Below are 56939 nucleotides of genomic sequence, written 5' to 3' on the forward strand. Positions count from 1 at the left end.
CCCGGGGGGGGGGGGGCGCGGCGCCCCCCGCCCCCCCGAATAACGAACCCACGGGGGCACGCGGGCCCGGGGGGGCGCCCGGGCCCCCCCGGGGGGGGGCCCCGGGCCTCGCCTCGGCCTCGTGTCACAGCCAGCCCGGCCGTTCCGCTCAGGGCCAGCCCGGCTGTTCCGCTCAGAGCCAGCCCCGCCGTTCCGCGCGTGCCCCCGCCTCGAAGCGGCTGCGCGCCCCGAGCCGGGCCATCAGGTCGGAGGCCGTCCGGCGTACGGTGCGCAGCGAGACCCCGAGCCGTCGGCTGGCGATCTCGTCGGTGTGGCCGACCGCCAGCAGCCGGAGCAGCTCCTGTTCCCGCGGAGACAGGCCGTGGCCGTCGCGGGGCGTCTCGTTCCCCCACGGCACGCCGACGGACCAGATCTGCTCGAACAGCGCCGTCATCGCGGCCACCGTGCCGGGGCTGCGCAGTTCCAGGGCTCCCGCGCGGCCGTCGGCCGGGTCCAGCGGGACGAGTGCGGTCTGCTGGTCGACGATGACCAGGAACATCGGCAGCGCGGGAACGGTACGGACATCGCCGCCGAGAGCGGCGAGCCGTCGCACGTGCCGCGCGGCGGACGGGTCGTTGCGGACGCTCTCCTGGTAGACGCCGCGCAGTACCACGCCGCGTTCCAGAGCCTGCCGGTCGAGCGGCTCGCTGGCGGCCAGGGCGTCCACGGCGTCCCTGGCGTGCGGGGCGTGCGGGGCGTGTATGGCGTCTCTGGCGTGCGGGGCGTCGGGTGTCCGCGCGCCGCCCGGCAGGAACGACAGGCACTCCCGGTGCGCCGACCGCACGAGCTGCCGCAGGCGTCCGCGTACGGCGTCGGGGCCTTCGTGCCGTTCCACCACGTCGGCGACGTACTCGCGACGCGGGGTGTACTGGGCGGCGAACGCGGCCACCGCGGCCCGGCTGGCCTCGATCTGCCGCTGCCGCTCGCGGAGTTCGCTCTCGTGGCTGGAGAGCAGCGCCGACAGACCCAACTCCGGCCTGACGGGGCGCAATTGGCTGGGTGAGCCCTTGCCCGGATGGAGCAACCGCAGATCCGCGAGGGTGTCCAGCGCCTCGCGTACGGCCTCCTCGGGCCAGGCGAGATGGGCGGAGAGTTCCCTGACTCCCCAGGTCGGCTCGTCGAGGACGAGACGGTAGACCGTCTCGGCGGTGGGCGCCAGGCCCAGAGCATCAAGCATCGAACCTCCAGGAAGTGGCGGAGCGAGCAGCGTGACGTCTCATCCGCGCCGACTGAAAAGGAACGTACGAAGCCGGGGTATGGGAATGCCTGGCCGCCGGTTTGATATCGGTATAAGGCCAGGTGAGAGGGGTGATGGCGGGACCGGGCAGCATCCTGCCAGGACGGTTCGCGCCATGGCTGAGACGGTGACAGCGCACGGGTCGGGCTGGATTCTTGAGGTGCGAGCGGGGCCTGGCCGAAACCGGAGGGGTCCCGAGAGCTCGCCGTCAGACGTCCAGAGGCCCAGAGATCCCGTCCGAAGGAGGGGCCTGTCATGAACCGCACTGTTCACACAGGGCGCTCGACGCCCGGCCGATCCTCGGTGGTCTGGGAGGCGGACCGTGTACATGATCGAGGTCGAGCTGGTGCCGTCGGCCGCGGCCGGGACGGACTGGCCGACCGCCTCGCTCGTGCAGGAGGTCTTCTGGCCGCTGGCCCGCCGTGAAGACCGTCTGGAACACCTCCGTGCGCGCGTCGGCGCCACGGGAATCGGCCTGGTTCTGTTCGTCGGATCGACGGACGGACAACGGGCGGTGCGCTCGGCCCGCGGACTCTGCCGACGGGTGAGCCGCACGGCCCCCGTGCTCGCGGGCTGGACCGTCGCGCGGTGCACGCTGCTGAATCCGTCGGCATGACCACCGTCATCGACATGACCACCGTCATCGATTTGCGGACAACCTCCAGGGGACGAGGGGGAGTTCTCGCGCCACCCGCATGCGACGAACTCGCCCGCGTCTCCGGATGACCGATCAGGGGATCACGATGGGGAGACCGGAGAGGCCTGTGGACACCTCCGGCGGGCCGCTCGCGGAGTTCGCGAGCGGACTCCGCCAGCTGAGGCTGGAAGCGGGGAGTCCCACGTATCGCGACATGGCGAGGTCCGCGATGTTCTCGCCCTCCGTGCTGTCGAGCGCGGCGAGCGGCCATCGGCTGCCGACGCTCCAGGTCACGCTCGCCTATGTGGCGGCGTGCGGCGGCGACGCGGAGGCTTGGCGCCGACGCTGGCGGGAGGTGTCCGGCCGGGACGACGAGACGGCGGCCGCGCAGCCCGCGAGCTGTCACTCCCTGCCGAGACCCGCCCAGTTGCCGCTGCGGCCGTCCGGCTTCGTCAGCAGGACCGAGGAGCTGCGGCTGCTCCGCGCGCCTTCGACCGCCCCGGTGGTGATCAGCGGTCCGGCCGGGGTCGGCAAGAGCGAGCTGGCGCTGCGTTACGCGCACGACGCCGCGGCCCCCGACGGCCAGCTCTACGCGGACTTCGGGCCGCTCAGCCACGGCGGGCCCGACACCCAGGCCGTGGTCGACGGCTTCCTGCGGGCGCTGGGCGTGCCCGCTGGCCAACTGTCCCGCGTCGCCGAGCAGCGGGCCGGGCTGTACCGGTCGCTGCTGGCCGAGCGCGGGCTGACGGTGCTGCTGGAGAACGTGGTGTGCGAGCGCCAGGTGCGGCCGCTGCTGGCCGAAAGCCGCCGCAGTGTCACCATCGTGGTCAGCCGGACCCCGCTGTGGGGTCTGTGCGGTGTGGACAGACTGCGGCTGGAAGTGCTGCGCCGGAGCGACTCCCTCGCCATGATCGCCGCCGGGCTGCCGGACCGGGCCCTGACGGAGCCGGTCGAGTGCGACCTGCTCGCCGAGCTGTGCGGCGATCTGCCGCTCGCCCTGGACATCGCGACGCGCAAGCTCGCCGCCCGGCCGGATGTGCCGCTGTGCCGGGTGACCCGTCGGCTGAGCGAGCCCGGCGTGCTGCTCGACTGGCTGCGGATCGGCGACCTCTCCGTCCGCGACTCGCTGGCTTCGGCCTACCGGCGCGTGGACGAGCGGGCGAGGGAGCTGCTCGACCGCCTGGCCGATTCCCCGCCCGAGGGTTCCGGGACGTACGCGGGCGACGGCTCGGCCGTGCCGGTCGAGGACGAGCTGATCGAGGAGCTGGCCGAGGCCGGGATGCTGCGCAGGGGTGACCGCGTCGGCGAGTACCGGCTGGACCCGCTGGTCCGCGCGTTCGTGGCGGACCGGTACCACCGTCGGCCGCTCGGACCGGGGCAGGGACCGGGGCACGGCACAGGGCACGGCCCGTCCTGGGGCGGCCCGCCGTACGACCAGGAAATCGACCGTCAACTGCTCCTTCTCGATTAAGCGACGGCCGCGCGCGGATGGCCGCGAGGCAACGGTCGCTCTTTGATTGTCTCCGTTGATTAGCTCTTTCGATCAACAGTTCCGTCGGATGTACTTCTGATTACCGAAGTACGGAAGCAGTTCGCGAGAACCGGGGTGAATATGACTGACCAAGAGGTCGAGGTCCTGGCCATCGGAGCGGGCCCGTCGAATCTGGCACTGGCGGTCGCGGTCGAGGAGTCCGGCGCCCACGAGCTGGCCCGGAACACGCTGGTCCTGGAGCAGTACGAGGACGTCAAATGGCAGCGTAATCTGCTCCTGCCGTGGGTGCGCAGCCAGGTTTCCTTTCTCAAGGACCTGGTGACGCTGCGGAATCCGCAGAGCCGTTTCTCCTTCCTGAGCTATCTCAACAGCCAGGGACGCATGGACGAATTCGCCAACATGGGCACTTTCCATCCGTACCGAAAGGAGATATCGGACTACCTGTCCTGGGTGGCCGACTCCCTGGAGCACGTGGGAATTCGCTGCAACGCCCGAGGCGAGCGGATCGACGTGCGTCGCGCCAAGGACGGAACCATCGACGGCTGGACGGTCACGCTCGCCGACGGCGACACCGTCAGCTGCCGTGACCTGGTGGTCGGCATGGGCCGCGACGCGCGCGTGCCCGACGTCTTCCGCGGCCTGCCGGCGGACAAGGTGATCCACAGCAGCCGTTACCGCGAGCGCATCGTCGACCAGCCGACGGACCGCCGAAGCCGGGTCGTCGTGGTGGGCGGTGCGCAGAGCGCGGCCGAGATGTTCATGGCCGTGCACGAGGACCTGCCGCTCAGCAAGCCCACGCTGGTGATGCGCTCGATCGGTCTGCAGAACTACCAGACCAGCAAGTTCACCAACGAGCTGTTCTTCCCGTCGTTCATCGACGAGTTCCACCAGACCTCGCCCGAGGCGCGCGGCCAGATCCTGGCGGAGATGCGCCAGACCAACTACGCGGGCCTGGCCGAGCCCTTCCTCGACGAGCTCTACTCGATGCTCTACCGGCAGCGGCTGTACGGCGCCGAGCGTTCCGAGACCCGCGTCATGACCGACATCGTCGGCGCGCGCGTCGACGGCGACGAGGTGGTCCTGGACCTGCACGACCGCAAGACGGGGAAGGTCGAGCAGCTCCGCTGCGACCTGGTGCTGCTCGGCACCGGCTACGAACCCGAGATGCCCGCCCTGGTGCGGACTCTGGCCGACCAGGTCGGCCTGGACGAGATCGTGGTCGACCGCCGCTACCGGGTCGACCTCGGCGAGCCCGCGCACGGCGCGCTCTATCTGCAAGGCGTCAACGAGGCCACGCACGGCATCGCGGACTCGCTGCTCAGCGTGCTCGCCCACCGCTCGCGCGACATACTCGGCGACCTGCTCGACCGCCGTACCGCCTCAGCGGCCTCGACCGCTTCGGCCGTCTCGACCGCGCGAGCGGCCTGATGGACATCCGCAGCCTCAACCGGGCGGGTCTGACCCGCGCCTACGGCATCGCGTCCGAGCGCCTGCTGCCCTGGCCAGCCCTCAACGCGCCCTTCGAGGGGGCCTGGTGCGTGGTCGCGCCGGGCGAGGAGTCCACCGCGCACGCGCACCACGAGTACGAGATCTTCATCGCCATACGGGGCGCGTCGACCCTGGTGGTCGACGACGACAGCGCCCCCTTCGCCGCCGGGGACATCGCCCACCTGGTCCCAGGCAGCCGCCACAAGGTGGTCAACGACTCGGACGAGGACTTCGAGTTCTACGGCATCTGGTGGGACACCGACATGTCCGCCCGGTTCGTCACCCGCCATGAGGGGGAGCCGACATGACCCAACGCACCGTGGTGATCTCCCCGGCGCCCACCGCCAACGGGGACCTGCATCTGGGGCACCTGGCGGGCCCCTTCCTGGCCGCCGACGTGCACACCCGCTACGCCCGCTCGGCCGGCCGGGAGGTGCTGTTCGGCACCGGCGTGCAGGACACCCAGACCTATGTGGTGACCACCGCGCACCGACTGGGCATCACCGCACGCGAGATGGTGGCCCGGTCGGCCGGAGACGTGGCGAAGTCGCTGTCCGCACTGGGCATCGGCATCGACGGCTACACCGGTGACGAGCGGCGGTTCACCTCCTGGGTGGCGGAGTTCATGAGCGGCCTGCACGCCCGCGGCAAGCTGGCGCGGCGCACCGTCACGCTGCCGTACTCCCCGCGCACCGGCGAGTTCCTCGTCGACGGCCATGTCCGCGGCGGCTGCCCGCACTGCCTCGCCGACGGCTGCGCCGGACTGTGCGAGAGCTGCGGCCACCCGATCGCCGCCGGCGAGCTGATCGACCCGCGTTCCACCCTGCACCCCGAGGACGTGCTGGAGCGGCGCGAGGCCGACGTACTGGTGCTGCCGACGGAGGAGTACCGCGAGCGGCTGCGCGCGTACTTCGACCGCCGCGCGCCGCTGCTGCGCCCGCACATGGCGCAGGCCGTCCAGGATCTGCTCGCCCGGCCGCTGCCGGACTTCCAGATCACCTATCCGATCTCCTGGGGCATCCCCGCGCCCTTCCCGGAGACCCCCGGACAGGTGATCAACGCCAACGCGGAGACCATGGCGTGGAGCATCTACACCACCGCCGTCTCCGCCGAGGCGCGGGGCGCCGAGCTGGCCGCGCTGGACGAACTCTGGTCGCCCGAGGCCGAGTCGGAAGTGGTCTACTTCCTCGGCTTCGACAACACCTTCCCGTTCGCGGTCGCCGGGCTCGCGATGCTGCTGGCCTACGAGGGCCGGTACCGGCTGCCCGACCAGTTCGTCACCAACGAGTTCTACGAGCTGGACAACCAGAAGTTCTCCACCAGCCGAGGCCATGTGGTCGGCGTCCGGGAGCTGACCGCCGAGCTGCCCCGCGATCTGATCCGCTTCCATCTCGCCGCCACCAGCCCGGAGTTCCAGCGCACCGACTTCAGCCGGGGCGCGCTGGAGCGGGTCACCGACACCCGGCTCGTCCAGCCGTGGAACCGGATCACACGGAAGGCGGAGCGCTGGGCGGGCCGGGGCGAACTCCCGGTCTCGGAGCGCTCCCGCGCCGCGGCCGCGCGGATCGTCCAGCGCTTCGCCGCCGCGTACGAGCTGCGCTCCTTCAGCCTGAACCGGGCGGCCGAGGCGCTCGCCGACCAGCTGGCCAGGCTCGCCGAGTGGGAGGTCGCCGAGGCGGACGCGGGCGACTTCTGCCACCAGGTCGATGTGGTACTGCGCTGCGCGGCGCCGATCCTGATCGACCTCGCCGAGCAGGCACTCCCGGACGCGTCGATCCGGGCCGTCGCCGAGCAGACGGGGATCACTCCCCGCCGCCTGCCCCGGCTGAGCGGCGGGGCGGTGTGACATGAGGTCCGGGGCGCGACATGTGCTGATCGTGGGGGCCGGGGCCACCGGACTGCTCACCGCGGTGCGGTGTGTGCGGGCCGGTCACCAGGTGACGGTGGTGGACCGGGGGGCCATCCCCAATCCGGAGTCCACCTCCTACGACCAGCACCGGGCGGTCCGGTCCCTCGACCCGGACGACCTGGACGCCAGCCGCCGGCTGGCCGGAGCCCACTGGCGCTGGCTGGAGCTGGAGGAGCTGCTGGGCAGCGCTGTCTACCGCCGGGTGGGCGCGCTGACGGCCTGGCCGGCGGCGCGGGCCGACGAGATCGCGCGGGTGGCCGCCACCGCCAACCTGCCGATCACGGTCGTCGGGCCCGCCGACTTTCCGCATATCCGCTTCCCCGCCGACTCGGTGGGCGTGCTGGAGCACGACGCGGGGGTGCTGCTGGCCGACCACGTGCTGTGGGCGGTGACCCAGTGGCTGGTCCGCAGGCCCGAGGTGACGCTGCGGCCCTGGCAGGAGGTCACGCGGGTGCACGGCGACGCGGCGAAGGCGGTGCTGGCCGACGGCGAGGTGATCGGTGGCGATCTGGTGCTGATCGCCACCGGCCCGTGGTCCAGGGAGCTGGTCGACCTGCCGATGGTGCTGCTCCGGCAGACCATGGTCTACCTCAAGCCGCCGCCCGAGCTGGCCAAGTGGTGGAACGACGCGCCCAGCGCGGGCCAGCTGGGCAGCGAGGGGCGGGCCTGGCTGCTGCCGTCGGGCGGCGGGGCGCTGCTGAAGGTCAGCACCCACACCGTCTGCCGGAAGGTGGACGGACTGACCGACCGGCTCGACGAGGACGAGGCGCCGTTCGCCGAGCAGATCATGGCCGAGTCGGTGGTGACCGACGCCGAGCGCTATCAGGTGAAGGCCGTCAAGCGCTGCCACTACCTGGTGGACGCCGACACCGGCGAGGCCCATCTGCGGCGGATCGGGCCCGCGGCCTGGGCCCGTACCGCCAGCGGCGGCGACGGCTTCCGCACCGCGCCCCTGGTGGCGGACCGGATCGTCCGGGCCGTCGAGGAACTGTGAGCTTCCGTCCATCCCGCCGAGCGGAGAGGAGAGCCACCGTGGCGGAGAGAAGAGTGACCGTGAGCGACGCCGACAGTGCGCTGCTGGTCATCGGCAGCGGTCTGCGGCTGTACCGCGAGTACCTGGTCAGTTCGGTCGCGCGGCGGGCCCGGCAGGCGGGCCTGAAGCTGATTCTGATCAACAACATCAACCCCACCTGGCAGCACGAGTACTTCGACGAGATCACCGTGGTCAACGTCTTCGACCACGAGCTGCTGGCCGCGACGGCCCGTGAGATCGCCGCCCGCCGCAGGGTCGTCGGCGTGCTCTGCTGGGACGAGCCGCTGGTCATGCCCGCCGCCGAACTCGCCGACGAGTTCGGGGTGCCCGGCCTGAGCAGGGCGGGCGTGCACGGCTGCCGCGACAAGCACCGTACGCGGTCCCTGCTCACCGAGGCCGGACTGATCCAACCCGGCTTCGCGATGACCGCCACGGTGGCCGAGGCGCGGGCCGCCGCCGCCCGGATCGGCTACCCCGTGGTGGTCAAGCCGCGGGCGCTCGGCGCCAGCATGGGCGTCGTACTCGCCGCCGACGAGGCCGAGTTGGACGCCGCCTACCGGACCGCGTCGGACGCCAGCCTGATCGGCGACGACCCGTTCCGGGGCGGGGCGCTCGTCGAGGGGTACGCGCCGGGCCCCGAGATCAGCGTGGACGCGGCCGTCTTCAAGGGCGAGTACCTGCCGATGTTCGTCGCCCGCAAACAGACCGGCCACCACCCGTATTTCGAGGAGCTCGGCCACCTGGTGGACGCGGCCGACCCGCTGCTGGCCGACGAGGCGCTGATGGACGCCCTGGACCGGGCCCACCGGGTGCTCGGCGTGGAGAACGGCATCACCCACGCGGAGGTGAAGCTCACCGAACACGGCCCGCTGATCATCGAGATCAACGGCCGGCTCGGCGGCGATCTGATCCCCTTCCTGGGAAAGACCGCCACCGGCGTCGACCCCGGCGAGGTGCTGGTCGACCTCGCCCTGGGCCGCAGGCCGGAGACCGGGCGGCAGCGGTGTTCGGTCGCCGGAATACGCTTCGGCTACCCGCCGCGGGACTCGGTGGTGCGGTCGGTCGCGGTGCCCGACGAGGCGCCCGGACTGATCACCGCGGCCGCGATGGCCGAGCCCGGCACCGAGCTGCGGCTGCCGCCCGGCGGCTACATCGCCCGCCACTCCTTCGTGGTCTGCGCCGCCGAAACCCTCCAGGCCTGCGACGAACGCCTCGCCGCGGCGAGCGCGCTGGTCGCCCTGGACGTCGAACCACTGGCCCCCAAGAAGGCCGGGACCAGCCTGGAGATGCCCGCCGGACTGCTGGACGTGGACGCATGACCACCGACCGCATACCCACCGACCGGGTACCCACCGACCGGGTACCCACCGACCGGGTACCCACCGACCGGGTACCCATCGACTACGACGGACGGCGCTTCCGCAAGATCGACGGCGGTGACGGTGTCATCGCCTCCTACCGCCAGAGCGGCGACCTGGTCTGGTCGGAGTTCACGGGCGGACCGGTGCGCCGCGGCTTCGTGGGCGGCACCCGCGGCCCGGACGGCACCCTGCTGCTCGGCTACACGCTGGTGCTGACCGGAGGCGAGGTCGTCACGGGCCGGACCGTGAACACCCCCGAGCGCGGAGCGGACGGCCGGCTGCTGCTCCGCGAGGAGTGGGAGCGCTACGGCCCGCACGCCGCGCGCGGAGTCTCCTACCTTGAGGAAGTGCGCTGAGATGACAGCTCTGACGTCCCGCCAGTACGCCGAACTGGAGAGCCGGATCACCGGCCGGGTCCGCCGCCCCGGAGAGGCGGGCTTCGCCGAGGCCAGCCAGCCCTTCAACAAGCGGTTCGCCGACGTCACCCCGGCCGTCGTGGTCTCGGCGGCCGACACCGCAGACGTGGTCGCGGCGATCGCCTGGGCCCGCGCCGCCGATGTGCCGCTGGTCTGCCGCGGCGGCGGTCACAGCTACGCCGGAAACTCCGTCAGCACCGGCCTCGTACTGGACCTGCGCGCCCTGGACGAGGTGGTGGTCGACCGGGCGACCGGCCTGGTCACCGTCGGCGCGGGCACCCGGATGGGCAAGCTCTACGCCGTACTGCGGGAGCACGACCTGGCGATCCCGCTGGGCAACTCCGACGACGTGTCGGTGGCCGGGCTCACCCTCGGCGGCGGCGTGGCCGCGGTCTCCCGCGCCTTCGGGCTCACCTGCGACTCGCTGGTGGAGACCGAGCTGGTACTCGCCGACGGCTCGGTGCTGACCTGCGACGAACGGCGGAACGCCGATCTGTTCTGGGCCTGCCGGGGCGGCGGTGGCGGCAACTTCGGCGTCAACACCTCCTTCACCTTCCGCACCCGGCCCACGGTGGCGAGCTCCACCTGTCTGCTGCTGTGGCACTGGGAGGACGCGGCCCCGGTACTCGCGAAGGCGCAGGAGATCATGCGGGACGCCCCGGACGAGTTCGCCGCCCGGATCGGCGTCAACCGGGTGCCCGGCGGGCCGGGCGTGGTCTCGATGGTCGGCCAGCACCTGGGGCCCGCCGACGAGCTGCGCCGGATGCTGGCGCCCGCGCTCGCGGTGGCCGCGCCGTACCGGGCGGACATCGAGGACCGCACCTACTGGGAGGCCAAGGACTACCTGCACCACAACACGTCGGCCGACCCGTTCGCCGTCCGCACCCGGACGGTCTCCGGGCCGCTGCCCGAGGCCGGGGTGGCCACCATCCTGGCCATGCTGGACAAGTGGCCCGGCGCGGGCAATCCGGACGGCGCCGGAGTCGCGCTGTTCACCTGGGGCGGCGCGATCAACCGCGTCCCGCCCACGGCCACCGCCTTCCCGCACCGCGACGCGCTCTTCCTGGTGTCCATGGACACCTCCTGGAGCACCGAGGACAGCGCGAGCACGGTGCGCGACAACCTGGACTGGCTCGCCGAACTCTACGCATCCATGGGCGACTTCGCCGGTCCTGGCGCGTACGTCAACTTCACCGACCCGGAGTTGGACGACTTCGGCCCGGCCTACCACGGCCCGAACCTGGAGCGCCTGCGCGCGATCAAGCGCCGCTACGACCCCGGCCGCTTCTTCCGTTTCCCCCAGGCCGTCTAGGCCCTGTCCGCCAGAGGAAGGGACCCCCGTGCTGCTCGATCTGCGTGCCGTCATGCGGAGCTTCGCGACCGGCGTGTGCGTCGCGACGACCTACGTGGACGGGAAGGACGGCAGGCGCCACGACGCGGTGACGATCAACTCGCTGACCTCGGTCTCGCTCGAACCGCCGCTGGTATCGGTGTGCCTGCGCAACGAGTCCGCCTTCTTGGAGGACCTGTTGCAGACCAAGAAGTGGGCGGTCTCGATCCTCGACGGCGGTGCGACCGACGCGGCGCGCCGCTTCGCGAAGGACCGCGCCGCCCGCGCCGCCGACGTGGCGGCCCTGCCCGCCACGCCAGCCGAGCACACCGGCGCCCTGGTGCTCGACGCCCAGAACTGGCTGGAGTGCGTCCTGTGGGCCAGCTTCGACGTCGGCGACCACACGATGGTCATCGGCGAAGTGGTCGCCACCGGTGTCCGCGCCCCCGAACCCGCCCTGGTCTTCCTGCACGGCCGCTTCCAGGTGCTCGAACACGCCCCCGCGGCCGGTCGATCCACACCTTCGTGACACCCAGAGAGGAACAGTCAGATGACCAGTACGCCGGACGGAGCCGAGATCCTCGCCCGCGCCAGGGCGCTCGCCCCGCGGCTGCGCGAGCGCTCCGAGGAGATCGAGCGAGCGCGTCGGCTGCCCGACGACGTGGTCGAACTGCTGCGCGCGGCCGGGGTGTTCCGGATGGGCTTCAGCCGCGAGTGGGGCGGGCCCGAACTCACCTCGATCGAGCAGACCGAGGTGATCGAGGCCATCGCGTACGGCGACGCCTCGGCCGGCTGGTGCGCGATGATCGGCATGGACACCGGCCTCTACGCCTCGTTCCTGGACGAGCCGGTGGCCAAGGAGATGTTCCCCAGCCTGGACATGGTCACCGCGGGACTGCTCTTCCCCTCCGGCCGGGCCGACCGTGCCCCCGGCGGCTACCGGCTCAGCGGCCGCTGGCAGTTCGGCAGCGGCGTCGACCACGCCGACTGGGTCATCTCCGGCGCCTTCATCTTCAACGAGGGCCGCCCCGAGCCCGCCGAAGGACCGCAGGACTCCCGGCTGCTGATGGTGCCGCGCGAACAGGTCGAGGTCCTGGACACCTGGCACACCACGGGCCTCGCCGGAAGCGGCAGTCGCGACTACCGGATCGCCGACGTCTTCGTACCCGAGGAGCGCGCCCTCACCTTCGACACCGTGCGCAGCGGCGCCGGGCCGCTGGTCCAGCCCGAGGTGCACATGCGCAACATCCCCGGTGTGCCGCTGGGCGTGGCTCGGGCCGCGCTGGACCACGTACGCGAGACCGTCACCGGCGGCCGGTGGGCCGACGACTGGCGCACGCAGACCACGATCGCCGCGTGCGAGGCCGACTTCCACGCCACCCGCAGCGCCGTCTACGGCGCGCTGCGCCGCCAGTGGGACGTGCTCTCCGCGGGCGGCGGGCTCGACGACCTGACGCCCGACGAGCGCGCCGCGCTGCCGCTCTCCCGGCTGCACGCCTTCCGCACCGCCCGCTCCATCGTCACCCGGCTGTACGACCTGATGCAGACCTCGTCCATCTACCGGTCCAGCCCGCTGGAGCGCTGGCTGCGGGACACCACCACCATGTGCCAGCACATCGTCGCCCAGGACCGCGTACTGCAGTCCGGCGGCGCCCATCTCCTCGGCGGCAGGCCCGAATTCCCGCTCAGCCTGGGCATCACCAGCTGACCGCTCACGATGGCTGACCGCCCATGACGCCGACCCGTCCACGACGCCGACCCGTCCACGACGCCGACCCGTCCACGACCATCAGAGAGGTACCTGTGACCGACGTGCTCGCCCCCCTCGACTCGGCCGCCACCGCCACACCCCGCCAGACGCGTACCCGGCACTACCTGATGTGCCCGCCCGCCCACTACGACGTCCGGTACTCCATCAACCCGTGGATGAATCCGGCCAAACCCACATCCGCCAACCTCGCGCTGAGTCAGTGGGAGGTGCTGCACGACCTGCTGGTCTCCTTCGGCCACCGAGTGGACGTCATCGAGCCCGCGCCCGACCTGCCGGACATGGTCTTCGCGGCCAACGGCGCCACCGTGGTCGACGGCAAGGCGCTGGTCGCCCGCTTCCGCTATGAGCAGCGGGACGGCGAGTCGCGGCACTACCTCGACTGGTTCCGGGCCAACGGCTTCGAGACCGTCGCCCAGGCCACCTGGCACAACGAGGGGGAGGGCGACTACCTGACGACCCGCCGGGCGGTGCTGGCGGGCACCGGCTTCCGTACCGACCCCCGCGCGCACGGCGAGGCGGAGGAGTTCTTCCAACGCCCGGTCGTCCGCCTGGACCTGGTCGACCCGCGCTACTACCACCTCGACACCGCGCTCGCCGTACTCGACGACGACGAGATCATGTACAACCCGGCGGCCTTCACCCCCGCCAGCCGGGACGTGCTGCGCGGCCTCTTCCCCGACGCGGTCATCGCGGGCGACGAGGACAGCGCGGTCTTCGGCCTCAACGCCGTGTCCGACGGCAGGCACGTCGTCCTCCCCGAGGCCGCCACCGGCCTCGCCGCCGAGCTGCGCGCCCGCGGCTTCGAGCCGTACGGCGTCGACCTCTCCGAGCTGCTCAAAGCCGGGGGCAGCGCCAAGTGCTGCACGCTCGAACTCCGTCCGGCCCCGCCCGCCCGTCCGTGACCCCCGCCGCCGACTGGAGTGTGACGACATGAGGAACCGGCCTCTGATCATCGTTGGCTATGTGAACGTGCTGCGCTCGGTCCCGGACTTCGACCCCGGCTCGGTGATCCTGATCGACGAGCCCGACGTGATCCGCAAGCGCCACATCGGCGACGCCATGGCGGACGCCCCGATGCTGCGCGAGCTGGTCGAGTGGGAGTACCAACTCGACGGCGCGGCGGACGAGTTCTTCAACACCCACCCGGACCTCGACCCGCTGTCGGTCGTGCCCCTGGTGGAGTACGCCACGCCGTTCGCGGCCCGCCTGGCCGAGCGGTACGGCGTTCCGGGCGCGGGCTCCGGGGCCGCCCGCATCCTGCGCGACAAGGCGCTGCTGCGCCGGGTCACCAGGGCCGCCGGGATCCGCAACCCCGCCTCCCGCTCCGTCGAAACCCCCGACGACGTCCGTGACTTCATGGCCGACCATCCGGGATCGGTGGTGCTCAAGCCCGCTGACCGGCAGGCCTCGCTGGGTACGATGGTCCTGCACGACCCGGCGGAGATCGACCAGGCCTGGACGGAGAGCCTCGCGGCGCAGGACGAGGGCATCCTGATCCCGGACCGCGAGAGGGAACTGCGGATGATGGTCGAACAGTACGTGCGGGGCGCCGAGTTCAGCGTGGAGATGCTGGTCGAGGACGGCGTGCCGCTGTTCACCAACATCACGGCGAAGCTCCTCTTCCCCGGCCCGCGCCCGGTCGAACTCGGCCATCTGGTTCCGGCTGACATACCGGCGGAGCTGGCCGACGCGCTGGAGGGCGGCACGGCCGGGGTGCTGCGCGCGGTCGGCTTCGGCAGCGGCATCGTGCACTGCGAGTGGATCGTCAGCGACGGTGTCCCGTACCTGGTCGAGTGCGCGGGCCGCTTCCCCGGCGACGGCATCCCGATGCTGATCGAGAAGGCCTACCCCATCGACCTGGCCCGGCACTTCTACACGGTGATGCGCGGGGAGCAGCCCCCGCCGCTGCCGCGGCGCGCCGACGGCGGCGCGGCGGTCCGCTTTCTGCGGGTCGAGCCGGGCGAGGTGGTCGCGGTCGACGGCGTCGACGCGGCCGAGGCGCTGCCGGGCGTGCTGCACGCCGCGGTCGGGGTCGGCCCCGGCGACACCGTGGCCGAGCTGCGCAGCTCCTGGGACCGGGCGGGCTCGGTGATGGCGTACGGCGCCACCTCCGGCGCCGCGATGCGGATCGCCGAGCAGGCGCTCGACTCCGTAAAGGTGGTGATGATGCGTCAGAACGGGACCTGATCCGCCGGGCGGGCCGCCCGCCGCCAAGAGGTGGTTGAAGAGGCGACGAACTCGGCTGAATCCCGCCCCTCACATTGACCGCCGAGAACGCGACCCGCTAGGCCCTGTCCGCGAAGACTTGTCCGCGAAGAACTGTCCTCGAAGGCAGGACCTGGTCATCGTCCGCACCGATACCTCCGTGCGGACCACCGAGAAGAAGGCTGATGTGATGCAGAACCTGAAGATCAAGGCGGAGGCACTCCGAGCGCTGCACGCCGACGGGGTGTTCGTGCTGCCGAACGCGTGGGACGCGGGCAGCGCCGCCCTGATCGCCCGTGCGGGCGCCAAGGCCGTCGCCACCACCAGCGGCGGCGTGTCCTGGTCGCTCGGCCACCCCGACGGGCAGCGGCTGAGCCGCGACGAGATGGCCGAGCAGGTGCGCCGGATCGCCGCCGCCGTCGATGTACCGGTCACCGCCGACGTGGAGGGCGGCTACGGCCCCGCGCCCGAAGACGTCGCCGCCACCGTCGAGGCGGTCGTCGCCGCCGGAGCGGCCGGGGTGAACCTGGAGGACTCCAAGGCCGTCGGCGGCCCGCTGTTCACCGCCGATGAGCAGGCCGACCGGCTGCGCGCCGCCCGCGCCGCGGCCGAGCGGGCGGGGCTGCCCGAGCTGGTCCTCAACGTACGGACCGACGTCTTCCTGTTCCAGATCGGCGAGCCCGACGCCCGCCTGGACGACGTACTGGCCAGGGCGTCCGCGTACGCCGACGCCGGAGCCGACTGCCTCTTCGTCCCCGGCCTGGTCGACCTGGACACGCTGTCCGCGCTGGTGAAGCAGTCCCCGCTGCCGGTCAACGTGATGGCCGGGCCCGGCGCGCCCGCCGTCGCCGAGCTGGCCTCGGCCGGTGTGCGCCGGGTCAGCGTCGGCACGGCCCTCACCCAGGCCGCGTACTCGGCCGCCGAGCGCGCGGCCACCGAGCTGCTCACCGAGGGCACCTACGGAGAGCTCGACGGCGCCCTGGACTTCGGCGCCGTCAACAGTGTGTTCACCCGCTGATTGATCGAGAGTCCGGCCAGCGGTGTCGATCAACCCGCGGCTTCGCTGGAATGAGACCGACGGCAGCGCGGAGCGCCCTAGAGGCGCTCCGCGCTGTGGCAGAGCCTGTCGGGAAGCGGCAGAACCCGAGACGTGAGGAATCGAGGACAGACCGTGAGTACGACGCAACAGACGCAACAAGAGCCCCCCCTGGGCGTCTTGGACACTCTTCGCGCTACGCCGAACTCGGTCCGGTATCTGCTGGGCGGAGTGCTCATCAACCAGATGGGCGCCTTCGTACAGACCTTCCTGGTGCTCTATCTGACGGCGCGCGGCATGACCTTCGGGCACGCGGGCGTGGCCCTGACGGCCTATAGCGCCGGCGCCGTACTCGGCACTCTGCTCGGCGGCGAGCTGACCCACCGGATCGGCCCGCGCGCCACCATCGTCTCGGCGATGGCGACCTCGGCGCTGATCCTGGCCTTCGTCCCCCTGCTGAGCCGCCCCTCGCTCTTCGGAGTCCTGATCGTCGCGGTCGCCGCCGCGGGTCTGGCCACCCAGTGCTACCGCCCGGCGGCGGCGCTCATGCTGAGCGAACTCATGCCGCAGGAACACCGCGTGATGGCCTTCTCGATGATGCGCTTCGCGATGAACGTCGGCGCCGCCGTCGGCCCGCTGATCGCCGCCGGGCTGATCCTCGTCAACTGGAACCTGCTTTTCTGGTTCGACGCGGCAACCGCGGCGGTCTACGCCTTCCTGGCCTTCGCCCTGCTGCCCGAGCTGCCCGCCGGGCGGGATTCCGCGGCCGCCGACAAGAACGAGAACGAGGACGGGAACGGCGAGAACGCGGACGCGGACGCGGCGGAGCCCGTCGCAGAGAAACGCTCCGCCTACGCCGTTCTGTTCCGCGACACCAAGTACCTGCTCTTCCTGGCCTCGGTGCTGCTCGGCTCGGTGATCTACGTGCAGTCCACCGTCGCCCTGCCGCTGAAGATCACCGCGGAGGGCCACCCCGCCGGTCTCTACAGCGCGGTGCTCACGGCCTCCTCGCTGATTCTGATCACCTGCGAACTGAAGATCACCAGCTATGTGAAGAACTGGCGCCCCTACGTGGCCGGCGCCGCGGGCACCGCCCTGATGGCTCTGGGCGCGGCCGGGTACGTGATGGACGCGAGCGCGCTGATCATCCTCAGCGCCGCCGTCTTCGTCCTCGGGGTGATGGTCAGCGGCCCCACCATGTTCGCCCATCCGGCCAGCTACCCGGCGCCGGTCAAGGCCCGCTACGTCGCCGCCCACCAGGCCACTTTCGGCCTCGGCCTGGCGATCGGCCCCACCCTCGGCGTGCTCGCCTGGGGCAGCTTCGGCGACGGCCTCTGGCTGCTGTGCGGGGCGGTCGGTCTCGGGGCCGCGCTCTGCGCCCAGCTCGGTATGCGCGACCATCTGCCGAAGGCCGTCTGACCGTCCCGCATACCCGCCCGCGAGTGGCAGACTGGCGGCATGACGACGCACAAGAACCTGCTCGGCGGCCCGGACCCGACCCACCTGCCGGAGAACGAGGAGGCGTATCGCCTGCTCGGCGAGGAGTCCCTGCCTCCAGCCGAGGTCGCGGCGAAGCATCCCACGTTCTCGCTCGCCTGGGCGATGCTCGCCGACGACGCCTTTGAAGGCGGACGCGTGGTCGAGTCGTACGCGTACGCGCGCACCGGCTACCACCGCGGGCTCGACGCGCTCCGCCGGGCCGGGTGGAAGGGGCACGGCCCCATCCCCTGGAGCCACCGGGCCAACCGCGGATTCCTGCGCTGCCTCGCCGCCCTGGCCCGCGCCGCGGGCGAGATCAACGAGAAGGAAGAGGCGGAGCGGTGCTGGCAGTTCCTCCAGGACAGCAGCGCCGAGGCATACGCCGAGCTGAAGCGGTAGCCGGTCTCCACCGGTCACACCGGTCACACCGGTCACCGGGCGGATGACGGAATCCTTACGGAGCCGCGCGGTTCGCGATCCTGACGCCCGCGCGTATCTAGTCTGCTGCCATGCGGGTACTGGTCACCGGCGGCGCCGGGTTCATCGGATCGCGGATCGTGGCGGAACTCAGCGCGGACGGCCACGAGCCAGTCGTCTTCGACGCGCTCCTGCCGTCCGCGCACGCCCCGGACCCCGACCCTCCCCACTCCTGGACGATCGCGGACGTACGGGACCGCGAAGCCGTCGCGGCGGCGCTGCGCGGCGTGGACGCGGTGTGCCACCAGGCGGCGATGGTCGGCCTCGGCAAGGACTTCGCCGACGCCCCCGACTACGTCGGCTGCAACGACCTGGGCACGGCCGTGCTGCTGGCCGAGATGGCGCGGGCCGGGGTGGGCAGGCTGCTGCTCGCCGGGTCGATGGTGGTGTACGGGGAGGGCCGCTACGCGTGCGACCGGCACGGCGCGGTCCGGCCAGGACCGCGGGCGGCGGCCGACCTGGCGGCGGGCCGCTTCGAGCCCCGCTGCCCCCGCTGCGGGGCGGGACTGCGGCCCGGCCTGGTGGCCGAGGACGCCCCGACCGACCCGCGCAACGTGTACGCGACCACCAAGCTCGCCCAGGAACACCTGGCCGCGGCCTGGGCCCGGTCCACCGGCGGCCGCGCGGTGTCCCTGCGCTACCACAACGTCTACGGCCCCGGCATGCCCCGCGACACCCCGTACGCGGGTGTGGCCTCGCTGTTCCGCTCGGCGCTGGCCCGCGGCGAGGCGCCGCGCGTCTTTGAAGACGGCGGCCAGCGGCGGGACTTCATCCACGTACGGGACGTGGCGACAGCCAACGCGGCGGCCCTGACCGGCCTGGACGAACTGCCGCCGGGGGCGTTCACGGCGTACAACACGGGCAGCGGGGACCCGCACACGGTCGGCGAGATGGCCCAGGCGCTGGCCGCGGCGTACGGCGGCCCCGATCCGGTGGTCACGGGCGAGTACCGCCTCGGCGACGTCCGCCATGTGACGGCGGACTCGGCGCGGCTTCGGGCCGAGCTGGGCTGGAAGCCGGAGGTCGGATTCCAGGAGGGCATGACGGAGTTCGCCCGGTCCCGGCTGCGCTGACGGCGGGGACTTCCGGAACACGCCCTGCGCGCGGCGGCGCTCGCCAGCGGGGCGGTCGTGCTGCTCTCCAGGGGGAGCCCGGCACGTTCGACGCGTCAGAGTTCGACCGGGAGCGCGTCGAACCCGCGGATGACGTACCCCTCCTTGCGCGTCGGCTCGGCCGCGGGCCGCAGGGTCGGGGCCTGGCGCAGCAGTTCGCCGAAGGACGCGGCCAGTTCGATCCGGGCGAGCGGGGCGCCCAGGCAGTAGTGGATGCCCGCGCCCAGGGACACGTGGGGGTTGTCGGCGCGGGCCAGGTCCAGTTCACCGGGGCGGTCGAAGACGGCCGGGTCGTGGTTGGCGGAGCCGAACAGCAGCGCCACCTCGGAGCCGCGCGGGATGCGAACCCCGTCGATCTCGATGTCCTCCAGGACCCAGCGCTCGAACAGGTGCAGCGGGGTGTCGTAGCGCAGCAGCTCCTCCACAGCTGTGGACAGCGCGGCGTCGGGGGCGTCGGGGGCGGCGCGGAGCGCGGCCAGCTGGTCGGGGTGGGCGAACAGCGCGTGCCAGGCGTTGCCCGTGGTGTTGACCGTCGCCTCGTGCCCCGCGTTCAGCAGCAGCACGCAGGTCGAGATCATCTCCTGCTCGGAGAGCCGGTCGCCCGCGTCGTGGGCGGCGATCAGGGCCGAGACCAGGTCGTCGCCCGGCTCCTTGCGCCGCTCGGCGATCAGCTCCCTCAGATACGCCGAGAACTCCACCGACGCGGCCACCGCCCGCCGGGCCGTCTCCTCGGGCGGGTTCAGCTCGTACATCCCGCAGATGTCCGCCGACCAGGGGCGCAGCAGGGGGCGGTCGCTCTCGGGGACGCCGAGCATCTGGGCGATCACGGCCACGGGGAGCGGCTCGGCGACGGCCGTGATCAGGTCGTCGCCGCCGTCCGCGACGAGCTCGCCGACCAGCCGGGCCGCCAGCTCGTCGACGTACGGGCGCAGCCGCTCGACCGTGCGCGGCGTGAACGCCTTCGAGACCAGGCGGCGGATACGGGTGTGGTCGGGCGCCTCCAGGTCGAGCAGGCCGTGGTCGTTGAGGGTGTGGAACGGCTCGTGCTCGGGCGGCGGCGGGGTGCGGCCGAACTCCTCGTGGGTGAAGCGGTGCAGGTAGGTACGGCCCAGGCGGCGGTCGCGCAGCAGGGCCGACACATCGGCGTGGTGCGGGATCAGCCACTGCCGGGTGGGCTCGTACCAGTGGGCGCGGCCCCGAGCGCGGAGGTCGGCGTAGGCCGGGTAGGGGTCGGCGGCGAACTCGGGTGCGCCGGGGTCGAAGGCGAGGTCTGCGGCGTCCATGCCCGGACGCTAGCCGGACGGCACGCCGCTGACCAGGGGGCCGCTGACCAGGGGGCCGCTGGACGCGGGGTCGGCGGTCGGCGGTCGGCGGTCGGCGGGAGATTGGATCAGGCGGGGATGACCAGACGGGTTTCGTAGGCGAAGACCGCCGCCTGGGTGCGGTCGCGCAGGCCCAGTTTCACCAGGACGCGGCTGACATGGGTCTTGATCGTGGACTCCGCGACCACCAGATCCTCCGCGATCTCCGCGTTGGAGCGCCCCTGGGCGATCAGCACCAGGACCTCCGTCTCGCGTTCCGTGAGGTCGCCGTACGCCGTGACCGACGGCCGTGTCCGGTCGGGCAGTTGGGCGAACTCCGAGATCAGCCGCCTGGTGACGGCGGGCGCGAGCAGCGCGTCGCCGTCCGCCACGACCCGTACCCCGTCGGCGAGCTGGCGGGCCGACGCGTCCTTGAGGAGGAAGCCGGACGCCCCCGCGCGCAGCGCGTCGTAGACGTACTCGTCCAGATCGAAGGTCGTCAGAACCAGGACCTTCGCGCCGCTGTCGGACGCGACGATCTCGCGGGTCGCCTCGATGCCGTTCAGGCCCGGCATGCGGATGTCCATCAGGACGACGTCCGGGCGCAGCGCGGCGACCTGGGCGATGGCCTCGTTCCCGTTCACCGCTTCCCCGACGACCTCGATGTCGGGCATCGCGTTCAGGAGGACCGAGAAGCCCTCGCGCACCATCACCTGGTCGTCGACGACCAGCACCCGGATCGTCATCACGCCCGCCCCTCGCGCGCCGCCGCCGCCACCGGGAGGAACACGGCCACCTCGTAGCCGCCGTCGTCGGTCGGCCCGGCCGTCATCTCACCGTTCAGCATCGTCACCCGCTCGCGCATCCCCGTGATGCCGTGGCCCGCGCCCGGCGACGGCTTCACCAGGCCGGTGGACGGTCCGTTGACCACCCGCAGCCCGAGCCCCCCGAGCACGTACGAGATCTCCACCGCGGCCGACGCGCCCGGCGCGTGCCGCAGCGCGTTGCTCAGCGCCTCCTGCACGATGCGGTACGCGGACAGCTCCACGCCCTGCGGCAGCTCGCGCACCGCCCCGGTGACCGTCTTCTCGACGCGCAGCCCCGCGTCGCGGACGCCGGTCAGCAGGCCGTCCAGGTTCGCGAGGGTGGGCTGCGGCGCGTCCGGGGCCTCGTAGTCCGCCGCCCGTACGACGCCGAGCACGCGGCGCAGCTCGGTCAGCGCGGCCACCGCGTTCTCCCGGATCGTGGCGAAGGCGCGCTCCAGCTCGGGCGGCGGGTTCTCGACGCGGTAGGGCGCGGCCTCGGCCTGGACGGCGACCACGGACATGTGGTGCGCGACCACGTCGTGCAGCTCGCGGGCGATGGTGGTGCGCTCCTCAAGCAGCGTGCGCTGGGAGCGCTCGGCGAGGGTCACCTCCTCCTTGGCGGCCACCTCGTGGCGGGCCGAGGACCAGCCGCGCACGGCGACGGCCGCACCCAGCGCGAGGGCGGAGAACAGGAGCATCACCAGGTCCAGCTCGTCGCCGTAGCCCGCTCCCCACTCTCCGAGGAAGACGCCGAGCACCAGGGTCAGCAGCATCATCCCGGCCGCGACCCGAGGCCGGGACCTGAGGGCCACCAGGACCATCACCACGAGGTGGGCGAGTGCCCCCAGCACGTACGTCGACCCCTCGGTGGCCGCCACGAGCGCGAACGAGAGCCAGAAGGCGGCCACCGGGCGGAACAGCGTGAGCACGACGGCCACGGCGGCGACCAGCCCCATGATCCGGCCGTCGGTGTCCGAGTAGCTCCACGGGTCCCACGGGGCGTTCGTGAACGACCGCACCACTCCGACCAGGACCGCCAGGAGCGCCACGGCCGCGTGCGGCAGCCAGCGCGCGTACGGGCGCAGCCTCGCGGGTGTCCGGTGCAGCAGCCTGCCGTCGGCGGCGAGCGGCGGCTGCGGGCGGACGGCGAGCATCCCGCTCAGCAGGTCCTCGCGTATCGCGCGGAGGCCGACGCGCAAGAGCTGCACATCACTGCGCGGGCTGTTCGCGGCCGGCGGGGTCGGGGCCGTGGCTGTCGCTGTCTCGTTCACACTCACGCGGTGAACGGTAAGCGGTGTGCGCGGCGTCGTCGTCGCCAGCGCTATGGACCTTCGCCCTCCGCCGCAAGTACTACACCCCCGCCCACGGGGGCCACCGGACGGGGCAGGCCCACCGGACCGGGCCGACGGGGCCGCTGGGCAGGGCAGGGGAGGGCGGTCAGAAGGCCAGTTGGGTGATCTCCTCGGCCACTACCGCGCAGGCGTCCGCCGCCGGGTCGATCAGCGGGTAGTGGCCGACGTCCTCCAGGAGCGTCAGCCCCACCAGCTCCCCCGCCCGACCGGCCGCGTCGGCGTACGCCTCGGACACCGCGTGCGGGACGACGATGTCGGCCCGCCCCTGCACCAGAGTCGTCGCGATCCCGGTGGGCAGCAGCAGCGCCGGGTCGGCCTCGGCGCGCCGCTCATCGAACCGCTCCCCGCCGCCCAGCAGTTGCCGCACCGCGCCCCCGCACACGTCCAGCTCGTCCGCCACCGCGAAGTCCGCGATCGGCGCGAGCGCGACCACCCCGCGCAGCCCGGTCGGATACGGCGCGTGCCAGGGCGAGTCCGCGGGCAGCACATGCCGGGACGCGGCCCACAGCGCGAGGTGGCCGCCCGCCGAGTGCCCGGTCAGCACGGTGCGCCGCGGGTCGGCCTGCGGCAGGTGCTCCCGTACGAGGGCGGGCAGCACGTCCAGCGCGGCGGCGACGTCGTCGAAGGTCTCCGGCCACCGCCCGGCGACCGGCTGCCGACCGCCCTGCGCGGGCAGCGAACTCCCGCGCCGGTACTCGACGTCGGCCACGGCGAAGCCCCGACGGGCCAGGAAGTCCACGAACGGCGTGAAGTGCCGCCGGTCGTACGGAGCCCGCCAGGCGCCGCCGTGCAGGGCGATGACCAGCGGCGCGGCCCCGGACACGCCGCGGGGCGCGTGGAAGTCGACGACCTGGTCCGGGTGGTCGCCGTACGCGGCGGTGGAGTCGGGCGCGACGGCGGGGTGCGAGAAGGCCGACTCCGCCTCTGCGGCGTCTCGGGCGATCGCGTCGTCGTCCGGCATGCTGCGGGGCCTCCTGTGGTGGGAGCGTACGGAAACGGGCCGCCGGACGCTATCAGCCCAGCACGGTTCCCAGAACCCGCGCCGCCCGGTGTACATCGGCGAAGGAGACGTACAGCGGCGTGAACCCGAAGCGCAGCACGTCCGGCGGCCGGAAGTCGCCGACCACGCCGCGCGCGATCAGCTCCGCCATGACCTCGGCGGCCCCGTCGCACCGCAGCGCGACCTGGCTGCCGCGCTCGGCGTGCGCGGCCGGGGTGAGCGAACTGACCCGGCCGCGCGGCGCATACGCGTCGACGCACTCCAGGAAGAAGTCCATCAGCATGAGCGACTTCGCGCGCACCGCCTCGACGGACACCCCGTCCCAGACGTCGAGGGCCGTCTCCAGGGCGAGCATCGACAGGATGTCGGGAGTGCCGACCCGGCCGCGTACGGCGCCGTCCGCCGGTTCGTAGTCCGGCCGCATGCCGAACGGGTCGGCGTGCGAGTTCCAGCCGGGCAGCGGCGAGTCGAAGGCGGCCTGATGGCGCTCGGCCACGTACAGGTACGCGGGCGAACCCGGCCCCCCGTTCAGGAACTTGTACGTACAGCCGACGGCGAAGTCCACGCCGTGCGCGTCGAGCCCGACCGGCAGCGCGCCCGCACTGTGGCACAGGTCCCACACCGCGTAGGCCCCGGCCCGGTGCACGGCGGCGGTGACGCCGGGCAGGTCGTGCAGCCGCCCGGTGCGGTAGTCGACGTGGTTCACCAGCACGGCGGCGGTACGGGGTCCGGCCTCGGCGGCGATCTCCGCGGCGGGCACGGCGCGCAGACGGCAGCCGGTCAGCCGGGCCGCGGACGCGGCGATGTAGCCGTCGGTCGGGAACGTCCCCTCGTCGACGAGGATCTCGTCGCGCGTGGGCGCGCCGACGCGCCTCGGCGGCGGCGCGGTCCCGGCGGGGGCCGCACTCCAGGCCGAGGCGTCGCCGTCGCCGTCGCCGTCGCGCGACGCGGACCCGACGTCTCCCCCTGTCCGGTCTGCCGCCGGGTGCGGCTGTCGGCCAGGGGCCGCGGGTCCGGCGGCCGGAGAGCCGCCGGAGGACCCCGCGTCCGGGTGCGGGGCGCGGGCGGCGGCCCGCTCGGCGTCCGCGGCGTGTGCCAGGCGTACCGCGGCCACGACCGCCTTGAGGACGTTGACGCTGGTCGAGTCGCCGACCACCACCTGGCCCCGCCCCGCTCCGACGAGCGGGGCGATCCGGTCCCCGATCCGCTCGGGGGCCGTCCACCACCCGGACTCGGTCCAGGAGCGGATGCGCAGTTCGCCCCACTCGCGGGTGACGACGTCGGCGATGCGGGCGGGCACGGCGCGGGGCAGCGCCCCGAGCGAGTTCCCGTCCAGGTAGACGACGTCGTCGTCGAGGACGAACCGCTCGCGTGCCTCGGCCAGTTCGTCGGAACCGTCCAGCGCGGCGGCCTTCTCGGCCAGCCCGGCCTTCTCGACCAGTTCGGCCTTCTCGGTCAGCTTCGGGGACTCGGCCGCCCCGGTCCGCTCTGCGGGCTCAGACATGGCTGCGCGCCGTCCACAGCTCGGGGAAGACGTTCTTCGCGGCCCGCTTCTCCAGCCAGGCGACCCCGGCCGAGCCGCCCGTGCCGGTCTTGGAGCCCATCGCGCGCCGGGTGGCGACCAGGTGGTCGTTGCGCCAGCGCCAGACCAGTTCGCCCACATCGGTCAGCGCCTCGCCCAGGCGGAGCAGCTCGCCGCCCTGGGCGTCGGTGACGTCGGCGTCGGCGGCATCGGCCCCGTACACCGCCGCCCAGACCGCCTCGACCTCGGGCGACGGCTCGTAGCGCTGGTCCAGGTCGCGCTTCAGGACGGCCTCGGGGACCTCGTACCCGCGCCGGGCCAGCAGCCGCAGCACCTCGTCGTACAGGCTCGGCTGGTGCAGCGCCTTCTCCAGCTCGGCGTGGACGCGGGGCGCGCCCCGGTGCGGGACCAGCATGGACGCCGACTTCTCGCCGAGCAGGAACTCCATGCGCCGGTACATCGCGGACTGGAACCCGGAGCCCTCGCCGAGCGCGGAGCGGTACGAGTTGAACTGCCCCGGCGTCAGCTGGCCCAGCGGCCGCCAGGAGGCGTTCAGCGCCTCCAGCTCGCGCACGCTGCGCTTGAGCGCGGCCACCGCGACCGGGACGTCGTCCTCGCGCAGGGCGCGGGACGCGGTCTCCCACTCGTGCACGATGACGGTGAACCAGAGTTCCATCACCTGGGTCGTCACCAGGAAGACCATCTCGCCCGGATCGTCCGAGAGCGGGTGCTGGAGGTGGGTGAGGACGTCGGCCTGGACGTAGTCCTCGTACGGGGTGGTGCCCGCGAAGTCGAGGTTCGGCGCCTCGGCCGGACCTGCCGCGGGGGAGTCGGGGTACTGCGACATCGCTGTCTCCTTGAGACGTACTACCGGGTAGCGGTCCGCCCCTTCCTTGATCGGTATCGGAGCCCCGGTCCCCTCGGGCCGCATACGGCGTACGCGCACGGCGTACCGCACGCGTGTGCGGATATCGAACACGCCGCACCGGCCCCACAGCGCATCATCCGTGCCACCGCGCGCCAAGGCAAGGCGGGGTCGCCCCCGTCCGGTTCACCACCCGGTGAACAGCAGGTGGTTGACCGCCAGCGCCAGTACGGCCTGCGCGGCCAGCCAGTAGCGCCGGGCGCCGGCGGGCAGCAGCGCCGCGGCGGGCAGCAGGAAGGTCGTGAACGGCAGCCAGATGCGTTCCGTCTCGGCCTTGCTCATGCCGGACAGATCGGCGACGAGCAACGCCAGCAGCGCGGCCAGCACCAGCGCGACCAGCCGGTCGGCCGCCGTCAGCGCCTCGCCGGCGCGCAGGCGGCGTACGGCGGCGGGCACGGCCGCCAGGGCGCGGCGCAGTCCCGCGACCGAGGCGAGGCCGACGACCAGCACGGTGCAGGCGAGGTTGGCCCAGACGAAGTAGGCATAGGGGCGGTTGCCGCCCGCGCCCTGGTAGTAGCGCTCGACCAGGAGGTGGTACGCCTCCCAGTAGTTGAAGCCCGCCAGGGCGAGCGCCAGCGGGATGACCAGCGCGCCGAGCAGGAACAGCGGGAGCGGGCGCGCGCTGCGCGCGATCAGCAGCACCGCGGCGGCGACCAGGGCGAACAGGGTCAGCCCGTACGACAGCGAGACGGTCAGCCCGAACAGCAGGCCCGCGCCCAGGGCCGCGACGGCGGGGAACCGTGTCGTACGGGTCGCGGCCAGCGCCAGCAGGGCGACCGTCCACGCCGTGACGGCGGCGAAGTACCCGTCGGCCGACGCGCCGATCCAGATCGCGGCGGGCGCCAGGACCAGGAACGGCGCGGCCCGTCGCGCGAGCTCCTCGTCGGCGAGCGCGCGCAGCGCGATCAGTACGGCGGCCACGGCGGTGGCGCCGACGGTGATGCACCAGACGCCCGCCCACGCGCCGCCGCCCAGGCCGACGCGGTCGAGCAGGACGAAGGTGAGCGTCGCGCCCGGCGGGTGGCCCGCGATGTGCGCGGGCCAGTTGTCGGGTGTGCCGAACAGGATGTGGTCCGTGAAGTCCCGCAGTGTCGCCGGGATGTCCTCGAACCGGTCGATGACCTGGAGATACTCGTGCTTGGTCGTGAGCCGCCTGGCGATCCCGAGATGCCAGCCGTCGATCAGCGCGAGCGACCAGATCCACGCCATGGACGCGGCGACCGAGCCGAACACCAGGGCGCGCCACTTCAGCCGCGCGGCGAGTACCGGACCGTACGCGATGACGGCGACGGCCACGGCGAGCGCGGCGGGCGTGCCGGGCCCCAGGTGGGGCGACCAGCGCGCGTACAGCGGCGGCCAGTTGAGATGCAGGCTGCCGGGGGTGCCGTTGGGCCGGTCGATGACGGCGCCGACGACGACGGCGACCGCGACGAGCACGACGGCGAGCCCCGCGGCGCGCAGATCCCGACGGCCGCCGCGCCGAGCGGCGGAACCGGGGCGGGCGTCCGTGCCGGGGCGTGCGTCGGGACCGGGGGGTTCGGCGGGGTCGGGGCGGGCTTCGGAGTTCACGGGTGCACGGTAGGCCGCGCCCGCCCCGGACGGCCCCCGCGACAACGAACCGTCACCAGTCCGTCAGATGTCCGCTGACCTCTCCGCTGATCTGTCCGCCGACCTGTCCGCTGATCTGTCCGCTGACCGTCCCAGGTGACCCGCTTCGTGACCGAGGCGGGCGAACTCGGCCGCGAAGCGGGTGCCGGGTGCGGTGGCCGCCACCCGCTCGGCGTCGTCCATGGTGTCGACGTCGCGCAGTACGGGCAGGTCGCGCACCCGCAGCCCCGCCCCGGTGAGCCGGGCCCGCTGCGCGGCCCCGGTCTCGGGCGTGGACATCGGCACCCCGCGCAGCAGCTCGGGAGCGGGCTTCGCCAGGCCGAGCGCCCAGAAGCCGCCGTCGGCGGCCGGGCCGAACCAGGCGTCGCAGCCCTGCCAGGCCGTGGCCCCGGTGGCGGGGGCGAGCAGCTCCGGGGTGAGCTGCGGGGTGTCCATCCCGACCACCAGCGCGGGACCCGCGCACCCCGCGAAGGCCGCGGCGAGGCGTTCGTCGAGCCCACCGGGGCTCTGCGGCACGACGTCGAAGCCGGGCGGCAGCCAGTCGCCCGGCGCTCCGTCCAGCACCAGGACGCGCCGCCGGGCGGGGGCCGCCGCGACCGCCCGCAGGGTGTCGGCCAGCGCGGCCTCGGCGAGGCGGGCCGCTTCGGCGGGTGTACAGGGCGGGGTGAGCCGGGTCTTCACGCGGCCCGGCACCGGCTCTTTCGCGATCACCAGCACGGTGGTGACGCTCACCGCGTCCCCCCTTCGCCGCGGTACGGCACCTCCGGCGAGCGCGAATCCGGGTGCGGAGCCGAGCGCGAATCCGAGCGCGAATCCGGGTGCGGAGCCGAGCGCGATACCGGATCCGGCGGCAGCGGCGGCTCCGCCAGCACCCGCCGCATGTCCCGTACCGCGTGCCACGTGCCGCGCCAGGTGCCGGTGACCTTCGACCGGCCGGCGCGGGGCAGATACGGCACGTCCCGCTCCTCGATCCGCCAGCCCGCGTCGGCCGCCCGTACGACCATCTGCAACGGGTACCCGCTGCGGCGATCGGTGAGACCGAGCCCCAGCAGGGGCGCGCGCCGGGCCGCCCGCAGGGGGCCGATGTCATGCAGCCGCACCCCGGTGCGGCGGCGCAGCAGCCGCGACACGGCGAAGTTGCCCGCCCGCGCGTGCGGCGGCCAGGCGCCCCGCGCGCGGGGCCGTCGCCGCCCGACGACCAGGTCCGCGTCTCCGGCGGCGACCGTACGCACGAAGGGTTCGAGCAGTCCCGGATCGAGTGACGCGTCGCAGTCGCAGAAGCAGACGACGTCGGCCTCGGCCGCCAGCAGCCCGGCATGGCAGGCGGCCCCGAAGCCGCGGCGGGGCTCCGTCACCACGGTGGCCCCGAGGTCGCGGGCGACGTCCGCCGAGCCGTCCGTCGACCCGTTGTCCACGACGATCGCCCGCCAGCCCGCGGGGATCCGGCTCAGCACCCAGGGCAGCGCGGCGGCCTCGTCGAGACAGGGCAGCACCACGTCGGCGGGCGGCGTATGCGCGGTGGGGTGGGTCACATCGCCCACCCTACGGAGCCGAAACGGACATTCCCGGCCTTGGGTCCTTACGAAACACGGACATCGGCGGCCAGAGCCCGGTCCAGCCTCCCGCCCCCGCGGGCGCGGTGCGACGCTGACCGTATGCAGACACCACCCCAGGGTCCGGGCCGCGCGCCGCGTGTGCTCGTCGTGGACGACGATCCCACCGTCGCCGAGGTCGTCGCGGGCTATCTGGACCGCGCCGGTTACGACGTCGAGCGCGCCGGGGACGGCCTCATCGCGCTGGAGCGCGCCACGGCCCACTGGCCGGACCTGGTCGTACTCGACCTGATGCTGCCCGGCATGGACGGCCTGGAGGTCTGCCGCAGGCTGCGCGCCAAGGGGCCGGTGCCGGTGATCATGCTCACCGCGCGCGGTGACGAGGACGACCGGATCCTCGGCCTCGAAATAGGGGCCGACGACTATGTCACCAAGCCCTTCAGTCCGCGCGAACTCGTCCTCCGCGTCGAGTCGGTGCTCCGCCGCAGCCAGGCCGCCGTCACGGCCCCGCCTCCGGCCGCGCCGCTGGCCGCCGCCGGGCTCGCGGTCGACCCGGCCGCCCGCCGTGCCACCAAGCGCGAGAGTGACGGGCGCGGCGAAACCGAACTCGCCCTCACTGTTCGGGAGTTCGACCTGCTCACCTTCTTCCTGCGGTATCCGGGGCGGGCCTTCAGCCGCGAGGAGCTGATGCGCGAGGTATGGGGCTGGGAGTTCGGCGACCTCTCCACCGTCACGGTGCACATCCGCAGGCTGCGCGGCAAGGTCGAGGACGACCCGGCCAGGCCCCGGCTGATCCAGACGGTGTGGGGCGTCGGCTACCGCCTGGACGTACCGTCCGACGCCGCCCACCAGAGCACCCCATGACCCGGAGCACCTCATGACCCGGAGCGCCCCATGACGGACTTCCTCATCATCGCCCTGCTCGCCTTCCTCGGCGCGGCGGTCGCGGGCCTGCTCGGCGCGCTCGCGCTGCGGATGCTGCGGAACCGTTCGCTGGTGACGCACCTGTCCGTCGTCGCCGCGGTCGCGGTGACCGCGATGCTCGCCGGAACGCTCCTGGTCTGCTGGGAGATGTTCATCTCGCCGCACGACATGACCGTGGTGAACATCGTCGTCGCCATGTCGGCGGTGGTGTCGCTGGCCACCGCGGTGCTGCTCGGCCGCTGGGTCGTCGCCCGCAGCAACGCGCTGACCCTGGCGGCGCGTTCGTTCGGCGAAGGCGGCACGTTCGCCGCGCCGCCCGGCGGCCCGGCGACCGCCGAACTCGCCGCGCTCACCCGCGAACTGGAGGCGACCAGCGCCAAGCTGACCGAGTCGCGGGAACGCGAGCGCGCGCTGGAGAAGTCCCGGCGCGAACTGGTCGCCTGGATCTCCCACGACCTGCGCACCCCGCTGGCCGGGCTGCGCGCCATGTCCGAGGCGCTCGAAGACGGCATGGCCGCCGACCCCGAGCGCTATCTGCGCCAGATCCGCACCGAGGTCGAACGGCTCAACGGCATGGTCGGCGACCTCTTCGAGCTGTCCCGGATCCACGCGGGCGCGCTCGCCCTCAGCCCGTCCCGGATCTCCGTGTACGACCTGGTCGGCGACGCGCTCGCGGGCGCGGACCCGCTGGCGCGCGAGCACGGCGTACGGCTGGTGGGGGACCGGATCGACGCGGTGCCGGTCGAGGTCGACAGCGCCGAGATGAGCCGGGTACTCGGCAACCTCCTGATCAACGCGATCCGCCGCACCCCCGCGGACGGCACGGTCGCGGTCGGCGCGCACCGCTCGCCCGACGGAGACGGCGTCGTCCTGTCCGTGACGGACGGCTGCGGCGGCATCCCCGACGAGGACCTGCCCCGCGTCTTCGACACCGGCTGGCGCGGCACCGACGCCCGCACGCCCCCGGCCGGGGCCGGTCTGGGCCTCGCCATCGTCCGCGGCATCGTCGAGGCCCACCAGGGCCGGGCAGCGGTCCGCAACGTCTCCGGCGGCTGCTGCTTCGAGGTCACCCTCCCCACGGCGGGCGGCTAACCCAAGGCCTGACACCTCGCCCGCCGCCGCCGTCGTCACGGCCGCGGCCTGCTGGCCGCCGCCGTCGTCTTGGCCGCCGCCTGTCGGCCGAGGTTCGCTGCCGGGTGCTCGCGGCTTGCTGGCCGCTGCCGGATGTCCACGGCCCGCCACCCTCTGCCCACGGCCCGCCACCCGCCACCCGCCGCCGGATGCCCGCGGCCCGTCGTCCGCTGGCCGCCGCCCGCCCGGCGGCCGTAGCGGGCCGGCGGGCCGGCGGCCGACGGGTGGCGGGCCTCGACTCGGGGCTACTTCGTCTCTACGTCCCGGCGGCGGAATCCCGCCAGGCCCAGCCACAGCAGCCCCGCCGCCACCGCCGTCAGTACGGCCATCGGCGTCCAGTCCATCTCCGCGGCCGGGAGCTGCGGTACGTGACCCATCGGCGACAGGGCGTCGACCCAGTCGGGGAACTGGAGCAACTGGCCCAGATACCCGGCGACGAACGCGTACACCGGCATGACCCACGCCAGCACGCTCGCCCTGGGGAACCACCCGAAGACCACGGTCGCGACGCCGACCGTCACCCACAGCGCCGGTGCGTAGGCCAGCGCGGCCCCGGTGAGCTTCAGCACCAGGCCGCCGTCCGACGCCGACGCCGCCCCCGCGAGCCCGAAGCCGAGCCCGGCGACGAGCAGCACCGCCGTACCGCCCGCCAGGGCCACGGCCAGATGGGAGCCGACCCAGCGGTCCCGCGAGAGCCCGGTCGCCAGAAGCGGTTCGGCGCGGCCCGCCGTCTCCTCGGAGCGCGGCCGCAGCGCGGCCATCACCACGTACACCGAGGCGACGATCGCGAGCACCACCATGATCATGGCGGCGAAGGACTCCACGACCGTGGCGCCGCCGATCCGCTCCAGCGCCTCCTGGATCTCGTCGATGTCCTTCAGCATGTCCTCGGCGTCACCGAGGATCGAGCCGTACATCGCGCCCATCAGGAACGCGCCGACGCCGAACCCGGTCAGGACGCCCCGGTGCAGCCGCAGCGCCAGGCCGAGCGGCCTGCTCAGCGCGGGCGACGCCACCGGATCGCCGAGCCGCGCGGCGCGCAGCCCCGCGCCCACGTCCCGCCGCGTGGAGAGGCGGAAGCCCACCGCCGCCACGGCCGCCGCGAAGACCAGGCAGAGCGCCAGCGGCCACCACCGGTCGTCCAGGTACGGGTAGCTCCGCTGCACCCAGCCGATCGGCGAGAGCCAGGACAGCGCGCCGCTGCCGCCCGCGTCGCCCTCGCCGCTTCCGCTCCCGCCGCCTTCGCCCGCGTCACCGGCGGCGCGCAGCACGTACGCCGCCCCGATGACGGCGAGCGCCATGCCGGACGCGCCGCGCGTGTGCGCGGTGATCTGCGCCGTCACGGCGGCGACGGCGGCGAAGACGATCCCGGACGCCGCGTACGCGAGCCCGTAGAGCAGCGATCCGCCGAAGCCGACGCCGTCGATGCCGAGACCGGTCAGGCCGAAGGCGAGCAGCAGCGCCAGCGCCAGGTTGGCCAGCACCGCGACGGCCAGCGCGGCGGCCAGGTGCGCGTGCCGCCCGACGACGGTGGACCGCACCAGCTCGGCGCGGCCGGTCTCCTCCTCGCCGCGGGTGTGCCGGGTGATGATCAGGACGCTCATCAGGCCGGTCAGCACGGCCATGGTGCCGAGCATCTGGTGGCTCAGCATCGAGCCGATGGTGTAGTCGTCCAGGTAGTGCCGGGGGCCGTTCAGGGCGAGCCCGGCGGGGGTGTCGGCGGTCTCGGCGGCTTCGGCGCGGTCCTCGGCGGTCGCGTAGAGCGAGGTGAGGCTGTTCGCGGTGGCGAGCGTGCCGAGGAACAGGGCGAGCACCCACACCGGGAGCCGGACGCGGTCGCGGCGCAGGTTGAAGCGGATCAGCGTGCGGGTGCCCGCGAACGCGCTGCCGCGCGCGTCCGCGCCGGTGCGCGGGGGCGTCTTGGCGGCGGTGGCGGCGCTCATCGTCCCGCTCCGTCACCGTGCGTGGAACCGGGCCCGGAGCCGGGCCCGGAGCCGTGCACGTCTCCGCGTGCGTCACCGTTCCCGGCGTCGTGCCCGTTGGCGGCGAGCTCGTCGCCGTAGTGGCGCAGCATCAGCTCCTCAAGCGTGGGCGGGTGGCTGACCAGGCTCCGGACGCCGGACTCGGTGAGCCTGCGCAGTACGCCGTCCAACTCGGCGCCGTCCACGGCGAACCGCACCCGGCCGCCGTCCGCGCTCCGCACCGCGTGCACGCCCGGCATGCTCTCAAGGCCCGTCACCGGGCGCTCGGTCTCCGCCTCGACGGTCGTACGCGTCAGATGGCGCAGCTCGCTCAGCGTGCCGGACTGCACGGTCCTGCCGAGCCGGATGATGCTCACGCGGTCGCAGAGCTTCTCCACCTGCGCCAGGATGTGGCTGGACAGCAGCACCGTCTTGCCCGCGGCCTTCGCCTCGGCGATCACATCCTGGAACACGACCTCCATCAGCGGGTCGAGCCCGGCGGTGGGCTCGTCCAGGAGCAGCAGCTCGGCGTCGGAGGCGAGCGCGGCGACGATCGCGACCTTCTGCCGGTTGCCCTTCGAGTACGTCCGGCCCTTCTTCGTCGGGTCGAGGTCGAAGCGCTCGATGAGCTCGTCCCGCCGCCGCTTGTCGAGCGTGCCGCGCAGCCGTCCCAGTACGTCGATGGCCTCGCCACCGGTGAGGCCGGGCCACAGCTCGACGTCGCCGGGCACGTACGCGAGCCGCCGGTGCAGCGCCACCGCCTCGTGCCAGGGATCGCCGCCGAGCAGCTGCGCGGCGCCGGAGTCGGCCCGCAGCAGGCCGAGCAGGACCCTGATCGTGGTGGACTTCCCGGCGCCGTTGGGCCCCAGGAAGCCGTGCACCTCACCGGTCTCGACTTCCAGGTCGAGGCCGTCCAGCGCGCGGGTCCGGCCGAAGGACTTGTACAGCCCGGACACGGTGATTGCCTTCGTCATGCTCTGGAAGCTACGCTTATTTCACAAATTTGTGAAGTTAAAGAACCGTTAAGAGGGCCGGTTACGATCGACGCGTAGATCACTGAAACGGGGAGAGGCTGTGGCAGGCAACGAGAGCGCACGAGGCGAGCCGGGTGAGCGGGACGGCCGCGACGATCGCGACGGGCGGGACGGCCGCGACGGCCGCGACGAGCGGGCGGTGGCGGCGTTCGTCGAACGCTTCGCCGCGGAGCTGACCGAGGCCGGGATGCCGCGGATGCCGTCACGGGTCTTCGCCTGCCTGCTGACCGAGGAGAGCGGCGTGCTCACCTCCGCCGAGCTTTCCGCGCGGCTGCGGATCAGTGCCGCCGCGGTGTCCGGGGCCGTGCGCTATCTCGCCCAGGTCAACCTGGTCAGCCGCGAGCGCGAACCCGGCTCGCGGCGGGAGCGGTACCGGCTGCACAACCACGTCTGGTTCGAGTCCATGACCCGCCGTGACCAGCTCCTGGACCGCTGGCAGCGGGTGCTGGCCGACGGGGTCCACATCGTCGGCGGCGACACGGACGCGGGGCGGCGGCTGGCGGAGAGCGCGGAGTTCTTCGAGTTCCTCAAGAAGGAGCTGCACGACGTACTTCTGCGCTGGAACGCCCATCTCGCCGCCCGCGCCACGCCGACCTCGCCGTAGCTACTCGGTGCCGTAGGCACTCGGTATCGCGGCTCCCCGACGCCGCGGTTACTCGGTGCGGGGCAGCGTCAGTCCCCAGGCCCCCGGCCGCACCGTCCAGGTGCGCGTCCGCACCGGGCCCGCGACCAGCGCGTCCGCGCGGTAGCGGAAGTCAGGACCCGAGACGGTCACCGCGCGGGCGTGGGCCAGCAGCGGCGTCCCGTCCGCGCCCAGGGACGCGGGCCGCACCTCGACGCGGGCCAGTCCGCCCCGGACCGGGCGTACCGACACCGCCGCCACCGGCTGGTCGAGGTCCACCAGGGTCACGCCGTCCGCCTCGATCCGCAGCCGCCACGGTCCGGCGCCGCCCCCGGCGGCCGACGCCGAGGGCCGCACCAGCGTGCGCACCAGCGACTGGCAGGTACGCAGCAGCGCGCCCGGCGCGGAGCTCCCCGCGCTCCTAGCCCGCGCCCGCACCCGCGCCTGCCCCTTCGCCTCCGCGCCCGGCCCCGGCCGCGGACCCGGCTCCGGCACGCCGCCAGACCCGGAGCCCGCGCCCGGCCCCATCCCGGATCCGGATCCGGATCCGGGATGGGGCCCGGATCCCGGTCCGGACACCGACGCTGGCCCCGAGTCGGAGCCCGAGTCGGAGCCCGGCCCCGAGCCCGGCCCTGGGCCGCGTTCCGACTCGGCGTCCGGCCCGATCCCGGCTCCAGCCCCCGGCCCCAGGCCAAGCCCCAGCCCTAGCCCCAGCCCGGATTCCCGCCCCTGCCCAGGCTCTCGCCCCTGCCCCTGCCCGCCGTCCGATCCCGACGCTCCGGACTCCGCCCCGCCCGCCGGAATCCGCAGCTCCGAGAGCACCACCCCGTCACTGTCGTCCACCAGCAGATCCAGCCACCGCGGCGTCCCGTCCAGCACCGCCCGCGCCGCGGCCACCGCCCCCGCGGGCACGCCGAGGGACTGGGCCAGCGTCGTCGCCGTACCGACCGGCACCAGCGAGAGCACCGACGACGCCAGCTCGCGCTCCCGGTGCAGCCCCGCCACGGCCCGCAGCAGCGCCCGGTCGTCACCCACCACCACGGGACGCCGGGACCCCCGTCTGGCCAGCGCTCGGGTGAATTCCTCGGGACTGTCCGGCAAGCACACCTTGACCCCGTCGGCGCCACCGCCGAGTACGTCCTTGGCGATCCGTACGGACTCGCCGTCGCTGCGCCGGGCACCCGGATCGATCACCACCAGCAGGGATCCTGGGCTTGCTGTGTGCCGCGTGGCGGGCTCTGGAGCCGACACCTCGGTCCTTCCTCGGGTAGCATCTTTGTGCAAGAGCCCCTTGCGCTATTGCGCCAGGGGCTTCGTCTATTCCGGGGCACCGGTCCGACGGGTGCGGCCAACGAGGGTCGCCGGTGTGCGCTGCCGCGCACGCCCCTGACCCTGGACATGCCCCGCCCGGAAGGGGTGTACGCCTGTGCCCGCACTTGTGCTGCTCGGTGCTCAGTGGGGTGACGAGGGCAAGGGAAAGGCCACCGACCTGCTCGGTGGTTCCGTTGACTATGTGGTGCGCTACCAGGGCGGCAACAACGCCGGCCACACGGTTGTCGTAGGCGACCAGAAATACGCGCTGCACCTCCTCCCCTCCGGAATCCTCTCGCCGGGATGTACCCCGGTGATCGGCAACGGCGTGGTCGTCGACCCGGCGGTCCTGCTCTCCGAGCTGAGCGGGCTCAATGACCGCGGCGTGGACACGTCCAAGCTCCTGATCAGCGGTAACGCCCATTTGATCACTCCGTACAACGTCACCGTCGACAAGGTGACGGAACGGTTCCTCGGTAAGCGCAAGATCGGTACCACGGGGCGTGGCATCGGTCCGACCTACGCCGACAAGATCAACCGCACCGGCATCCGGGTCCAGGACCTCTACGACGAGTCGATCCTGGAACAGAAGGTCGAGGCGGCGCTGGAGACCAAGAACCAACTCCTCGCCAAGGTCTTCAACCGGCGTGCGATCGACGCTGGCCAGATCGTCGAAGAGATGCTCACCTACGCCGAGCAGATCAAGCCGTACGTCGCCGACACGACCCTGATTCTGAACAACGCGATCGACGAGGGCAAGGTCGTGCTCTTCGAGGGCGGCCAGGGCACGCTGCTGGACGTGGACCACGGCACGTACCCCTTCGTCACGTCCTCGAACCCGACCTCCGGCGGCGCCTGCACCGGCGCGGGCGTCGGCCCGACGAAGATCAGCCGGGTGATCGGCATCCTCAAGGCCTACACCACGCGTGTCGGCGCGGGCCCGTTCCCGACGGAGCTCTTCGACGAGGACGGCGAGGCGCTGCGCACCATCGGCGGCGAGCGGGGCGTGACCACTGGGCGCGATCGCCGCTGCGGCTGGTTCGACGCGGTCATCGCGCGGTACGCGACCCGCGTCAACGGCCTGACGGACTTCTTCCTCACCAAGCTGGACGTGCTCACCGGCTGGGAGCAGATCCCGGTCTGCGTCGCGTACGAGATCGACGGCAAGCGCGTCGAGGAACTCCCGTACTCGCAGACCGACTTCCACCACGCGAAGCCGGTGTACGAGTACCTCCCCGGCTGGTCCGAGGACATCACCAAGGCGAAGTCCTTCGCCGACCTCCCGAAGAACGCCCAGGCCTATGTGAAGGCCCTGGAGCAGATGTCCGGAGCGCCGATCTCGGCGATCGGCGTCGGCCCCGGCCGCGATGAGACGATCGAGATCAACTCGTTCCTGTAACCGAGCCGTCGGCTTCCGAGTCGATTCCTGTGCCGTGGTCGGCGAGGGCAACCCCCTCAGCGGCCACGGCACAGGCGCATGCGGGCATGAGAACCGCCTGCTTGGGCCGAGGCACCCGCGGGGGTGTACCCAAACTGGACAGCGCGGCTCTGGACGAGGCCCGCCCTGACCGAAGCCCTCGGCGCTGCTCTGGTCACGTCGGACGCCAGGATCAAGCGCAGCGGCGCGGCCCGCTGCCCCGTCGTTCTCTGACCACGCCGCACAGGCGGCCCGCGCCGACTGCGCGGAACAGCCAGCGCACTCGCGCTGATCGCCGAGACCCCGGCCTGGGCCCTCATCCGGTACGGCACATGGGCGTGTGGGCGCGGTCCGCACGGCAGTGGCTACGCTGGGCGGCAGGGAGACGAAGGGGAGGCGGATGGCGGCGAGAAAGCCTCCGACGGAGCGGCAGCGGCGACTCGGCGCGGAGCTGCGCAAGATGCGGGAGCACGTGGGGTTGTCCCTGACGGAAGCCGCCGAGATACATCAGGTCGACAAGTCCGCGGTCAGCAACATCGAGTCCGCGCGGTTCGGAGTCAGCGCCGACCGCGTGCGGGTGTGGGCGGCCAACTACTCCTGTCCGGACAGGGCGTACGTCAACGCGCTCGCCGAGATGGCGAAGGAGCGCGGGACCAACTGGTGGCACGAGTACCGTGACGTGTTGCCCGCGGGGATGCTGGACCTTGCGGAGGTGGAGCATTTTGCTGTCGCCCTACGCACCGCGCAGCTCACGCACATGCCGGGACTCCTCCAGCACGAGGACTACATACGCGCCGTCTTCGCGGAGGCGGTACCGCCGCTGACTGACGAGGACCTGGACCGCAAGGTCGACTTCAGGATCAGGCGCAGTGCTGTCCTGGACCGGGAGGAGCCGCCGACGTGCACGTTCATCATCCACGAGGCCGCGCTGCGCATGCTGTTCGGAGGAGCCGCCGTTACGAAGGCGCAGTTGACGCATCTGCTGTCGCAGTCGGAGCGGGAGCATGTGACCCTGCGCGTGCTGCCATTCGCCGTCGGCGGGTTTCCCAGCGCGGGCAGCTCAACCATGTACGCCCATGGGGCTGTTGAGCAGCTGGACACCGTTCAGTCGGACACGCCTCTCGGGTCCAGGTTTCTGCACGCCGAGACGCACCTGGTGAACTACCGCAGGCTCCTGGACCGGTTGGAGGAGCGCTGCCTGGAGCCAGCGCCTTCGCGGGACCTCATCCGACAAGTGGTCGGACAACTCTGAAAGCGTGAGAAGTATGGATATCCAGTGGCGTAAGTCGTCCTTCTCGGAGGACAACGATGGCAACTGCGTGGAGCTGGCCTTGTGTGGCGCTGCCGTACTGATGCGGGAGAGCGACGACCCCGGAACAGTCATCGAGGCCACTCCGCAGAAGCTGCGCGCCCTGCTCTCGGGTATCAAGTCCGACGCCTTCGGGCATATGCCATCTTCGCGCGAAGCGGGATAAACGTTGTGACGCTAAATGTGTTGTGGCTACAGTCGAAGTGCACACCGTAGTCGGCTGGTTACGCGACAACGAGGGGCCCCGGCGGTGTTGGGAGCACTCCGGGGCCTGGCCAACGCCGGTCCACATCCAGGAGACAGCGTCAGCATGAACCACGCTATCGGGCTCGCCCTGCAACGAACAGCCATCCGCCTCCTCATCCACCTCGCCCCGGCCAGGGGACGCCGCCGCAGCATCCGTACGGCCATGGCCACGGTGACCCCGAGGCCGTCCCGTACCGCGACCGGGCTGCGGCTGCTCGTCCGCCGGATCATCCCGCCGAGCCTGCCCCGCCAGGCGGGCACCCCCGTCACCCCAGCCGGACGGTCGACCCTCGACAGCCCGATCCTCGACGGGCCCAGCCCCCTCGTACGCCCCTACCTCCTCGCCCACGAACAACACGAGCGCCGCACAGCCCTCGCGCTCGCGCTCGACGGCATCGACGTCGGCCCGTGGATCATCCACGGGCACCCCGTCGGAGCCCCCGGCAGGCCGGGGGTCGCATTCTGATGGCAGACTCCCGACCCGCCCGAACCACAGCACAGGGCCCGCGCATCAGCCGCGTACCCGGCAAACCCGTACAGCGTGACGCGGACGGCCGCCTCACCATCCCCCTCTGGCTCCAGCAGGACGGCAGATTCGACACCGACCTCACCCTCCGCCTCACCCCCGCCGAAGCAGAAACCCTCCACGCACAACTCTGCTACGCCCTGGACACCGACCCCGAGCGCGAGCCCATGCCCACGCCACCCGGCGACCCCGCACCGGACTGCCGCAAACCGGTTCGCGGCCCGACCGGAGTGCGCTGGCCGTAGATCCACGAGGCCTGGGGCCACATCCCCAGGCCTCGCCTCGGTCGGTGTTCGGCTCTTGCCCGGTAGGGCGTCAGATGTAATTGAAGAAGCGCGTCCACCACGTGGCCGACTCCTGATAAGAGTTCAGGTTGGTCACGCCGTCATAAGGGCGATGCAGCAGTTCCTCCGGAACGATCACATAGCCGAGTGCGTGCAGCGCGGTCTCCACGCGGGCCCTGTCCCGCTCGGTCAGCGCGCCCTGGGTCACGGCGTCATCGAGGCCCGTGTACGCACCTGGGTGCTTGGCCATGACGACCGCGAGCCGTGCGTAGCAACTGAGCCGTACGGAAATCTGCGTACCTGCCTCAGTAGAGACGCCGGGAACGGCCAGGAGGGCGTGGAAACTAGCGTCCTGAATGGAGTTGTCGAAGTGGCACGAGGTATTGAACTCTTCGTTCAGCCGCGCAACGAGAACGCCTGCACGCCGCTTGGCCTCTGCGTGGTCGTAGCCTTCCGGAAACTCCAAGTGGCTGGGCCCCTCCTCTCGATCTGCTGCCCGTAGGACGGCCTCTATGTCCGCCAGTGCCGAGGGCGTCGTTTCGCTATTCATGCAGGCCTCGTACTCCGTTCCCAGGAACCGGGTTCGGCACCGTAATCTCCGATACCGGAATGATTTCCTCCTGGACCTGCTGTGAGGCCGCTCAGGGGGTCTGCTTGCGGTAGGTGAGGGGGGTGCCGCCGCTGCCTACCAGGGTGCGGACGAGTGTTCCGTCGGGTTGCAGGCGGAGGAGGCTGACCGGGCCTGGCTTGCAGCTATGTGTGGGGCCCTGGGTTACCTGTGAAGGATTCAGGGACAGTTGGCTGCCAGCGCCCGACTGGAGCGACGCCTTCCAGCGGCAGGCGTAGGTCGGGCCGTTCCCCACGAGGCTCATCATGGTCTCGCCCCTGTTGCCTTGACGGAGCGTCAGTACGCGGGTGTTGGTGCCGCCTTGTGCTTGGAAGGTGGCCCGCCATACGCCGAGGAACTTCTTGGGTACGTCGCCCGCGTCGGGGGAGGGGCTGGGCGGAGTGATGGGGCTGAGGGAGTCGGTGGGTGTGGCGAGTTCGTCGGGTGAGGGGCGTGCGTCGGATTTGCCGGGCTCGGCGTCGTTGGTGGGAGTGGTGGTCTCGCTTGGCGCGGCTGTGGGCTGGCGGCCCTCGTCGCCCTTGATCACCGCGTACACCGTGCCTCCCGCTCCCAGTGCGACGACCACCGCCACGGCGAGCAGCGCGGCGGTCATCCGTCCGCCCCGGCGGGGTGGCGGTGGCGGGGCGGGCTCGTAGCGGAGTGTGTGCGGTACCTCGTGCCCCGGTGGGGGTGATGAGGGCGGCGGGGGTGCAACCAGCGTCGGTGCCGTCGCCGTGCTCGGGGGCGGAACCGACGCGGTGGCCGCCTCGGGGCTCGACTGCGGCTGCTGCTCCGGCTGTTGCTCTGGGGGCTGTTTCGGGGGGTGCTGGCCTGGCTCCTCAGGCTGCCCGGCCTGCGGCTGTTCGTCTTCCGGTTCCGGGTGCTCGGCCTCCAGCAGCTCGGCCGCGTGGCGTCCCAGTTGGGCGACGAGCGCGCTCGGCAGCCACGGCTCGCGGGTGCGGCCGTCGGGCAGCGTCGTGTCCGTACCGCCGGTCAGGGCCAGCAGGTCGGTCAGCGAGGGGCGTGCGGAGGGCTTCTTGGCGAGGCAGGCGGTCACCAGGTCCTGGAGGCTCTCCGGAAGCCCGGTGAGGTCGGGCGGCTCCTGGGCGATGCGGAAGAGTTGTACGTGCACGCCGCTGTTGTCCGCACCGAACGGCAGCTTGCCCGTCCCCGCGTACGCCAGCAGGGAGCCCAGGCAGAAGACGTCGCAGGCGGGGGTGACGCGGTCGCCGCGTATCTGCTCGGGGGCCATGAAGCCGGGCGAGCCGATCAGCGCACCGGTGTGGGTGAGACCGCCGGCCGTCGCGGTCTCCAGGGCGCGGGCGATGCCGAAGTCGATGACGCGGGGGCCGTCGATGGTGAGCAGGACGTTCGACGGCTTGAGGTCGCGGTGGACCAGGCCCGCCGCGTGGATGTCCGTAAGGGCCCGGACGAGACCGGCGGCGAGGGCGTGTACGGAGCGCTCGGGCAGCGGGCCGTATCCGCGCGCGACGACGGAGTGCAGGGAAGGGCCCGCGACATAGCCGGTCGCCACCCAGGGGACCTCGGCCTCGGTGTCCGCGTCGAGCACCGGCGCGGTCCACGCGCCGCCCACCCGCCGCGCCGCCGCGACCTCCTGCCGGAAGCGCTCCCGGAACTCCTCGCGCCCGGCGAGCTCGGAGTGCACGACTTTGAGCGCGACGGTACGCCCGCGCTCCGAACGGGCCAGATACACCTGCCCCATGCCGCCCGCGCCGAGTCGGCCGAGCAGGCGGTACGCCCCGATGGTCCGCGGGTCGCCAGAGCTCAGCTTGTCCATGGTGAATGTTCCTCCCCCGTACAGCCCCAGTGGGTCGAGGATAGTGCGGGGGAGCGCGGGGCTCCGCTACCGTTCGATAACGGCTCCGCTCGACAGCGGCTGTCGTTCGCTGAGGGCCGCCGCGCCCGGTGCGGTGATCGTTATCGCATCGCGTCCGGCCCGGACGCCGTGCCAGGGCTCGGCTCGGATGCCGCGCCAGGGCTCGGCTCGGACGTCATACCAGGGCCCGGCTCGGGCGACGCGCCGGACCCAGGTCCGGCCGCCGCGTCCAGCGCGTGGGACAGGCGCTCCAGGACCCGTACCGTCTCCGCGAACTCCGCCGCCCCCAGCTCCGCCGCCAGCCGCCGTGCCAGCTCCGCGTGGCCGGGCTCGATCCGGGCGATCGCGTCCCGGCCCGCGTCCGTCGGGGTGAGGAGCTTGGCGCGGCGGTGCGCCGGGTTGGGGACGTACTCCGCCAGCTCGTCGCCGACCAGCCGGTCGGCGATCCGCTGCACGCTCTGCCGGGTGATGCCCATCGCGCGGGCGATCCCCGCGACGGTCAGCGGCTCGCGCAGCACCGCGCCGAGCACCTGCCACCACGCCGCGGTCAGTCCCGCGGGCCGCGCCAGTCGCTCGGACACGGCCAGGAACTGGCCGTTCAGCCGGAAGACGCCGAGCGCCGTCCGGCTGAGGGCCTCGGTCTCCCTCACAAGGCCGCGCCCCCTGCCTGGGTTGCCTGGGCCGCGTCCTCTGCCTGTGCCGCCTGTGCCGCCTGTGCCGCCGCGAGGATCTCGTACGCCGCCGCGTCCGAGTCGTGGAACAGCCGGTACCAGGCGTCCAGCACCTCGCCCTCGTACACCCCGAGCCGCGCCAGGATCTCGCGGGCGAACGCGACCGGCTCGGTCGCGCCCGCCGTGATCAGGTCGCCGTCCGTCACCGCGTCCGCCTCGACGTAGTTCTCGCCGCCCTTGTATCCGGTGGCCGTCAGATAGAAGGAGACGTTGCTGGTGTGCTTCCGGTCGTCGAGCAGCCCCTCGCGGGCCAGTCCCGCGGTGGCGCCGCAGATCGCGGCGACCGGTACGCCCGCGTCCAGGAACGCGCGGGCCCGCCGGGCGAAGGGGGCCAGCTCGTCGCCGCCGTCCCAGAGTTCGGCGCCGGTCAGCAGGAGCAGCGCGGCGCCGTCGGCGCGTACGTCGTCGAGCGTGAGGTCGGGCTGGATGCGCAGGCCGCCGATGGTGGTCACCGGGTCGAGGGTCAGGCCCACCGTGCGGATCTCGTAGCCGTTGCGGGCGAGTTCGGCCATGGCGTGCCCGGACTCCCAGTCGGCGTAGGTGGGGTAGAGAGCCGCGTACACGAGCTTGCGGTCATTGCCGGTCATGACTCTGCCTCGCTGTCTCTCGCCGTCTATCTGTTATGACAGCATGCTGCCTAATTGGTAGCGTGCTGTCAAGAGTCGCGTCGATCGACACACTGTCGGCGGCGGGCCCGCCAGGGCAGACAGGCCGCCGATGGTTTGTCCGTATCTCGGACGCTTACGCTCGGCTGCATGACCCCTCATCTCGTTCCCGCCGACCCCGCGAAGGGCGCGGCCGTCAAGGCCGCCGACCGCGCGCATGTCTTCCACTCCTGGTCCGCGCAGGAGCTGATCGATCCGCTTGCCGTGGCCGGAGCCGAAGGCGTGCACTTCTGGGATTACGAGGGCAACCGCTACCTCGACTTCACCAGCGGCCTCGTCTACACCAACATCGGCTATCAGCACCCCAAGGTCGTCGCCGCCGTGCAGGAGCAGGCCGCGAAGATGACCACCTTCGCGCCCGCCTTCGCCATCGACGTACGCTCCGAGGCCGCACGCCTCATCGCCGAGCGGACCCCCGGCGACCTGGACAAGATCTTCTTCACCAACGGCGGCGCCGAGGCCGTCGAGAACGCCGCGCGGATGGCCCGGCTGCACACCGGCCGCCCCAAGATCCTCAGCGCCTTCCGCTCCTACCACGGCGCGACGTCGGCCGCGATCAACCTCACCGGCGACCCGCGCCGCTGGGCCTCCGACACCGGCTCGTCCGGCGTGGTCCGGTTCTGGGCGCCGTTCCTGTACCGCTCGGCCTTCTACGCGACCACCGAGGCCGAGGAGTGCGCGCGGGCGCTCGCCCACCTTGAGGACATCATCGCCTTCGAGGGCCCCGCGTCGTTCGCCGCGATCATCCTGGAGACCGTGCCGGGCACGGCCGGGATCATGGTCCCGCCGCCGGGCTATCTGGCCGGAGTGCGGGAGATCTGCGACCGGTACGGGATCCTCCTCATCCTGGACGAGGTGATGGCGGGCTTCGGGCGCACCGGCGAGTGGTTCGCCGCCGACCACTTCGACGTGGTCCCCGACCTGCTCACCTTCGCCAAGGGCGTCAACTCCGGGTACGTCCCGCTGGGCGGCGTGGCGATCTCGTCCGCCGTCGCCGAGACCTTCGCCAGGAAGCCGTACCCCGGCGGGCTCACGTACTCGGGGCACCCGCTCGCCTGCGCGGCCGCGGTCGCCACGATCAACGCGATGGAGGAGGAGGGCGTCGTCGCGCACGCCGCGCGCATCGGCGCCGACGTCATCGGCCCCGGCCTGCGCGAGATCGCCGCGCGTCACCCGTCGGTGGGCGAGGTGCGCGGCCTCGGCGCCTTCTGGGCCCTGGAGCTGGTACGCGACCGGGAGACCCGCGAGCCCCTGGTCCCGTACAACGCGACGGGCGAGGCCAACGCCCCCATGGCGGCCTTCGCGGCGGCCTGCAAGCGCGGCGGCCTGTGGCCCTTCGTGAACATGAACCGCACGCATGTGGTCCCCGCCTGCACCATCACCGAGGCGGAGGCGAAGGAGGGCCTGCACCTGCTGGACGAGGCGCTGTCGGCAGCAGACGAGCACACGGTGTGACGGCGGTGTGACCTCGGTGTGACTACGGGGCCGGGGCGGGGGCCGGGGCGGGGCCGGAGCCGGGGGCCGGAGTCGGGGAGCGGCCCCGGCTCCGCGCCCGCCGCCACCCCGTAGGCTGGCCGGACCGGCCACCCACAGGGGCAGACGGCGAGAGAGGGCACCATGCACGGCACCGGCCGAGGCACCAGCGCGGGCACAGGTACAGCACGTACGAGTACGGGCGCGGCACGTACAGGTACGGCCCGTACAGGCACAGCTACAGGCACAGCCCGTACGGGCACGGGCACAGGCACGGGCGCGCGCACCGTCGCGAACGCCGTCGCCGTCACCCGCAGCACCCTGCGCCAGCAGCTCGCCGACGCCCTGCGCGACGAGATCCTCGCCGCGCGCCTCAGCCCCGGCCAGGAGTTCACGGTCAAGGAGATCGCCGAGCAGTACGGCGTCTCCGCGACCCCCGTACGCGAGGCCCTGGTCGACCTCTCCGCGCAGGGCATGCTCGACTCGGTACAGCACCGCGGCTTCCGCGTGCACGAGTACACCGTCGACGACTTCCGCGGCATGGTCGAGGCCCGTCGGCTCGTCGCCGAGGCGATCTTCCAAGGCATCGCCGAACGCGGCCTGCACACCATCGGGGACCAGCTCGCCTCCGTGCGCCGCCGGGCCGGGGAGGCCCAGCGCGCGGCCACGGTCGGCGACCTGGACGTCCTGGTCGGCTACGACCTCAGCTTCTGGCGCGAGTTGAGCTCCCTCTTCGGCAACCCCTATCTGACCGACTTCCTGCAACGGCTGCGCATCCAGGCGTGGGCGTTCGCCGTCCCCCACCTGCGCCGCGCCCCCGACCTCACCGGCCGCCTCTGGAGCGGTCACACCGAACTGGTCGACGCCGTGCTCCGCCGCGACGCCGCCACCGCGTCCGCTCTGGTCACCGCGTACAACGACCACGCGCTCGCGCTGGCCGAGAAGCTGTCCGCCTGACCGTCCACGCGGGACGCGCGCCTCACCCGTGATCCAATGAGGCCGTATACCGAGGTCGTATGCCTGAGCCGTATACCGGGGCCGTATACCGGGGCCGTATACCGGGGCCGCGTACGAGGTCGTATACCTCTGCCCTGACCACGCAGACAGAAGGCGACCGCCGTGAGTTCCGACGTACCCTGGCCCGCTGGCCAACGAGCGCCGCATGCCCCTGAACCGGACTGGCGGGAGGGCTGGGCGGCGCCCCCGTCTCCGCTTCCGCCCCCGCCTCCGCCTCCGCCGCCTGGGATGCCTCCACCGCCTGGGATGCCTCCGTATATACCCCCGCCCCGGACCGGACCGGTCCGCGCGCCGTCCGGTTCCCGCTACCACGAGCAAGCGCGCAACGGCCACGGCGGCAGGCTGGTCTGGCTGGGCGAACTCCTGGTGGTCCTAGTCCTGTTCGTGGCCGGCGCGCTGGTCGTCTTCGGCGTCGGCAGCGTCCTGGCGGCCGTGCTGGACGCGGAGGCCGCGGCGGGGAGCGACGAGGTCTTCGCGGACCCGCTCGCGGAAGTCGCGTTCGGTCTCGCCGCTATCGCGGTCGGCGTGCCCGCGGTCCTGCTCGGTCTGCGTCTGGTGGGCAACCGCCCGGCCGGTACGGTCTCTTCGGTCACCGGTCGGCTGCGCTGGGGCTGGCTGGGCCGTTGCGCTCTGGTGGCCTTCCCGTTGATCGCCCTACAGCTCGGCCTGCTGATCGCGTGGACCTGGAACGCCGAACCGGCCGCCGAGTCACCGGCCGCCGAGTCGGGGCAGGGCTTCCCCGGCTGGTCCGCCTTCGCGCTGAGCCTGGCCGTGCTGTGCGCCCTGGTGCCCGTCCAGGCTGCCGCTGAGGAGTACGTGTTCCGGGGCTGGCTGGTCCAGGTGACCGGCCGATTCCTGCGGTCCCCGTGGCCCGGCATCGCGGTGGCCTCGCTGCTGTTCGCCGTGGCCCACGGGTTCGGGGAGCTCTCCGGCTTCGCCCTGCTCTTCTACTCCGCGCTGTGGTGGGGCTGGCTGGTGATCCGTACCGGCGGCCTGGAGGCGGTGATCGCCCTGCACACCGCCAACAACCTGGTGGCCTTCACCCTGGCGGCCGGGTTCGGCGAACTGTCCAGCGACGCGACCGCCGCCGACGCGCCCTGGCAGGCCCTGGTCCTGGAACTGGTCTTCGCCCCGCTCTACTGCCTGCTGGCGGCCCGCCTCGCGGACCGCCGCGGCATCGCCTGGCGCAGCGCCTGGTGAGCGGACGGTGCACAGGGGCAGATGAGAGAGGGGAGCGCGGACTACCCTGCACACACAGCTTGTTGCGCTCTGCTTGTCACGCTCTGCTCGTTGTGTTCCGCTCGTCGCGTTCCGCGTCAGCCGAAGTGAGGAGTTCTCTTGGCCTGTGACCTGTGGCTCGTTCCCCTGGTCGATGTGCTCTGCCATAGCGCGGACAACCCCTTCGCCGAAGAACTCGCGCTCTACGACAGGGCGCTGGGCGACGCCGGTCTGCCCCCGGTCCCCGTCTACGCGTACATGCCCGGCCTCTCCGGGGACGTCGCCCCAGTCGCGGGCTTCGACTACGACGCGCTGCACTTCCTGCGCCGTGCGTACCTCCTCCAGATCTGCGGCCTGCCCGTCACTCCCGTAGACGAACTCGGCGGCGACTACGAACAACTCCTGGAGATGTTCGAGGCCACCGCCCAGCAGTCCCACCTGGTCTGGCACTACGACCACGCGGGCGCGTATGTCCCGGTCGAGTTCCCGCATCCGCTCGCCAACGACGAACTCCTCGCGGGCGGCGGCCCGCTGGGCTCCTCGCACACGCTCCTGCGCGAGCTGGAGTACGTGGCCCCCGCGCTCGGCATCGACCCGGCCAGCCCCCCGGCCGCGCCGGTGGCCCCCGCCGGTCCCACCGCCCTGGAGGAGCCAGCGGCCCCCGTCCCGCTGGACGACGACCCCTTCGCCCGCGAACGCCACGTGTGGCTGGGCCTGCACGCGGCGGCGACCCGCAGCCTGGCCCAGGGGTCGATGGTCGTCTTCAGCTGACCCGCTGGCGACCGGGCTGGGCTGGGGGCGGGGTCAGTCGACCTTGGGGCCGGAGATGTAGTCGCCGTTCTCGTCGAAGGGCCAGGCGTTGGCGACGCAGCCGTGCAGGCCCTTGATCTGCTGCATCATCGCGGGCGCGGGGCGTCCGGGACCGGCGCAGGTCAGGTGGCCGTGCCCGAGGCGGTGACCCACCTCGTGGTTGATGATCAGCGCGCGGTACTCGGAGAGCGGCCCGTCGAACTGGGGCGAGCCCAGCAGCCAGCGCTTGAGGTTGACGACGACCGAGGTGCCGACCCGGCAGTTGACCTCGCCGTGGGTGTCGAGTCCGTACTCTCCGCAGAGGCGGTCCACCGTGGCGGGCGTGGCGATCTTGACCTGGAAGTCGGTGGGGCCGGAGGTGACCAGCTGGAAGGCGCGGGTGCCCTTGGCGGCCCAGCCGCGGGGGTCCGCGAGTACGGCGGCGACCTCGCGCGCGGCCTCGTCGGGCAGTAGCAGGGTGCCGTCCTCGACGTCGACGCGGTAGCGCCAGATCCTGCCGTCTCCGGCGGTGGCGCCGGCGGCGGAGCCGGTGGTGAACGTGCCGCGGCCGGTGGCGGGCACCGAGGGCGTGGCCCTGGCCGGGCCGGTCGGCGTCGGCGCGGACGGGGGCCTGGTGCGAGCGCCGGACCGGGAACTGGACTCGGTGCCGGTGCCGGTGCCGGTGCCGATGCCGGTTCCGGCGCTGGGTCCCGTGCCGGGCTCGGACTGTGGCGGCGGCTCCTCTTCCGGTGTCGCGGCCGGGGCTGACTTCAACGGCGCCGGGGCCGCCATCCGCTGGCCGGTGCCGGTTCCGGTGGGGTCGGGGATCAGCAGGACGGGCAGCAGGCTGAAGCCGCCCACCGCGAGGCCGGTCGTCAGGACCCGGCCGGGGCGTATTCGGGGCGCGCCTCGGCGCCGCCCACCGTGCGCTCGCTGTGCTCGTCGAGGCCGCGCGGCTCGTCGCGCGCCGGTCACGACTCAGTGGCGGGTGTGGGCGTCATGGTCAGCAACAGGTCCCCCCTCATCGAACAAAACTATCCCCCGAGTAAACAAATATCCCCGAGACAGTCTATGACCGCCAGGGGACCAGCCCTCGCGGCGGCCGGGGGGGGCGAGCCCGCGCGGCCGCCACCGGCCACCGGTAGAGCCCCGTCACGGCCGCGACGGGGCTCTACCGGTTCGGTCAGCTGTCGGTCCACCAGTAGCGCTTCTTGCCGTCGGCGTGGTTACGGTTCGACTTGTTGCCGATGTCGGCGCACCAGACCTTGCCTTTGGTCTTGGCACAGGCCCGCACATACCGGTTCTTCACGTCGCCGCTGCTGTGGAGGATCTTCTTACTGGTGAGGGTCCCCGTGCCGCTGCTCTTCTTGGTCACGTGGCCGCAGCTCTTCCAGGTCCGCCCCTTCGTGTGGCTGACGGTGATCCAGACCTTGTCGCCCTTCTTGGCCTTGGTCAGTCGGCCAGCGGAGCGGTCATCATGACGGCGGCGGTGGCGGCCACGGCCGCCGTCGCGATGGACATCCGGTGTTTCATGTGTCCCCCGTCCCCCTGTGCGCTGTTCCTGTCGCGTACCGGGCGCACCCCGCCGGTGCGCCCTGGGTTAAAGGAAAGCAGCCCGCGACGACAGAACGTAAGGGCGCATTGCGGAGCGTGACGGCCGAGTCGCGCGCCGGGCACCCCGTCAGGGCGCCCCACCCACACCGCGCGCCCCAACCACCCGCCCCCGCGCCCCCCCCGGAACGCGAGCGGCGCGGGGAGGCGCGGCACCCCGTCTCAGCGCGGCTCCGGTGGGCGTTGGCGTGGCATGTTCGGGCGGGTGCCCGGTGGGAGGGGGAGGCGTCCGGGGGCGGGGGGCTCGGGGCGGGGAGCGCCGGAGCCTGCGGACTGCATGACCAGCGGGGCCGGGCCGGAGCGGAACTCCACCATCCAGTCCGCGGTCTCGGAGCGCACCAGTTCGGTCACGTCCTCAGAGAAGCGGCGCAGCACCCCGAGGCACCGCTCGGCGGCCTCGCTCGCCGTGCCGTCCGTCGGGCCGAGCACCTCGCGCACGTTCTCCGACGCCCAGTCGAACTGGAGGATCTGGAGCCGCCGCTGTACCGCCTGGGCCGTCGCCACATCCCTTATCCACCCGGAGGTGAGCCCGAAGTACCGGTCACACGCCATGCAGGCGACCGCGAGCAGCAGGGACAGATAGCCCCAGGCCGCCGCGCCGCCCACCGCCCCGGTCAGGTCGAGCAGCGGCAGCGCGGCCCCGGCGACCGCGCCGAGCGCCGTTCCGGCGCGGAGTGACCGCGCGCCGCGGCGCTTCCAGGCGCGGTCGTGGAGGTACCACCGCGCGGTGCGCAGCGCGCCCGCCTCCACCCAGCGGTAGAGCTCGTCCAGGCGCTCGGCGGGCTCGCCCCAGTCGCCGAGGGGGAACGGCCGTCCGGTGAGGTCGGTGGACCGTGCCGCCCTCAGCGCCGCGTCGTCGCCTTCGCCCCCGCCCTGCCCGCCCGGAGGCGGCACCTCGGGCTGCATCTCCGGCTGGCTCACCCGGCACTCCCTCGACTGGTACGGACTGGTACGGACTGGTAGGTACGGCTGGTACGGCTGGTGTGGGCTGGACTGGCACGAACTGGGCAGCATCTTCCTACCGCCCAATGGGTGGCCATGAGCCCGGTTTCGCGGCCTTTACCCCCGGAAGTGGCCCTTGATCAGGTATAGGGCACCGGTGTAACTCACTCGAAAGAGTGCTGGGGCGCACGGCCCCCTGAACACGTAGGCTCGAGTCGTCAGAGACATCGGAGACCAGGAAGACCAGGAGCTGATCGTGATTCCCGGTGGTGGCCAGCCCAACATGCAGCAGCTGCTCCAGCAGGCCCAGCAGATGCAACAGGACCTCGCGCGGGCCCAGGAGGAACTGGCGCAGACCGAGGTCGACGGCCAGTCGGGCGGCGGCCTGGTGAAGGCCACGGTCACTGGCTCGGGCGAGCTGCGCGGCCTGGTGATCGACCCCAAGGCGGTGGACCCCGAGGACACCGAGACCCTGGCGGACCTGGTGGTCGCCGCGGTCCAGGCGGCGAACGAGAACGCGCAGGCGCTTCAGCAGCAGAAGCTCGGCCCGCTCGCCCAGGGTCTGGGCGGCGGCGGTGGCATTCCGGGTCTGCCGTTCTGATTCGCCTCTGATTCGCCGGACCGGTGTCTTCAGCAGATCCGGGTGAGGCGACTACCGTACGTACCACCTGAACATTCAGGGGCAGGCAGGAAGGCAGTCCGTTGTACGAAGGCGTGGTTCAGGACCTCATCGACGAGTTGGGCAGGCTGCCCGGCGTCGGTCCCAAGAGCGCGCAGCGGATCGCCTTCCACGTCCTCCAGGCCGAGCCGACCGATGTCCGCCGCCTGGCGCACGCGCTTGTAGAGGTCAAGGACAAGGTCCGCTTCTGCGCGGTCTGCGGCAATGTCGCGCAGGAGGAGCGGTGCGGGGTCTGCCGTGACCCGCGCCGCGACCCGGCGATCATCTGTGTGGTCGAGGAGCCGAAGGACGTCGTCGCCATCGAGCGTACGCGCGAGTTCCGCGGCCGGTATCACGTACTGGGCGGCGCGATCAGCCCGATCGAGGGCGTGGGCCCGGACGATCTCCGGATACGGGAGCTGCTGGCCCGGCTCGCTGACGGCGCCGTCACCGAGCTGATCCTGGCCACCGATCCCAATCTGGAGGGCGAGGCCACGGCCACGTACCTCGCACGCATGATCAAGCCGATGGGCCTCAAGGTCACCCGCCTGGCCAGCGGACTCCCTGTCGGGGGAGATCTGGAGTACGCCGACGAGGTCACGCTGGGCCGTGCCTTCGAAGGGAGACGACTTCTCGATGTCTGACACGCCTGCCACCCCTGGCACACCCCGCCCCGCCGGGACCGACGCCGTGCCCGACCCCGCGTCCGCCTCCGCCTCGGACGCGGTGCCGCGCAAGGTGCATGAGTCGCTGCTGGACCCGGACGACTTCGCGGTGCAGATCGCCGACCAGGTCGCGAGCTTCATCGTCGCGGTCACGGAGGTCGCCAAGGGCGACGAGCCGGACTCCGCGGTCCCCTTCCTCCTCCTGGAGGTCTCGCAACTCCTTCTCGCCGGCGGCCGGTTGGGCGCGCACGCGGACATCCTTCCGGACGAGCGGTACGAGCCCGACCTCGGCCCGGAAGCGGATGTCGACGAGCTGCGCGAGCGCCTCGCGCTGCTGCTCGACCCGGTCGACGTGTACTCGGAGGTCTTCGACCCGTACGAGCCGCGCAAGGCCCCCGTCGCCTGCCGTATCTCGGACGACCTGGCCGATGTCATCACCGACCTTCGGCACGGCATGGCCCACTACCGCGCGGGCCGCACCACCGAGGCCCTGTGGTGGTGGCAGTTCTCGTACTTCTCCAACTGGGGCTCCACCGCGTCCGGCGCCCTCCGCGCCCTGCAGTCCCTGGTCGCCCACGTCCGCCTGGACCAGCCGCTCCAGGAACTGGACGGCCTGGACACCGACCAGGACCTGACCGGGGAGGAAGAGCTCGCCGAGGAGGCGGGCCGCGTCATGGCCGAGGAACTGGCGGGCCCACTGGGCATCCGCCCGGCCCGCTGAGGCCCAGGCGCCCCCTACCGCCCGGCCCGCTGAGCGGGCGGCCCGCTCAGCCGAGATGTGAGCACGGCCACTTTCCGGAGTGGCTGGCTCCGAAGCGGGAAGGCGCGGTTCTGGAGCGGGTCGGACCCACCCCGGAGCGATCACGGCGTGAGCAGGACGTCTCACGATGTGATAGAGGCGGGGCGGAAACCGGCCGCTCGGTAAACTGAGCTGACCGCAGAACGTATTGAGCTAGGAGCGCACGTGGGCCTTGTCGTGCAGAAGTACGGAGGCTCCTCCGTAGCCGATGCCGAGGGCATCAAGCGGGTTGCCAAGCGCATCGTTGAGGCCAGGAAGAACGGCAACCAGGTGGTTGCCGTGGTCTCCGCGATGGGCGACTCGACGGACGAGCTGATCGATCTCGCAGAGCAGGTGTCGCCGATCCCTGCCGGGCGCGAGCTCGACATGCTGCTGACCGCGGGAGAGCGGATCTCCATGGCCCTGCTGGCCATGGCGATCAAAAACCTGGGCCACGAGGCCCAGTCGTTCACCGGCAGCCAGGCGGGTGTCATCACCGACTCGGTCCACAACAAGGCGCGCATCATCGATGTCACGCCGGGCCGCATCCGCACCTCGGTGGATGAGGGGAACGTGGCCATCGTGGCCGGGTTCCAGGGCGTGTCCCAGGACAGCAAGGACATCACCACCCTGGGCCGCGGCGGCTCGGACACCACCGCCGTCGCGCTGGCCGCCGCGCTCGACGCCGACGTCTGCGAGATCTACACCGATGTGGACGGCGTCTTCACCGCCGACCCGCGCGTGGTGAAGAAGGCGCGCAAGATCGACTGGATCTCGTTCGAGGACATGCTGGAGCTCGCGGCCAACGGCTCCAAGGTGCTGCTGCACCGGTGCGTCGAGTACGCACGCCGCTACAACATCCCGATCCACGTCCGCTCGTCCTTCTCTGGGCTGCAAGGCACCTGGGTCAGCAACGAACCGCCCGTAAGCAAGCAAGGGGACCAGCAGGTGGAGCACGCGATCATCTCCGGAGTCGCCCACGACGTATCCGAGGCCAAGGTCACGGTCGTCGGCGTTCCGGACAAGCCGGGCGAGGCCGCGGCGATCTTCCGCGCCATCGCGGACGCCGAGATCAACATCGACATGGTCGTGCAGAACGTCTCGGCGGCGGCCACCAGCCTCACCGACATCTCCTTCACGCTGCCGAAGTCGGAGGGCCGTAAGGCCACCGCGGCGCTGGAGAAGATCAAGTCTTCCGTCGGCTATGACTCGCTGCGGTACGACGACCAGATCGGCAAGATCTCGCTGGTCGGCGCGGGCATGAAGTCGAACCCCGGCGTCACCGCGCAGTTCTTCGAGGCGCTCAGCGACGCGGGCGTGAACATCGAGCTGATCTCGACATCCGAGATCCGCATCTCGGTGATCACCCGCGAGGACGACGTCGTGGCGGGCCTGCGGGCCGTGCACAGCTCGTTCGGTCTGGACAGCGAGACCGACGAGGCCGTGGTCTACGGAGGCACCGGCCGATGACCGGCCGCGGGCCGACCGGCCACAGGCCGACGGCTCGGCGCGGAGGCATCCGCCGATGACCGGCACCCGGTCCGCCCCGACGCTCGCCGTCGTCGGGGCGACCGGCGCCGTCGGCACGGTCATGCTCCAGATTCTGTCCCAGCACGCGGACATCTGGGGCGAGATCCGCCTGATCGCCTCGCCGCGCTCCGCGGGCCGCAAGCTCACAGTGCGCGGCGAAGAGGTCGAGGTGACCGCCCTGAGCGAAGAAGCGTTCGACGGCGTCGACATCGCGATGTTCGACGTACCGGACGACGTCTCCGCCCAGTGGGCGCCGATCGCCGCCGCCAAGGGCGCGGTGGTCGTGGACAACTCCGCCGCGTTCCGGATGGACCCGGACGTGCCGCTGGTGGTCCCCGAGGTCAATCCGCACGCGGCGCGGGTCCGCCCGCGCGGCATCGTGGCCAACCCCAACTGCACCACCCTGTCGATGATCGTCGCGGTCGGCGCGCTGCACGCCGAGTTCGGCCTGCGCGAGCTGGTCGTCTCCTCGTACCAGGCGGTGAGCGGCGCGGGCCGGGCCGGGGTGGACGCGCTGCGCGCGCAGACGGAGCTCGTGGCCGGTACGGAGCTGGGCACCACCCCCGGTGACGTACGCCGGGCCGTGGGCGACGACACCGGGCCCTTCTCGGAGCCGATCGCGCTGAACGTCGTGCCCTGGGCCGGATCGCTCAGGGAGGACGGCTGGTCGTCCGAAGAGCTCAAGGTCCGCGACGAGTCCCGGAAGATCCTCGGGCTGCCGGAACTGCGGGTGTCCGCGACCTGTGTCCGGGTCCCCGTCGTCACCACCCACTCGCTGACCGTGCACGCCCGCTTCGAGGGTGAGGTCACCGTGGACCGCGCGCATGAGATTCTCTCGACCGCGCCCGGAGTCGTGCTGTTCGACAACCCGGCCGCCGGAGAGTTCCCCACGCCCGCGGACGTGGTCGGCACCGACCCGACCTGGGTGGGGCGGGTGCGCCGGTCGCTGGACGACCCCACGGCCGTCGAGCTGTTCGTGTGCGGGGACAACCTGCGCAAGGGCGCGGCGCTGAACACCGCCCAGATCGCCGAGCTGGTGGCGGCGGACCTCGGCTAGGGGCCTAGGGCCTAGGGCCTAGGGCCTGTCCGGCCGTCCGAATATCCGAAGGCGCTGCCCGGATTCGTTTGTAGGATCAGCGGTGTCGCGAGCCCGAATTCAATGGTCTAGTCCACTTGAACTTGATCGTCGGTCCGGTCGATGATTCTCTCCCCGTCCCGCGCAACCGCGCGCGAGGCGGGGCGCGTCTTTGCGGTCGCCCTTCCGAGGTGCCGTGGCGAGCAGGGCACGATCACGGCAGAGGGGTGGGGAACGAACTATGACGGCATGTGAGGAGACGCCGCAGGGGGCGTCCGGCGCGAAAAGGCCGCCCGGCGCGTACAACCCTGACGGGGGGACGGGTGTCCAACAGGCGTGGCAGAGGTTCTGGAGTTCCCCATGGCGCGCGTCGGCGGCACGGCCGTACGACCGCAGTCGCCTCCCCACCCGCCCAGGCCCCGGAGCCGGGCGGCGGTCGGTGGCGGCATGCCGGTGATCGCGCCTATGCCCGCGTCGCGGCCCGGCCGGATGCCGTCCCAGCGGCCGGGCGCTGAGGGCGTCATGGCGGCGGGCACCACGGTCGACCACCTCACCGAGACCTACCGCGCCCACTACCGCTCGCTGCTGGGTCTCGCGGCCCTGCTCCTCGACGACACCGCCTCCTGCGAGGACGTCGTCCAGGAGGCGTTCATCCGCGTGCATTCCGCGCGCAAGCGGGTGCGCGAACCCGAGAAGACCCTCGCCTATCTGCGGCAGACCGTGGTGAACCTCTCCCGGTCCGCGCTGCGCCGCCGCATCGTCGGCCTCAAGCTGCTCTCCAAGCCGATGCCGGACATGGCGAGCGCGGAGGAGGGCGCCTACGACCGGATGGAGCGGGAGGAGCTGATCAAGGCGCTGCGCGGGCTGCAGCGCCGCCAGCGCGAGGTGATCGTCCTGCGGTACTTCCAGGACATGACGGAGGCCCAGGTCTCCGAGGTGCTGGGGATATCCGTCGGCTCGGTGAAGGCGTACGGCTCTCGGGGGATCAAGGCGCTGCGGGTCGCCATGGAGGCGTCGGCATGAGCGGCGACGGCGAGCGGCGTGAGCGGGATGAACGGCATGACGGGCACGATCCGGACAAGCGGTACGGTCAGTACGGTCGGCACGGGCGATTTGAGTGGGATAGGCGCGATGGGCATGCGGGGCGCGGGGACGAGCGGCGCGGCGAGGGCTGGGCAGTGAGCGGCGGACCTCAGCAGGGCCCTCGGGGCGAGTCCGACGGCTCGTCGGAGCCGGGCCGCGCGGGCGGGCCCGGCGGCCTGAGCGGCTCGGGCGGCTTGGGCGGGCCCGGCGGCCTGGGCGGGCCGGGTGATCTGGGCGGGCCCGGTGGGCTGGGGCCGGACGAGTTGGCGCTGCGGCGCATGCTGCACGAGGCCGTGCGGGAGGTGAAGCCGTCCGAGGGCACCCTGGACCACCTGCGGCAGGCCGTGCCCGCGCGCCGGGCGCGCAGGCGGCAGGCGCTCGTCGGCGCCGCTGCGGCCGCGCTGTT

At 72.4% G+C, this 56939-nt stretch carries 56 protein-coding genes (1 of these 56 running past the window's edge); 36 read left to right on the plus strand and 20 right to left on the minus strand.

Going from position 1 to position 56939, the window contains the following annotated elements:
- Nucleotides 1-172: 172 nt before the first annotated feature.
- A complete protein-coding gene (locus ACX6XY_RS04225) occupies nt 173-1216 on the minus strand; it encodes a LuxR C-terminal-related transcriptional regulator (protein ID WP_460326483.1) in 1044 nt (347 codons plus the stop codon).
- 382 nt (nt 1217-1598) lie between these two features.
- On the opposite strand from ACX6XY_RS04225, the gene ACX6XY_RS04230 reads away from it, so the two are divergent.
- From ACX6XY_RS04230 to ACX6XY_RS04310, 17 genes are all read left to right on the plus strand, one after another.
- The gene (locus tag ACX6XY_RS04230) at nt 1599-1892 is read left to right on the plus strand and encodes a hypothetical protein (RefSeq protein ID WP_460326485.1); all 294 of its coding nucleotides are present in this window, start codon (nt 1599-1601) and stop codon (nt 1890-1892) included.
- Nucleotides 1893-2040: 148 nt separating this feature from the next.
- Nucleotides 2041-3384: an XRE family transcriptional regulator gene (locus ACX6XY_RS04235; RefSeq protein ID WP_460326487.1), complete on the plus strand. Its 1344-nt coding sequence runs from the start codon at nt 2041-2043 to the stop codon at nt 3382-3384.
- Between the two features lie 141 nt (nt 3385-3525).
- Nucleotides 3526-4833 carry a SidA/IucD/PvdA family monooxygenase gene (locus ACX6XY_RS04240; protein WP_460326488.1) on the plus strand — a complete coding sequence of 436 codons (1308 nt, stop codon included), beginning with the start codon at nt 3526-3528 and terminating at the stop codon, nt 4831-4833.
- Nucleotides 4833-5201: a cupin domain-containing protein gene (locus ACX6XY_RS04245; protein ID WP_460326490.1), complete on the plus strand. Its 369-nt coding sequence runs from the start codon at nt 4833-4835 to the stop codon at nt 5199-5201. The genes ACX6XY_RS04240 and ACX6XY_RS04245 overlap by 1 nt, the downstream gene beginning before the upstream one ends.
- On the plus strand, nt 5198-6739 hold the full coding sequence (locus ACX6XY_RS04250; RefSeq protein ID WP_460326492.1) for a class I tRNA ligase family protein: 1542 nt from the start codon (nt 5198-5200) through the stop codon (nt 6737-6739). Before ACX6XY_RS04245 ends, ACX6XY_RS04250 begins: the two co-directional genes overlap by 4 nt.
- 22 nt (nt 6740-6761) lie before the next feature.
- Entirely contained in the window at nt 6762-7796 is a 1035-nt protein-coding gene (locus ACX6XY_RS04255; protein WP_460326494.1) for an NAD(P)/FAD-dependent oxidoreductase, read from the plus strand.
- Between the two features lie 59 nt (nt 7797-7855).
- Entirely contained in the window at nt 7856-9154 is a 1299-nt protein-coding gene (locus ACX6XY_RS04260) for an ATP-grasp domain-containing protein (RefSeq protein WP_460326496.1), read from the plus strand.
- Nucleotides 9151-9552 (plus strand): hypothetical protein, encoded by a 402-nt coding sequence (locus ACX6XY_RS04265; RefSeq protein WP_460326498.1) that lies wholly within the window; start codon nt 9151-9153, stop codon nt 9550-9552. Before ACX6XY_RS04260 ends, ACX6XY_RS04265 begins: the two co-directional genes overlap by 4 nt.
- Nucleotide 9553: 1 nt before the next feature.
- A complete protein-coding gene (locus ACX6XY_RS04270; protein WP_460326501.1) occupies nt 9554-10924 on the plus strand; it encodes an FAD-binding oxidoreductase in 1371 nt (456 codons plus the stop codon).
- Between the two features lie 28 nt (nt 10925-10952).
- Nucleotides 10953-11471, plus strand: coding sequence for a flavin reductase family protein (locus ACX6XY_RS04275; RefSeq protein WP_460326504.1), 519 nt, complete (start codon nt 10953-10955; stop codon nt 11469-11471).
- A 21-nt stretch (nt 11472-11492) separates the two neighbouring features.
- Nucleotides 11493-12650, plus strand: coding sequence for an acyl-CoA dehydrogenase family protein (locus tag ACX6XY_RS04280; protein WP_460326506.1), 1158 nt, complete (start codon nt 11493-11495; stop codon nt 12648-12650).
- Between the two features lie 95 nt (nt 12651-12745).
- Nucleotides 12746-13615 carry a dimethylargininase gene (gene ddaH, locus ACX6XY_RS04285; RefSeq protein ID WP_460326508.1) on the plus strand — a complete coding sequence of 290 codons (870 nt, stop codon included), beginning with the start codon at nt 12746-12748 and terminating at the stop codon, nt 13613-13615.
- 28 nt (nt 13616-13643) lie between these two features.
- A complete protein-coding gene (locus ACX6XY_RS04290; RefSeq protein WP_460326511.1) occupies nt 13644-14900 on the plus strand; it encodes an ATP-grasp domain-containing protein in 1257 nt (418 codons plus the stop codon).
- 208 nt (nt 14901-15108) lie between these two features.
- Entirely contained in the window at nt 15109-15936 is an 828-nt protein-coding gene (locus ACX6XY_RS04295) for an isocitrate lyase/PEP mutase family protein (RefSeq protein ID WP_460326771.1), read from the plus strand.
- Nucleotides 15937-16134: 198 nt separating this feature from the next.
- Nucleotides 16135-17373 (plus strand): MFS transporter, encoded by a 1239-nt coding sequence (locus tag ACX6XY_RS04300; RefSeq protein WP_460326513.1) that lies wholly within the window; start codon nt 16135-16137, stop codon nt 17371-17373.
- 39 nt (nt 17374-17412) lie between these two features.
- Nucleotides 17413-17832, plus strand: coding sequence for a DUF3151 domain-containing protein (locus ACX6XY_RS04305; protein WP_460326515.1), 420 nt, complete (start codon nt 17413-17415; stop codon nt 17830-17832).
- Nucleotides 17833-17942: 110 nt separating this feature from the next.
- The gene (locus ACX6XY_RS04310; RefSeq protein WP_460326517.1) at nt 17943-18983 is read left to right on the plus strand and encodes an NAD-dependent epimerase/dehydratase family protein; all 1041 of its coding nucleotides are present in this window, start codon (nt 17943-17945) and stop codon (nt 18981-18983) included.
- 95 nt (nt 18984-19078) lie between these two features.
- Here ACX6XY_RS04310 and ACX6XY_RS04315 read toward each other — a convergent pair whose 3' ends face one another.
- The 9 genes from ACX6XY_RS04315 to ACX6XY_RS04355 all read right to left on the minus strand — a co-directional run bounded on the left by ACX6XY_RS04315 (nt 19079) and on the right by ACX6XY_RS04355 (nt 29068).
- Nucleotides 19079-20305: a cytochrome P450 gene (locus ACX6XY_RS04315; RefSeq protein WP_460326520.1), complete on the minus strand. Its 1227-nt coding sequence runs from the start codon at nt 20303-20305 to the stop codon at nt 19079-19081.
- 107 nt (nt 20306-20412) lie between these two features.
- Complete coding sequence (locus tag ACX6XY_RS04320) at nt 20413-21069, minus strand: response regulator (RefSeq protein WP_460326522.1); 657 nt, start codon at nt 21067-21069, stop codon at nt 20413-20415.
- Complete coding sequence (locus ACX6XY_RS04325) at nt 21069-22400, minus strand: sensor histidine kinase (RefSeq protein ID WP_460326773.1); 1332 nt, start codon at nt 22398-22400, stop codon at nt 21069-21071. Before ACX6XY_RS04325 ends, ACX6XY_RS04320 begins: the two co-directional genes overlap by 1 nt.
- A gap of 166 nt (nt 22401-22566) precedes the next feature.
- Nucleotides 22567-23442: an alpha/beta hydrolase family protein gene (locus ACX6XY_RS04330; protein WP_460326524.1), complete on the minus strand. Its 876-nt coding sequence runs from the start codon at nt 23440-23442 to the stop codon at nt 22567-22569.
- 52 nt (nt 23443-23494) lie between these two features.
- Nucleotides 23495-24985, minus strand: coding sequence for a kynureninase (locus ACX6XY_RS04335; protein ID WP_460326526.1), 1491 nt, complete (start codon nt 24983-24985; stop codon nt 23495-23497).
- Nucleotides 24978-25850 (minus strand): tryptophan 2,3-dioxygenase family protein, encoded by an 873-nt coding sequence (locus ACX6XY_RS04340; protein WP_460326528.1) that lies wholly within the window; start codon nt 25848-25850, stop codon nt 24978-24980. Before ACX6XY_RS04340 ends, ACX6XY_RS04335 begins: the two co-directional genes overlap by 8 nt.
- 204 nt (nt 25851-26054) lie before the next feature.
- Nucleotides 26055-27497: a hypothetical protein gene (locus ACX6XY_RS04345; RefSeq protein WP_460326530.1), complete on the minus strand. Its 1443-nt coding sequence runs from the start codon at nt 27495-27497 to the stop codon at nt 26055-26057.
- Between the two features lie 63 nt (nt 27498-27560).
- On the minus strand, nt 27561-28268 hold the full coding sequence (locus ACX6XY_RS04350; protein WP_460326532.1) for a TIGR04282 family arsenosugar biosynthesis glycosyltransferase: 708 nt from the start codon (nt 28266-28268) through the stop codon (nt 27561-27563).
- Nucleotides 28265-29068 (minus strand): glycosyltransferase family 2 protein, encoded by an 804-nt coding sequence (locus ACX6XY_RS04355; protein ID WP_460326534.1) that lies wholly within the window; start codon nt 29066-29068, stop codon nt 28265-28267. The genes ACX6XY_RS04350 and ACX6XY_RS04355 overlap by 4 nt, the downstream gene beginning before the upstream one ends.
- A gap of 123 nt (nt 29069-29191) precedes the next feature.
- On the opposite strand from ACX6XY_RS04355, the gene ACX6XY_RS04360 reads away from it, so the two are divergent.
- Entirely contained in the window at nt 29192-29953 is a 762-nt protein-coding gene (locus ACX6XY_RS04360) for a response regulator transcription factor (RefSeq protein ID WP_460326536.1), read from the plus strand.
- Between the two features lie 30 nt (nt 29954-29983).
- Nucleotides 29984-31105 carry a sensor histidine kinase gene (locus ACX6XY_RS04365; RefSeq protein ID WP_460326538.1) on the plus strand — a complete coding sequence of 374 codons (1122 nt, stop codon included), beginning with the start codon at nt 29984-29986 and terminating at the stop codon, nt 31103-31105.
- A gap of 284 nt (nt 31106-31389) precedes the next feature.
- Here the strand turns inward: ACX6XY_RS04365 and ACX6XY_RS04370 are convergent, their stop codons facing one another.
- Together ACX6XY_RS04370 and ACX6XY_RS04375 are read right to left on the minus strand one after the other, a co-directional pair.
- Nucleotides 31390-33087: an ABC transporter permease gene (locus ACX6XY_RS04370; RefSeq protein WP_460326541.1), complete on the minus strand. Its 1698-nt coding sequence runs from the start codon at nt 33085-33087 to the stop codon at nt 31390-31392.
- A complete protein-coding gene (locus ACX6XY_RS04375; protein ID WP_460326543.1) occupies nt 33084-34079 on the minus strand; it encodes an ABC transporter ATP-binding protein in 996 nt (331 codons plus the stop codon). The genes ACX6XY_RS04370 and ACX6XY_RS04375 overlap by 4 nt, the downstream gene beginning before the upstream one ends.
- 100 nt (nt 34080-34179) lie before the next feature.
- Between ACX6XY_RS04375 and ACX6XY_RS04380 the strand changes: the two genes are divergently transcribed.
- A complete protein-coding gene (locus ACX6XY_RS04380; RefSeq protein ID WP_460326545.1) occupies nt 34180-34743 on the plus strand; it encodes a GbsR/MarR family transcriptional regulator in 564 nt (187 codons plus the stop codon).
- A gap of 48 nt (nt 34744-34791) precedes the next feature.
- Here the strand turns inward: ACX6XY_RS04380 and ACX6XY_RS04385 are convergent, their stop codons facing one another.
- Nucleotides 34792-36012 (minus strand): diacylglycerol kinase, encoded by a 1221-nt coding sequence (locus tag ACX6XY_RS04385; protein ID WP_460326546.1) that lies wholly within the window; start codon nt 36010-36012, stop codon nt 34792-34794.
- 175 nt (nt 36013-36187) lie between these two features.
- Here ACX6XY_RS04385 and ACX6XY_RS04390 point away from each other — a divergent pair, with 175 nt between their 5' ends.
- From ACX6XY_RS04390 to ACX6XY_RS04410, 5 genes are all read left to right on the plus strand, one after another.
- Nucleotides 36188-37471 (plus strand): adenylosuccinate synthase, encoded by a 1284-nt coding sequence (locus ACX6XY_RS04390; RefSeq protein WP_460326547.1) that lies wholly within the window; start codon nt 36188-36190, stop codon nt 37469-37471.
- A 418-nt stretch (nt 37472-37889) separates the two neighbouring features.
- The gene (locus ACX6XY_RS04395) at nt 37890-38741 is read left to right on the plus strand and encodes a Scr1 family TA system antitoxin-like transcriptional regulator (protein ID WP_460326549.1); all 852 of its coding nucleotides are present in this window, start codon (nt 37890-37892) and stop codon (nt 38739-38741) included.
- A gap of 13 nt (nt 38742-38754) precedes the next feature.
- Nucleotides 38755-38964 carry a DUF397 domain-containing protein gene (locus tag ACX6XY_RS04400; RefSeq protein ID WP_460326776.1) on the plus strand — a complete coding sequence of 70 codons (210 nt, stop codon included), beginning with the start codon at nt 38755-38757 and terminating at the stop codon, nt 38962-38964.
- Nucleotides 38965-39108: 144 nt separating this feature from the next.
- A complete protein-coding gene (locus ACX6XY_RS04405; RefSeq protein WP_460326551.1) occupies nt 39109-39510 on the plus strand; it encodes a hypothetical protein in 402 nt (133 codons plus the stop codon).
- A complete protein-coding gene (locus ACX6XY_RS04410; RefSeq protein WP_460326553.1) occupies nt 39510-39815 on the plus strand; it encodes a hypothetical protein in 306 nt (101 codons plus the stop codon). The genes ACX6XY_RS04405 and ACX6XY_RS04410 overlap by 1 nt, the downstream gene beginning before the upstream one ends.
- Nucleotides 39816-39885: 70 nt before the next feature.
- Here the strand turns inward: ACX6XY_RS04410 and ACX6XY_RS04415 are convergent, their stop codons facing one another.
- The 4 genes from ACX6XY_RS04415 to ACX6XY_RS04430 form a co-directional block, all read right to left on the minus strand.
- Nucleotides 39886-40320: a hypothetical protein gene (locus ACX6XY_RS04415; RefSeq protein ID WP_460326555.1), complete on the minus strand. Its 435-nt coding sequence runs from the start codon at nt 40318-40320 to the stop codon at nt 39886-39888.
- 175 nt (nt 40321-40495) lie between these two features.
- Complete coding sequence (locus ACX6XY_RS04420; RefSeq protein ID WP_460326557.1) at nt 40496-42259, minus strand: serine/threonine-protein kinase; 1764 nt, start codon at nt 42257-42259, stop codon at nt 40496-40498.
- 140 nt (nt 42260-42399) lie between these two features.
- Nucleotides 42400-42948, minus strand: a complete 549-nt coding sequence (locus ACX6XY_RS04425; protein ID WP_460326559.1) for a MarR family winged helix-turn-helix transcriptional regulator — start codon at nt 42946-42948, stop codon at nt 42400-42402.
- Nucleotides 42945-43616, minus strand: coding sequence for a type 1 glutamine amidotransferase family protein (locus ACX6XY_RS04430; RefSeq protein ID WP_460326561.1), 672 nt, complete (start codon nt 43614-43616; stop codon nt 42945-42947). Before ACX6XY_RS04430 ends, ACX6XY_RS04425 begins: the two co-directional genes overlap by 4 nt.
- Before the next feature lie 168 nt (nt 43617-43784).
- On the opposite strand from ACX6XY_RS04430, the gene ACX6XY_RS04435 reads away from it, so the two are divergent.
- The 4 genes from ACX6XY_RS04435 (at nt 43785) to ACX6XY_RS04450 (ending at nt 48173) form a co-directional block, all read left to right on the plus strand.
- A complete protein-coding gene (locus tag ACX6XY_RS04435) occupies nt 43785-45149 on the plus strand; it encodes an aminotransferase class III-fold pyridoxal phosphate-dependent enzyme (protein WP_460326563.1) in 1365 nt (454 codons plus the stop codon).
- A 162-nt stretch (nt 45150-45311) separates the two neighbouring features.
- Nucleotides 45312-46124, plus strand: coding sequence for a GntR family transcriptional regulator (locus tag ACX6XY_RS04440; protein ID WP_460326565.1), 813 nt, complete (start codon nt 45312-45314; stop codon nt 46122-46124).
- 306 nt (nt 46125-46430) lie between these two features.
- Nucleotides 46431-47384, plus strand: a complete 954-nt coding sequence (locus ACX6XY_RS04445) for a lysostaphin resistance A-like protein (RefSeq protein WP_460326567.1) — start codon at nt 46431-46433, stop codon at nt 47382-47384.
- Nucleotides 47385-47522: 138 nt separating this feature from the next.
- Nucleotides 47523-48173, plus strand: coding sequence for a hypothetical protein (locus ACX6XY_RS04450; protein WP_460326568.1), 651 nt, complete (start codon nt 47523-47525; stop codon nt 48171-48173).
- 33 nt (nt 48174-48206) lie between these two features.
- On the opposite strand, the gene ACX6XY_RS04455 is transcribed toward ACX6XY_RS04450, so the two are convergent.
- The 3 genes from ACX6XY_RS04455 to ACX6XY_RS04465 form a co-directional block, all read right to left on the minus strand.
- Nucleotides 48207-49052, minus strand: coding sequence for a DUF3152 domain-containing protein (locus ACX6XY_RS04455; RefSeq protein WP_460326570.1), 846 nt, complete (start codon nt 49050-49052; stop codon nt 48207-48209).
- A 322-nt stretch (nt 49053-49374) separates the two neighbouring features.
- Nucleotides 49375-49566 (minus strand): hypothetical protein, encoded by a 192-nt coding sequence (locus ACX6XY_RS04460; protein ID WP_460326572.1) that lies wholly within the window; start codon nt 49564-49566, stop codon nt 49375-49377.
- 398 nt (nt 49567-49964) lie between these two features.
- Nucleotides 49965-50723 carry an SLATT domain-containing protein gene (locus ACX6XY_RS04465; RefSeq protein ID WP_460326574.1) on the minus strand — a complete coding sequence of 253 codons (759 nt, stop codon included), beginning with the start codon at nt 50721-50723 and terminating at the stop codon, nt 49965-49967.
- 277 nt (nt 50724-51000) lie between these two features.
- Here ACX6XY_RS04465 and ACX6XY_RS04470 point away from each other — a divergent pair, with 277 nt between their 5' ends.
- From ACX6XY_RS04470 to ACX6XY_RS04500, 7 genes are all read left to right on the plus strand, one after another.
- Nucleotides 51001-51345 carry a YbaB/EbfC family nucleoid-associated protein gene (locus ACX6XY_RS04470; protein ID WP_460326576.1) on the plus strand — a complete coding sequence of 115 codons (345 nt, stop codon included), beginning with the start codon at nt 51001-51003 and terminating at the stop codon, nt 51343-51345.
- A gap of 101 nt (nt 51346-51446) precedes the next feature.
- A complete protein-coding gene (recR, locus tag ACX6XY_RS04475; RefSeq protein WP_460326578.1) occupies nt 51447-52046 on the plus strand; it encodes a recombination mediator RecR in 600 nt (199 codons plus the stop codon).
- Complete coding sequence (locus ACX6XY_RS04480) at nt 52039-52788, plus strand: DUF5063 domain-containing protein (protein WP_460326580.1); 750 nt, start codon at nt 52039-52041, stop codon at nt 52786-52788. The genes recR and ACX6XY_RS04480 overlap by 8 nt, the downstream gene beginning before the upstream one ends.
- A 243-nt stretch (nt 52789-53031) precedes the next feature.
- Nucleotides 53032-54315: an aspartate kinase gene (locus ACX6XY_RS04485; protein WP_460326582.1), complete on the plus strand. Its 1284-nt coding sequence runs from the start codon at nt 53032-53034 to the stop codon at nt 54313-54315.
- 55 nt (nt 54316-54370) lie between these two features.
- Nucleotides 54371-55432, plus strand: a complete 1062-nt coding sequence (locus ACX6XY_RS04490) for an aspartate-semialdehyde dehydrogenase (protein ID WP_460326584.1) — start codon at nt 54371-54373, stop codon at nt 55430-55432.
- A gap of 354 nt (nt 55433-55786) precedes the next feature.
- The gene (locus ACX6XY_RS04495; RefSeq protein WP_460326586.1) at nt 55787-56473 is read left to right on the plus strand and encodes a SigE family RNA polymerase sigma factor; all 687 of its coding nucleotides are present in this window, start codon (nt 55787-55789) and stop codon (nt 56471-56473) included.
- A 155-nt stretch (nt 56474-56628) separates the two neighbouring features.
- On the plus strand, nt 56629-56939 hold the start of the coding sequence (locus ACX6XY_RS04500) for a hypothetical protein (protein ID WP_460326588.1). Its footprint extends 958 nt past the window's final position; only the first 311 of its 1269 coding nucleotides appear in the window; the start codon lies at nt 56629-56631; its stop codon lies beyond the right edge, outside the window.

The organism is Streptomyces sp. O3 (assembly GCF_054788135.1).

Coding starts and splice junctions, on each gene's coding strand:
- ACX6XY_RS04305 (WP_460326515.1), top strand. CDS start 17,413: ATGACGACGCACAAGAACCTGCTCGGCGGCCCGGACCCGACCCACCTG.
- ACX6XY_RS04375 (WP_460326543.1), bottom strand. CDS start 34,079: ATGACGAAGGCAATCACCGTGTCCGGGCTGTACAAGTCCTTCGGCCGG.
- ACX6XY_RS04320 (WP_460326522.1), bottom strand. CDS start 21,069: ATGACGATCCGGGTGCTGGTCGTCGACGACCAGGTGATGGTGCGCGAG.
- ACX6XY_RS04290 (WP_460326511.1), top strand. CDS start 13,644: ATGAGGAACCGGCCTCTGATCATCGTTGGCTATGTGAACGTGCTGCGC.
- ACX6XY_RS04480 (WP_460326580.1), top strand. CDS start 52,039: ATGTCTGACACGCCTGCCACCCCTGGCACACCCCGCCCCGCCGGGACC.
- ACX6XY_RS04410 (WP_460326553.1), top strand. CDS start 39,510: ATGGCAGACTCCCGACCCGCCCGAACCACAGCACAGGGCCCGCGCATC.
- ACX6XY_RS04445 (WP_460326567.1), top strand. CDS start 46,431: ATGCCTCCGTATATACCCCCGCCCCGGACCGGACCGGTCCGCGCGCCG.
- ACX6XY_RS04370 (WP_460326541.1), bottom strand. CDS start 33,087: ATGAGCGCCGCCACCGCCGCCAAGACGCCCCCGCGCACCGGCGCGGAC.
- ACX6XY_RS04335 (WP_460326526.1), bottom strand. CDS start 24,985: ATGTCTGAGCCCGCAGAGCGGACCGGGGCGGCCGAGTCCCCGAAGCTG.
- ACX6XY_RS04330 (WP_460326524.1), bottom strand. CDS start 23,442: ATGCCGGACGACGACGCGATCGCCCGAGACGCCGCAGAGGCGGAGTCG.
- ACX6XY_RS04400 (WP_460326776.1), top strand. CDS start 38,755: ATGGATATCCAGTGGCGTAAGTCGTCCTTCTCGGAGGACAACGATGGC.
- ACX6XY_RS04240 (WP_460326488.1), top strand. CDS start 3,526: ATGACTGACCAAGAGGTCGAGGTCCTGGCCATCGGAGCGGGCCCGTCG.
- ACX6XY_RS04440 (WP_460326565.1), top strand. CDS start 45,312: ATGCACGGCACCGGCCGAGGCACCAGCGCGGGCACAGGTACAGCACGT.
- ACX6XY_RS04420 (WP_460326557.1), bottom strand. CDS start 42,259: ATGGACAAGCTGAGCTCTGGCGACCCGCGGACCATCGGGGCGTACCGC.
- ACX6XY_RS04430 (WP_460326561.1), bottom strand. CDS start 43,616: ATGACCGGCAATGACCGCAAGCTCGTGTACGCGGCTCTCTACCCCACC.
- ACX6XY_RS04490 (WP_460326584.1), top strand. CDS start 54,371: ATGACCGGCACCCGGTCCGCCCCGACGCTCGCCGTCGTCGGGGCGACC.
- ACX6XY_RS04395 (WP_460326549.1), top strand. CDS start 37,890: ATGGCGGCGAGAAAGCCTCCGACGGAGCGGCAGCGGCGACTCGGCGCG.
- ACX6XY_RS04280 (WP_460326506.1), top strand. CDS start 11,493: ATGACCAGTACGCCGGACGGAGCCGAGATCCTCGCCCGCGCCAGGGCG.
- ACX6XY_RS04340 (WP_460326528.1), bottom strand. CDS start 25,850: ATGTCGCAGTACCCCGACTCCCCCGCGGCAGGTCCGGCCGAGGCGCCG.
- ACX6XY_RS04265 (WP_460326498.1), top strand. CDS start 9,151: ATGACCACCGACCGCATACCCACCGACCGGGTACCCACCGACCGGGTA.
- ACX6XY_RS04435 (WP_460326563.1), top strand. CDS start 43,785: ATGACCCCTCATCTCGTTCCCGCCGACCCCGCGAAGGGCGCGGCCGTC.
- ACX6XY_RS04315 (WP_460326520.1), bottom strand. CDS start 20,305: ATGGACGCCGCAGACCTCGCCTTCGACCCCGGCGCACCCGAGTTCGCC.
- ACX6XY_RS04405 (WP_460326551.1), top strand. CDS start 39,109: ATGAACCACGCTATCGGGCTCGCCCTGCAACGAACAGCCATCCGCCTC.
- ACX6XY_RS04225 (WP_460326483.1), bottom strand. CDS start 1,216: ATGCTTGATGCTCTGGGCCTGGCGCCCACCGCCGAGACGGTCTACCGT.
- ACX6XY_RS04245 (WP_460326490.1), top strand. CDS start 4,833: ATGGACATCCGCAGCCTCAACCGGGCGGGTCTGACCCGCGCCTACGGC.
- ACX6XY_RS04250 (WP_460326492.1), top strand. CDS start 5,198: ATGACCCAACGCACCGTGGTGATCTCCCCGGCGCCCACCGCCAACGGG.
- ACX6XY_RS04270 (WP_460326501.1), top strand. CDS start 9,554: ATGACAGCTCTGACGTCCCGCCAGTACGCCGAACTGGAGAGCCGGATC.
- ACX6XY_RS04295 (WP_460326771.1), top strand. CDS start 15,109: ATGCAGAACCTGAAGATCAAGGCGGAGGCACTCCGAGCGCTGCACGCC.
- ACX6XY_RS04365 (WP_460326538.1), top strand. CDS start 29,984: ATGACGGACTTCCTCATCATCGCCCTGCTCGCCTTCCTCGGCGCGGCG.
- ACX6XY_RS04360 (WP_460326536.1), top strand. CDS start 29,192: ATGCAGACACCACCCCAGGGTCCGGGCCGCGCGCCGCGTGTGCTCGTC.
- ACX6XY_RS04310 (WP_460326517.1), top strand. CDS start 17,943: ATGCGGGTACTGGTCACCGGCGGCGCCGGGTTCATCGGATCGCGGATC.